Origin of the sequence: Exiguobacterium sp. S22-S28 (assembly GCF_043359615.1) — a bacterium.
Lineage (GTDB): Bacteria > Bacillota > Bacilli > Exiguobacteriales > Exiguobacteriaceae > Exiguobacterium_A.
The window spans coordinates 57,672-105,067 of record NZ_JBHFFC010000034.1; the positions used below are offsets into that span (position 1 = coordinate 57,672).

Annotated in this window: 48 protein-coding genes, 1 tRNA gene and 1 other annotated feature (1 of these 50 only partly in view); of the genes, 12 read left to right on the forward strand and 37 right to left on the reverse strand. The window is 45.3% G+C overall.

Translation table 11 applies throughout. The features are described 5' to 3' along the window. From ACHA8N_RS16800 to ACHA8N_RS16850, 11 genes are all read right to left on the reverse strand, one after another. Positions 1-740: the beginning of a b(o/a)3-type cytochrome-c oxidase subunit 1 gene (locus tag ACHA8N_RS16800; RefSeq protein WP_393966389.1), read on the reverse strand. The gene continues 952 nt to the left of window position 1, outside the view; the window shows 740 of its 1,692 coding nt (coding positions 1-740); the start codon lies at positions 738-740; its stop codon lies off the left edge, out of view. Beyond that, on the reverse strand, positions 741-1,211 hold the full coding sequence (locus ACHA8N_RS16805; protein ID WP_147512515.1) for a cytochrome c oxidase subunit II: 471 nt from the start codon (positions 1,209-1,211) through the stop codon (positions 741-743). It lies immediately after the preceding gene. Positions 1,212-1,223: 12 nt separating this feature from the next. Next, positions 1,224-1,337 (reverse strand): cytochrome C oxidase subunit II, encoded by a 114-nt coding sequence (locus tag ACHA8N_RS16810; protein WP_147512516.1) that lies wholly within the window; start codon positions 1,335-1,337, stop codon positions 1,224-1,226. Between the two features lie 201 nt (positions 1,338-1,538). Further along, positions 1,539-2,246: a Crp/Fnr family transcriptional regulator gene (locus tag ACHA8N_RS16815; protein ID WP_147512517.1), complete on the reverse strand. Its 708-nt coding sequence runs from the start codon at positions 2,244-2,246 to the stop codon at positions 1,539-1,541. Positions 2,247-2,358: 112 nt separating this feature from the next. Continuing rightward, positions 2,359-3,489, reverse strand: coding sequence for a CDP-glycerol glycerophosphotransferase family protein (locus tag ACHA8N_RS16820; protein ID WP_393966390.1), 1,131 nt, complete (start codon positions 3,487-3,489; stop codon positions 2,359-2,361). Between the two features lie 56 nt (positions 3,490-3,545). Next, the gene (gene tagD / locus ACHA8N_RS16825) at positions 3,546-3,935 is read right to left on the reverse strand and encodes a glycerol-3-phosphate cytidylyltransferase (protein ID WP_147512519.1); all 390 of its coding nucleotides are present in this window, start codon (positions 3,933-3,935) and stop codon (positions 3,546-3,548) included. Positions 3,936-3,937: 2 nt separating this feature from the next. Next, a complete protein-coding gene (locus ACHA8N_RS16830) occupies positions 3,938-5,140 on the reverse strand; it encodes a CDP-glycerol glycerophosphotransferase family protein (protein WP_393966391.1) in 1,203 nt (400 codons plus the stop codon). Between the two features lie 38 nt (positions 5,141-5,178). Further along, positions 5,179-6,561, reverse strand: a complete 1,383-nt coding sequence (locus ACHA8N_RS16835) for an aldehyde dehydrogenase (RefSeq protein WP_393966392.1) — start codon at positions 6,559-6,561, stop codon at positions 5,179-5,181. Positions 6,562-6,662: 101 nt separating this feature from the next. Further along, on the reverse strand, positions 6,663-7,370 hold the full coding sequence (gene deoD / locus ACHA8N_RS16840) for a purine-nucleoside phosphorylase (protein WP_393966393.1): 708 nt from the start codon (positions 7,368-7,370) through the stop codon (positions 6,663-6,665). 26 nt (positions 7,371-7,396) lie between these two features. Continuing rightward, on the reverse strand, positions 7,397-8,101 hold the full coding sequence (locus tag ACHA8N_RS16845; RefSeq protein WP_393966394.1) for a helix-turn-helix domain-containing protein: 705 nt from the start codon (positions 8,099-8,101) through the stop codon (positions 7,397-7,399). Beyond that, entirely contained in the window at positions 8,101-9,858 is a 1,758-nt protein-coding gene (locus ACHA8N_RS16850) for a sensor histidine kinase (RefSeq protein ID WP_147512522.1), read from the reverse strand. Before ACHA8N_RS16850 ends, ACHA8N_RS16845 begins: the two co-directional genes overlap by 1 nt. A gap of 209 nt (positions 9,859-10,067) precedes the next feature. Here ACHA8N_RS16850 and ACHA8N_RS16855 point away from each other — a divergent pair, with 209 nt between their 5' ends. Continuing rightward, positions 10,068-11,360: an NCS2 family permease gene (locus ACHA8N_RS16855; RefSeq protein ID WP_393966395.1), complete on the forward strand. Its 1,293-nt coding sequence runs from the start codon at positions 10,068-10,070 to the stop codon at positions 11,358-11,360. A 53-nt stretch (positions 11,361-11,413) separates the two neighbouring features. Here the strand turns inward: ACHA8N_RS16855 and ACHA8N_RS16860 are convergent, their stop codons facing one another. Beyond that, a complete protein-coding gene (locus tag ACHA8N_RS16860; RefSeq protein ID WP_147512524.1) occupies positions 11,414-12,700 on the reverse strand; it encodes an ABC transporter substrate-binding protein in 1,287 nt (428 codons plus the stop codon). 188 nt (positions 12,701-12,888) lie between these two features. Here ACHA8N_RS16860 and ACHA8N_RS16865 point away from each other — a divergent pair, with 188 nt between their 5' ends. After that, positions 12,889-14,352: a potassium/proton antiporter gene (locus ACHA8N_RS16865; RefSeq protein WP_393966396.1), complete on the forward strand. Its 1,464-nt coding sequence runs from the start codon at positions 12,889-12,891 to the stop codon at positions 14,350-14,352. Positions 14,353-14,530: 178 nt separating this feature from the next. Here the strand turns inward: ACHA8N_RS16865 and ACHA8N_RS16870 are convergent, their stop codons facing one another. The 5 genes from ACHA8N_RS16870 to ACHA8N_RS16890 form a co-directional block, all read right to left on the reverse strand. Beyond that, positions 14,531-15,124, reverse strand: a complete 594-nt coding sequence (locus tag ACHA8N_RS16870; RefSeq protein WP_393966397.1) for a DedA family protein — start codon at positions 15,122-15,124, stop codon at positions 14,531-14,533. A gap of 17 nt (positions 15,125-15,141) precedes the next feature. Next, positions 15,142-15,363: a hypothetical protein gene (locus ACHA8N_RS16875; protein ID WP_014969583.1), complete on the reverse strand. Its 222-nt coding sequence runs from the start codon at positions 15,361-15,363 to the stop codon at positions 15,142-15,144. Between the two features lie 173 nt (positions 15,364-15,536). Then, positions 15,537-16,511, reverse strand: coding sequence for an aspartate--ammonia ligase (gene asnA, locus ACHA8N_RS16880; protein WP_393966398.1), 975 nt, complete (start codon positions 16,509-16,511; stop codon positions 15,537-15,539). Positions 16,512-16,578: 67 nt separating this feature from the next. Next, positions 16,579-16,838: a binding site (T-box leader), on the reverse strand. Positions 16,839-16,979: 141 nt separating this feature from the next. Beyond that, on the reverse strand, positions 16,980-17,867 hold the full coding sequence (locus ACHA8N_RS16885; protein ID WP_393966399.1) for a carbohydrate ABC transporter permease: 888 nt from the start codon (positions 17,865-17,867) through the stop codon (positions 16,980-16,982). Next, the gene (locus ACHA8N_RS16890) at positions 17,864-18,754 is read right to left on the reverse strand and encodes a carbohydrate ABC transporter permease (protein WP_026833847.1); all 891 of its coding nucleotides are present in this window, start codon (positions 18,752-18,754) and stop codon (positions 17,864-17,866) included. The genes ACHA8N_RS16885 and ACHA8N_RS16890 overlap by 4 nt, the downstream gene beginning before the upstream one ends. Before the next feature lie 166 nt (positions 18,755-18,920). Here ACHA8N_RS16890 and ACHA8N_RS16895 point away from each other — a divergent pair, with 166 nt between their 5' ends. Both ACHA8N_RS16895 and ACHA8N_RS16900 read left to right on the forward strand, forming a co-directional pair. Further along, positions 18,921-20,600 carry a formate--tetrahydrofolate ligase gene (locus ACHA8N_RS16895; protein WP_393966400.1) on the forward strand — a complete coding sequence of 560 codons (1,680 nt, stop codon included), beginning with the start codon at positions 18,921-18,923 and terminating at the stop codon, positions 20,598-20,600. Positions 20,601-20,619: 19 nt separating this feature from the next. Beyond that, positions 20,620-21,573, forward strand: a complete 954-nt coding sequence (locus ACHA8N_RS16900) for an alpha/beta fold hydrolase (RefSeq protein ID WP_393966401.1) — start codon at positions 20,620-20,622, stop codon at positions 21,571-21,573. A 49-nt stretch (positions 21,574-21,622) separates the two neighbouring features. Here ACHA8N_RS16900 and ACHA8N_RS16905 read toward each other — a convergent pair whose 3' ends face one another. Beyond that, positions 21,623-22,042, reverse strand: a complete 420-nt coding sequence (locus ACHA8N_RS16905) for a hypothetical protein (RefSeq protein WP_026833850.1) — start codon at positions 22,040-22,042, stop codon at positions 21,623-21,625. After that, positions 22,039-22,584, reverse strand: a complete 546-nt coding sequence (locus ACHA8N_RS16910) for an imm11 family protein (RefSeq protein ID WP_233550700.1) — start codon at positions 22,582-22,584, stop codon at positions 22,039-22,041. The genes ACHA8N_RS16905 and ACHA8N_RS16910 overlap by 4 nt, the downstream gene beginning before the upstream one ends. A gap of 370 nt (positions 22,585-22,954) precedes the next feature. Between ACHA8N_RS16910 and ACHA8N_RS16915 the strand changes: the two genes are divergently transcribed. Next, positions 22,955-23,028: transfer RNA gene (locus tag ACHA8N_RS16915), tRNA-Gly, on the forward strand. A 175-nt stretch (positions 23,029-23,203) separates the two neighbouring features. Next, entirely contained in the window at positions 23,204-24,013 is an 810-nt protein-coding gene (locus ACHA8N_RS16920) for an MBL fold metallo-hydrolase (protein WP_393966402.1), read from the forward strand. A gap of 48 nt (positions 24,014-24,061) precedes the next feature. Here the strand turns inward: ACHA8N_RS16920 and argF are convergent, their stop codons facing one another. The 7 genes from argF to argC are packed head-to-tail and all read right to left on the reverse strand — an operon-like array spanning position 24,062 to position 33,212. Further along, entirely contained in the window at positions 24,062-25,003 is a 942-nt protein-coding gene (gene argF, locus ACHA8N_RS16925) for an ornithine carbamoyltransferase (protein ID WP_393966403.1), read from the reverse strand. Beyond that, the gene (gene carB, locus ACHA8N_RS16930) at positions 25,000-28,032 is read right to left on the reverse strand and encodes a carbamoyl-phosphate synthase (glutamine-hydrolyzing) large subunit (protein ID WP_393966404.1); all 3,033 of its coding nucleotides are present in this window, start codon (positions 28,030-28,032) and stop codon (positions 25,000-25,002) included. The genes argF and carB overlap by 4 nt, the downstream gene beginning before the upstream one ends. Continuing rightward, positions 28,019-29,074, reverse strand: a complete 1,056-nt coding sequence (locus ACHA8N_RS16935) for a carbamoyl phosphate synthase small subunit (RefSeq protein WP_393966405.1) — start codon at positions 29,072-29,074, stop codon at positions 28,019-28,021. Before ACHA8N_RS16935 ends, carB begins: the two co-directional genes overlap by 14 nt. Continuing rightward, positions 29,071-30,213, reverse strand: coding sequence for an acetylornithine transaminase (locus ACHA8N_RS16940; RefSeq protein ID WP_393966406.1), 1,143 nt, complete (start codon positions 30,211-30,213; stop codon positions 29,071-29,073). Before ACHA8N_RS16940 ends, ACHA8N_RS16935 begins: the two co-directional genes overlap by 4 nt. Beyond that, positions 30,179-30,952: an acetylglutamate kinase gene (argB, locus tag ACHA8N_RS16945; protein ID WP_393966407.1), complete on the reverse strand. Its 774-nt coding sequence runs from the start codon at positions 30,950-30,952 to the stop codon at positions 30,179-30,181. Before argB ends, ACHA8N_RS16940 begins: the two co-directional genes overlap by 35 nt. Beyond that, positions 30,949-32,166 (reverse strand): bifunctional glutamate N-acetyltransferase/amino-acid acetyltransferase ArgJ, encoded by a 1,218-nt coding sequence (gene argJ / locus ACHA8N_RS16950; RefSeq protein ID WP_393966408.1) that lies wholly within the window; start codon positions 32,164-32,166, stop codon positions 30,949-30,951. The genes argB and argJ overlap by 4 nt, the downstream gene beginning before the upstream one ends. Before the next feature lie 14 nt (positions 32,167-32,180). Further along, positions 32,181-33,212, reverse strand: a complete 1,032-nt coding sequence (gene argC / locus ACHA8N_RS16955; RefSeq protein ID WP_393966409.1) for an N-acetyl-gamma-glutamyl-phosphate reductase — start codon at positions 33,210-33,212, stop codon at positions 32,181-32,183. A gap of 498 nt (positions 33,213-33,710) precedes the next feature. Here argC and nhaC point away from each other — a divergent pair, with 498 nt between their 5' ends. Both nhaC and ACHA8N_RS16965 read left to right on the forward strand, forming a co-directional pair. Beyond that, positions 33,711-35,084, forward strand: a complete 1,374-nt coding sequence (gene nhaC, locus ACHA8N_RS16960; protein WP_393966410.1) for a Na+/H+ antiporter NhaC — start codon at positions 33,711-33,713, stop codon at positions 35,082-35,084. Between the two features lie 236 nt (positions 35,085-35,320). Beyond that, positions 35,321-35,530 carry a DUF3006 domain-containing protein gene (locus ACHA8N_RS16965; protein WP_147512233.1) on the forward strand — a complete coding sequence of 70 codons (210 nt, stop codon included), beginning with the start codon at positions 35,321-35,323 and terminating at the stop codon, positions 35,528-35,530. Between the two features lie 95 nt (positions 35,531-35,625). Here the strand turns inward: ACHA8N_RS16965 and ACHA8N_RS16970 are convergent, their stop codons facing one another. The 5 genes from ACHA8N_RS16970 to nfsA all read right to left on the reverse strand — a co-directional run bounded on the left by ACHA8N_RS16970 (position 35,626) and on the right by nfsA (position 39,523). Continuing rightward, positions 35,626-36,075 (reverse strand): hypothetical protein, encoded by a 450-nt coding sequence (locus tag ACHA8N_RS16970; RefSeq protein ID WP_393966411.1) that lies wholly within the window; start codon positions 36,073-36,075, stop codon positions 35,626-35,628. A gap of 3 nt (positions 36,076-36,078) precedes the next feature. Then, positions 36,079-36,624, reverse strand: a complete 546-nt coding sequence (locus ACHA8N_RS16975; RefSeq protein WP_393966412.1) for a TlpA family protein disulfide reductase — start codon at positions 36,622-36,624, stop codon at positions 36,079-36,081. A gap of 142 nt (positions 36,625-36,766) precedes the next feature. Beyond that, the gene (locus ACHA8N_RS16980) at positions 36,767-37,477 is read right to left on the reverse strand and encodes an SDR family oxidoreductase (RefSeq protein ID WP_147512235.1); all 711 of its coding nucleotides are present in this window, start codon (positions 37,475-37,477) and stop codon (positions 36,767-36,769) included. 79 nt (positions 37,478-37,556) lie between these two features. Then, positions 37,557-38,762, reverse strand: coding sequence for an LCP family protein (locus ACHA8N_RS16985; RefSeq protein ID WP_393966413.1), 1,206 nt, complete (start codon positions 38,760-38,762; stop codon positions 37,557-37,559). Positions 38,763-38,776: 14 nt separating this feature from the next. Next, positions 38,777-39,523: an oxygen-insensitive NADPH nitroreductase gene (gene nfsA / locus ACHA8N_RS16990; RefSeq protein ID WP_147512236.1), complete on the reverse strand. Its 747-nt coding sequence runs from the start codon at positions 39,521-39,523 to the stop codon at positions 38,777-38,779. A 187-nt stretch (positions 39,524-39,710) separates the two neighbouring features. Here nfsA and ACHA8N_RS16995 point away from each other — a divergent pair, with 187 nt between their 5' ends. Continuing rightward, positions 39,711-40,622 carry a hypothetical protein gene (locus ACHA8N_RS16995; protein WP_147512237.1) on the forward strand — a complete coding sequence of 304 codons (912 nt, stop codon included), beginning with the start codon at positions 39,711-39,713 and terminating at the stop codon, positions 40,620-40,622. A gap of 58 nt (positions 40,623-40,680) precedes the next feature. Here the strand turns inward: ACHA8N_RS16995 and ACHA8N_RS17000 are convergent, their stop codons facing one another. Continuing rightward, on the reverse strand, positions 40,681-40,941 hold the full coding sequence (locus ACHA8N_RS17000) for a hypothetical protein (protein ID WP_147512238.1): 261 nt from the start codon (positions 40,939-40,941) through the stop codon (positions 40,681-40,683). A 105-nt stretch (positions 40,942-41,046) separates the two neighbouring features. On the opposite strand from ACHA8N_RS17000, the gene ACHA8N_RS17005 reads away from it, so the two are divergent. Beyond that, positions 41,047-41,895, forward strand: coding sequence for a GNAT family N-acetyltransferase (locus tag ACHA8N_RS17005; protein ID WP_393966414.1), 849 nt, complete (start codon positions 41,047-41,049; stop codon positions 41,893-41,895). Here the strand turns inward: ACHA8N_RS17005 and ACHA8N_RS17010 are convergent. The 4 genes from ACHA8N_RS17010 to ACHA8N_RS17025 all read right to left on the reverse strand — a co-directional run bounded on the left by ACHA8N_RS17010 (position 41,884) and on the right by ACHA8N_RS17025 (position 44,339). Then, positions 41,884-42,816, reverse strand: a complete 933-nt coding sequence (locus ACHA8N_RS17010) for a hypothetical protein (RefSeq protein WP_393966415.1) — start codon at positions 42,814-42,816, stop codon at positions 41,884-41,886. The two genes, ACHA8N_RS17005 and ACHA8N_RS17010, sit on opposite strands and share 12 nt — an antisense overlap. 114 nt (positions 42,817-42,930) lie before the next feature. Continuing rightward, entirely contained in the window at positions 42,931-43,290 is a 360-nt protein-coding gene (locus ACHA8N_RS17015; RefSeq protein WP_147512240.1) for a hypothetical protein, read from the reverse strand. 56 nt (positions 43,291-43,346) lie between these two features. Further along, the gene (locus tag ACHA8N_RS17020) at positions 43,347-43,814 is read right to left on the reverse strand and encodes a GNAT family N-acetyltransferase (protein ID WP_393966416.1); all 468 of its coding nucleotides are present in this window, start codon (positions 43,812-43,814) and stop codon (positions 43,347-43,349) included. Positions 43,815-43,844: 30 nt separating this feature from the next. Then, positions 43,845-44,339, reverse strand: coding sequence for a GNAT family N-acetyltransferase (locus tag ACHA8N_RS17025; RefSeq protein WP_393966417.1), 495 nt, complete (start codon positions 44,337-44,339; stop codon positions 43,845-43,847). Between the two features lie 283 nt (positions 44,340-44,622). Between ACHA8N_RS17025 and murB the strand changes: the two genes are divergently transcribed. Then, positions 44,623-45,543, forward strand: a complete 921-nt coding sequence (gene murB, locus ACHA8N_RS17030; protein ID WP_147512243.1) for a UDP-N-acetylmuramate dehydrogenase — start codon at positions 44,623-44,625, stop codon at positions 45,541-45,543. A 62-nt stretch (positions 45,544-45,605) separates the two neighbouring features. Here the strand turns inward: murB and ACHA8N_RS17035 are convergent, their stop codons facing one another. Next, positions 45,606-46,829, reverse strand: coding sequence for an aminopeptidase (locus tag ACHA8N_RS17035; protein WP_147512244.1), 1,224 nt, complete (start codon positions 46,827-46,829; stop codon positions 45,606-45,608). Between the two features lie 98 nt (positions 46,830-46,927). Here ACHA8N_RS17035 and ACHA8N_RS17040 point away from each other — a divergent pair, with 98 nt between their 5' ends. After that, the gene (locus tag ACHA8N_RS17040) at positions 46,928-47,347 is read left to right on the forward strand and encodes a DUF1232 domain-containing protein (protein ID WP_393966418.1); all 420 of its coding nucleotides are present in this window, start codon (positions 46,928-46,930) and stop codon (positions 47,345-47,347) included. Positions 47,348-47,396 lie beyond the last annotated feature (49 nt).

Here is a 47,396-nt window from a genome sequence, read left to right on the forward strand (position 1 = left end):
GCCGGCAACAACCAAAAATAGACAAGCGGATGACCAAAGTACCAAAACAGCGTCCGGGATAATTCGATTCCGACCTTATCCGTCCAACCGAGTGATAACGGCAACAGTTGGAATAAAATCGTGGCGGCAACACCGAGTGTCGCAACGACCCACAATAATACGGTCATGATGCTCATATACGCTTGAAGTGGCGGATGGACTCCCTTATGCTCCCGCTTGTAATCAGCGTACATCCGAAACATCGCGCCGGAAGAAATCCATGTCCCGATGACAAAGATGACCAATCCGATATAAAAGACGGGATGCGCTTTTAGCGGAGCATAAAATGTGTACAAGACAGAAGCTTCACCGGCAAGGACCATCCAAGTGACCAGTACGACACCAAGCATCATGAACCAAAAACCAACCCATCCGAGTCGTCTCGGAAATTCTTCAAAACGACCAAATGACTGACCTAAAAATGCAAATAATAATCCAAAAATAAATAATGTCGTAAATACGATGGCTAACATCAATCCGTGGGCAGTCAATAATTCGTAATATCCGACTCCGGCGATTTCCGGAATGACACCCGTCCGGACAAGGGTCTGTAATAATCCGCATAATCCGCCGATCAATAGTGCTACCAGCGCAAAACTGACATGGGCAAAGGCAAGTTTAGCCTCTTTTACACCAATTGCCGTCGCAGGCATTCCACGCTCCATCTCAAACTCTTTTAATTTTCTCGAAATGGCATTCATTTAATCCACCACCTTAATTTTTGTCGACATCATATGGTGACCGCTTCCACAATACTCGTTGCAGACGATCAAATAGTCCCCGCTTTTTTTAAAGGTATATTCAATTGAATTGATATGACCGGGAACAACCATCATGTTGACGTTCGTCTTCACGATTTCAAAACCATGTACAACATCTTTTGATGTAACAAGGAAATCGACCGTTGCACCTTTTTTGATTACCATATCTTGTGGAGTGAACTGAAAAGCTTGTGATACCATAACTGCTTCATAACGGTTATCATCAATCTTTTTAAGTCCCGGTTTGTCGAACGGTTTTGTTTGATCGACTTGCGTCGGATCGATCAATGTGGCATCAGATGGTGGTTGATTGCCAGATGCAAAAGCAGAAATACCAATAATCATTAAAAATACAGCTAACATCACACAACCAAATACCAACCAAATTTTTTCTAGGCGATGAATATGCATCGTCTTTCCTCCTTATCTGGAACTAAATAATAGAAAAATCGATCCCCACATTCCGATGATGACGGAAGCGACGAGAAAAACGGCGACGAGTGTACCGGGTAGATTCGATTCTGGCTTCATGTCCATAGTTTGTTGACTCCTTTCTGTTTTCACTCCATGTCATATCTTCATTCTAGAAAAAAATCATTCTGTCAGACCGTGACAAATATCACACTATTTGTGACGATTTCGTTGTTTCCTTTAAGAAAACACACATAAAGTTCACATATGAGAGCTGTGTCCAAAAAAAATCCCCTTGTCTCAAGGACAAGAGGAGCAGTTAGCGTATCAGATCCGGCAAATCCCTGCCGGACACCCTTCACAATGGCATAAGTCTCGTAAATATTTAGCATCATGAACAATAATTTTAGTTGTCGTAGTCGAAATGATTTTATCTTTTTTCCACTGGGACAGCATACGATTAACAGTTTCACGCGGTGTTCCAATCAATTGACCGAGTTCACTGTCTGACGGTCGTTTTGAAATCACGTATCCGTCTCCGACTTGCTTGCCATCCATCGCGATTAACCGGAGTAAGGTGGAAGCCAGTGCTCCTTGTTTTCCAAACAACAACAAGTCCCGTAATTTCGTTTCCGTCTGTTTCCGCATCAGTGCCTGCCAACGCATAATTTCCAGTGCAAACACACCGTCCTGTTTCATTAATTCCTCCAGCTTGCTTTTGGAAACGACACCGAGAATGCTGTCTTCCATTGTTTCAACACTATAAGAACTTGGAGCTGCTTCCCCGACATCAAATTCACCAAACAAGTCGCCTTTAAAATATAAAAACATCATTAAGGGACTACCCTTTTTCGTCAGCTTCGAAAGTTTGACCCCGCCCTGTTTTACATAAAACAGCTTATCGTTTAATTCACCTTCCCAGCAAACAATGGAGTCTTTTTTAAACGTCACTTCTGTCATGAAGTCTTCCAGTATCATCCGTGTCTCAGACGACAGGACAAATGTGTTGGCTTCTGTTGTTCCACAAGCAAGCATTCCGCATTCTCCTTTCTATTATTCCATCTGACTTCAGTATAGAACATCACATGTCAAAATAGCGTTTTTTCAAAAGATTGTCAAACATTGTTCACCTTTTCACAATTTATTTTTAATAATAGTGTTTTACGATTCGTTGCGTCGCTTCACCCGGTGGTTCCGCATACCAAAGCGTTTTAAATGCTTTCATTTCCATTCGGCTTTTCTGTAATGATGCATCCGAATTCATCCACTGCACAATATCTTCAAATCGACTCGTATATTTCACCGGCAACGGCTCGGGATAAGAATCAAGAACACCTGGATCTTTTCGATACGTATCAATATCCGGTGTGTAAAGAATTGTTGGAATATCGAGCAGACAACTTTCAAAGGGAATTGAAGAGTAATCTGTAATCAAAACATCTGTGATGAGTAAATAATCATTGATTGAAAAATCGTCGGTCACAAAATGGATGTGTTTTGTTTGATCTGTAAACTGATCGCGTACTGTCGGATGTAACTTTACAAGAATCGTCCATCCCTGATCCGTCAACTGCTCCAATTGACGGATTGTTTGATCTTCCCTCCCGTCGTATTCGCGATATGTCGGAGCGTATAGTGCAATTCGGCGATTTTTTCTTTCATAGGTACTGCGAAGCTGTGCCTCGATGCGTTGACGTTTCTCATGAAACCAATAGTCTGTTCGCGGCATACCAAACGATTTAAAACGCGTGATCGGTAAATCATGGGGTGCCATAAATAAACTGGCACACTCATTTCCGGGCACAATAAAATCACCGTACCGTTTATAGACACGTTGAAAACGTGCGCGTGTTCGTTTGGAGACTGCTTTACTCGTCGAAGAGATCAAACCAAAGTTCTTTAATGCACCCGCAGCATGCCACAGTTGGATACGTTGCGTTTTTTTACGAATGGATGCGACACTAAATTCACCGATATAATTATCAATAAACACTGTTTTGGATGTCGCGAGATGAAATGCCATGATTATAAAACGAACAGGGTGGTATGGAATCGATTGGTGTACATGCCATTCTTCCTCATCCTTCACAAAACGTCGATCGTAAATTAAAATTCTTTTTTCGTCCGGCACATGCTGCCTCAAGTAATCATTGATGGGACGAGCATTTTCACCATAAGTTACCCAAAATAACGTTTTTCTTTGAATCGTAAAAACATAAAAAAATCTGTACATAAGCTTAAACAGCTGTAAATAAATAAAAATGAGCATGGTTCTCATTTCAGATGAACTCCTTTAAAAAGAGACCACACAATAGGTGAGGTCTCGAAACTGGATTAGTTTGAACTTAATTCATTTTTAATTTGGCTCGTCGAAATACCTTCTGTCCGATCCAGATACACCACTTCACAATATTCTTTTAAGAAGTCAAACTCACCTTTCCAATCATCGCCCATGACAAACAAATCAATATCACGTTCTTGAACATCTTGAACCTTCTGTTCCCAATTGTTTTCCGGAATGACTTCATCCACATAGCGAATGGCTTCTAAAATCAACTTTCGGTTTTCGTAACTATGATAGGCCTGTTTATGTTTTAATCGATTGAATTCATCTGTTGAAATGGCTACAATCAAATAATCGCCCATTTCTTTTGCTCGTCTCAAGATGTTGATATGTCCCCAGTGTAGCAAGTCAAACGTACCGTATGTGATTACTTTTTTCATTTTTATTTCCCCTTTTCATAAACAGATTTTAAAATACGATCTGATACCTTCCTTGATACCTGACCGTCATCCCACGTACAAAATTTTTCAGTGAACACCGTCAACTTATCCTCAAATCGATGGTGCCAATCAGAGTACTGTTGAATTTCTGCAAATAATTGACTTTCCTCCAAAACGAGGGGGCCCGGCACTTCTGCCTCAAAATCAAAATAAAAGCCTCTTAACCGATCACGATAATGCTCTAAATCATAGGCATAAAATAACATAGGCCGTTTTAAATGCGCATAATCAAACATAACGGATGAATAATCGGTTATCATCAGATCGGCAGCCAAATATAAATCAGATATGTCCGGATAACTGGAGGCATTTCTAAATGACGGAAGACCATCAAAGTTTAATTGATCCCCCACAAGATAATGTGTTCGGACTAACATGACATAGTCGTCACCAAACTGTTTTTCGAACTGCTCACACGAAAAAGGAAAGGAAAACGAATAACCGCCTTGTGCGATAAACTGATCATCTCGCCAAGTAGGGGCATACAGGATAATTTTTTTATCGGATGTAATCTGATAATGCGCATAGATTCGTTTGATAATTTCTTCGTGTTTTTCCGTTTGATAAAAAATATCATTTCGCGGATATCCTGTCTCCAAAAGCTCTTTTTCAAAATGAAAAGCACGTCTGAAAATTTCACTGGAATATGCATTTGGGGAAATCAAGATATCCCATTTTGCGGCTTCTTGTTTAAATCCCTTTTTGTACTTCTCAGTCGACGTATTTGCCATTTGGACATCTTCCATATCCAACGCGAGTTTTTTCAAAGGTGTCCCATGCCATGTTTGAAGATATAGTGTTTGTGGTCTTTTGTATAACCAAGAAGGCAGACGACTATTAGATACCCATATTCGAGAAGTGGCTAACACGTAAATCCAACGTATCGTCATCCGATTGACCGTCATCATATTTTTCTCAAACGTCACCTGTTGATCTTTGCTGAAAATCAACTCTAATTCTGGATGCTCCATACGTAATTTTTCATAGATGGCTTTTGGGTTATCACTGAATTGTTTCCCTAAAAAACTTTCAAAGAGGATTCGATTTTTCTTAACCGGCATCCAAGAAAAAATACGCATGAGGACATGCAAAATCATTTCAATTAACTTTAGTCTTCTTATCACGCGGATAACTTTCTTTTTCAAAATCGTAACCCCTTAGTTGGACAAATGAATAATGTTCATCATAACAAAAAGCGCATCCATTTGGAATCAGTATTTGAACGCATGTACCGGAAAGGCAGATCGAACTTGGTCGTATTGTGAACAAGCCCCTTCTGATGACTAAATGCCTCAAAACTGTACTTGCCATGGTAACCGCCGATACCACTCGCACCGACTCCACCAAACGGTAAGTTGTGTTGCGCGACATGCATCAGCGTATCATTGATACAACCACCGCCAAATGAAATCCGGCTTAATACGCGTTCTTTAACAGACTCATTTTCTGTAAACAAATAAAGGGCAAGCGGCTTCTCGCGGTCCGTGACGAACGTGATGACCTCTTCCATCTCGTCATATACAAGTACCGGAAGAATCGGACCAAAAATTTCTTCCTGCATCAATTTCGAATCAATCGAAACGTTTGTCATGACCGTCGGTGCCATCTTTCTTGATTCCGGATCAACTTGTCCGCCAAATTCGATGGTTCCTTGATCAAGGTAGCCCATTAAGCGTTCCAAGTGGCTGTCGGATACAATTTTGACGTATGATCCGACGCCTACACCGTTTCCATACTGCGAAAATGCTTCTTCCTCGATATAACGCAGGAATGTTTCCTGTACATCCCGGTGCACGAGTACATAATCCGGTGCGATGCACGTTTGACCGGCATTCAACCATTTCCCCCAAGCAATTCGTTTAGCGGCCAGCTTCAAATCTGCGTCTTTATGAACGATCGTCGGTGATTTACCGCCGAGTTCGAGGGTAACGGGCGTCAAATGCTTCGCCGCTGCCTGATGGACGATTTTCCCGACACGTGTTGAACCGGTAAAGAAGATATAATCAAACTTTTCTTCAAGGACGGCTGCACTCACATCTGCATCTCCTTCAATCACGACTCCAAACCGTTCATGGAAGGCTGTCTCGAAAACTTCCCGCAAGACACGTGACACATTTGGCGTCAATTCAGATGGCTTCAGCACAATCGTATTTCCGGCTGCAATCGCACCAACAACCGGTGCCAGTGCGAGTTGGAACGGATAGTTCCAAGGAGCAATGACGAGTATGTTGCCATAAGGCTCGAGACGGATTTCACTTTTTGATCCAAAATGCAGTAAGGGAGTTCCGACACGACGTGGTTTTGCTAAACGGCGTAACTGCTTTTCCATCCGATTAATTTCACCGTAAACAAATCCGATTTCTGTCGTAAAGGCATCTTGGCGTCCTTTATTCAAATCGATTTTTAATGCTTCATAAATCGCTTCTTCATGTGTCTCAATCGCTTGTTTTAAAAATGTCAACATACTTAAACGAAAAGCAATACTTCGTGTAGCTCCCGTTTTGAAAAACGTCCGTTGCATTCCAACTCGACCCGCTATATTCAACTCTTTTGTTGTCACTTCCATCAACAGTGCCCCCTTATTGAATTCCTTCATTTCTTCCTTTTCATTCTACCATAGCTGTCAGAGCAAATAAAAAAAGCGGAGAGTCCGTCTCCGCTTTTTGCTTATAATTGAATGGCCGTTTCGAGTGCTACTTTCATCATATCGTTGAAAGTCGTTTGACGTTCTTCCGATGTCGTCTCTTCGCCTGTCAACAGGTGATCGGAAATCGTTAAGATCGTTAAGGCATTGACTTTATGTTTTGCCGCGAGCGTATAAAGGCCTGCTGCTTCCATTTCAATGGCGAGGCAACCGAAGTCTGCCCATTTTTTGAAGTGATGGAAATCATCTTGATAAAATTGATCCGTCGTAAAGATTTGACCGACTTTTGCATCAATGCCGTGTTCTTTTGCTGTCGTATAGGCCTTATGCAACAAATCAAACGATGCTGTCGGTGCATAGTCGAGTCCGTTAAAACGAACACGGTTTTGTGCCATATCATGTGAAGCGCTCATCGCAAGGACGACGTCACGGACTTTAACGTCCGGCGTAATTCCACCGGCAGTACCGACTCGGATCAAGTTTTTTGCTCCGTACGATTGGATCAATTCATTCGCATAAATCGACATCGATGGAACACCCATTCCGGTTCCTTGAACTGATACTTTTTTACCTTTATATGTTCCTGTAAAACCATACATTCCTCGAACTTCGTTGTATAAAACGACGTCCTCTAAGAATGTTTCGGCAATGTATTTTGCACGAAGTGGATCTCCTGGAAGTAATACGGTTTCTGCAATCTGACCTTCTGCTGCGTTAATGTGTACGCTCATGTACGATTCCTCCTCTTAAATATCGACTAAACAGACAACAACTCTCGAAACTCGTTCGGGGTCATCCCGAACTGCTTTTTAAAGACTTTCCGAAAATACTTATCATCGTGGTACCCGACTTCAAGCGCAATCTCGTAAATCCGGGCATCCGTCCTGCTTAACAACTCTTTTGCCCGGTTCAAACGGATCGTTTGAATATAGTCGGATAGATTGACTGAAAAACGTTGTTTGAAACGTCTTGAAATGTATTCCCGGCTTAAATAAAAGCGTTCGCTCATGAGTTGAAGAGTTAGTTCTTCCGCATAATGCGCCGCAATGTATTTCGCAATCTGATCAATTGCCTCCCCCTGTTCTTGAACAGGACCTATTAATTCCATCGCCCGGGTGACGGCATCATTTAAGATGTCGGGATCAATCGGCTTCAGTAAGTAATCAAACGATTGATGTAAAATCGCGCGACGCATATACGTATAATCATCATACCCTGTCAGTACAATCGTGACGACCTTTGGATGATGATTTTTTGTCCATTCGAGTAAACTTAATCCGTCGAGTCCGGGCATTTCGACATCTGTTAACATTAAATCGATTTTTTCCTTTTCCAAAAAATGTTTAGCGGTGATACCGTCATCCGCTTCAAAAATATGATCCACCTGCCACGTATCCCATTCGCCTAGCAATTTCACAGCATCACGCACATGTTTTTCGTCGTCTACAATCAACACATTCATCACAGTTCCTCCTGTTCAACCGGAATTCGAATGACGATTCTGAAACCCCCTTCAGACGGGGATTGTAAGACCATGCTTGCTTCCTCTCCATAAAAGATCAATAGACGTTCATAGATATTGTGCAAACCGATGCCGGATGTTTGACGATCTTCCGGTCGGCGATGCATCCGCATCGTTTGATCGATTGAATCGAGAACTGCCGCATCCATGACAAGACCGCTGTTTTCGACTTGGATGATGAGTTGATCACCATCATTCCTTACTTTATAGGCGAGATAATTTTTGGTTGCATCCACCTGTTGATTAAACGCATGTTTAAAATAATTTTCAGCAAATGGCTGCAAAATCATCTTTGGAATTTCGATTGAATTCATATGCCAGGGTACATCGACGATATAACGAAACCGATCTGGAAAACGTTGTTGCTGAAGCCGCATGTATGATTGAAGATGATCGACCTCTTGTTTTAACGTTACGATGGTCTGTTCATTGTTCATCGAATAACGCATCATCTGCGACAGTCCCGTAATCGAACGGTACGCGATTTTCCGGTCTCCTTGTAATGTCGTCGTCCCAATTGACTGAAGCGCGTTAAACAAAAAATGTGGATTCAACTGGGATTGAAGGGCTCGTAGTTCATTTGTCCGATTTTCAAGCGCCAACCGGTATTCCCGCTTGATCAACCGGTCGATTCGTTGAATCATCCGCTGAAACTGTCGATTGAGTAAGCCGATTTCATCATTGGTCGTCGCAACGAATTGGGCCGATAAATCACCTTGCTCGACACGCCATACGTTTGCCGTCAGCTGTTTGATCGGTTTAGTAATTTGGAGTGCAGCGAGACTGGCAGCGATAATCATCAGGACTAGGGAGACGATTCCAATCAAAATTAAAATCAAGGCGGTTTCATTTGCTCCTTTGATGACCGATGCATATGGGGTCGTCTTGACGAGCGTGATGGGAACACCTTGTGTTTTCGTTTTCGCATAGACGATGAACGAATCGCCGACCCGCATACTGCCACTGTTACCGGTAAACCGGTCATTCGTCACAGGAAGCTCTTTCCCGGTCTTCGCCATCAATTGATTTCCACTTAACAGCCAGAGGGATTCGCCCGGAAAATTTTCAAACAGCTTCAGTTGCTGTTCAAAAACATGGGTTGGAATATCGACTGAAAGAAAGCCGAGCGGTTCGTCGGTTTCAACCCGGTTGATCCGGTAACGGAAGCTGACAATCTGTTTGTCGTCCAAAATCATCGTATGTGTATTATAGGCGGTAATCTGATGTATCGGATCAATCAGCCAACCGTTTTTTTGTTTCATTAAACGAAAGTAATCTGTTTCCTGTAACCAATCAAATTTCCCCCGACTCGATGTCTTCATGTTATAGACCGAGTACTCCGAATTTCCTTTTAAGATGACGAAGTGAAGTTGCTCAATGTCTTGCCTTGATAAAAAAAGGCCCAACAATGCCCGTGATATTACACCTTCTGATTCGCTGAGTTCCGCATCTGCCCCGACATTCATAATATTGATCAACGAACGATTCGCATATAAACTTGTCGGCAACCGCCTCACGTCTTCCATATAATGACTGATTTGGTTACTTCCTCTTTTCAGAGTATTCAGGCTCGATCGTTCTGCCTGTTCTACATTTTGATTGCGTACGTATAAATAAGAAGCTGATGTAGCAAGCGTTGTCGGAATCAGAATCGCTAAGACGACAAGTCGAATCAAACGTGTCCGGATGCTCTTCACCGCCGTCTCCCTCCATCCTTTTTCTTCTAATAATTAGTATAGCATAGCTGTATCCGCTTACATGTATGTCTTTTATTAGTTTGTTCGTTCTATTGTCACTACTAAATTTATATTCCGGAAAAACAACACTTGATTCCGAATGAATATTGCTATAACATCGTTAATGTTCGTTTTTAACAAACTTTTAAGATTAAGGTGGTCTTTGACTCATGTTTAAACTTGCAGCACACGATACAACGGTCAAACGTGAAATTCAAGCTGGTTTCATCACATTTATCACGATGGCTTATATTCTTTTCGTCAACCCAACCATTTTGTCGGAAGCAGGAATTCCACAGGATCAAGCGTTTTCGGCAACGATCATCGCTACATTGATTGGTACACTGTTGATGGGATTTTATGCTAACTTACCGATTGCGGTAGCACCGGGAATGGGATTAAACGCCTATTTCACGTACACATTGGTCATCGGTGAAAAAATCCCTTACCAAACGGCTTTATCCGTCGTCTTCGTGGCCGGCATCATCTTTCTTCTGTTATCCTTATCACCGTTACGGACTAAGTTGATCGAAGTCATCCCGACGACACTTAAATTAGCGATTACTGGAGGAATCGGTTTATTTATCGCTTCCCTCGGCTTAAAAATGTCCGGTATTCTTGTCGCAGATCCTGCTACCTTGATCACAATCGGCTCTTTGACGTCACCGGAAGCCCTAATCACATTAGTCGGTCTGATGGTGGCAGCCATTCTAACAGTCAAACGAGTTCCAGGCGGTCTTCTGTATGCCATGATTCTATCCGGACTGCTTGCTTTCTTAACAGGTGAGTTGACGTTCTCGAAAGTTCTGATTGCTTTGCCGACCTTACCGGAAGGCATTATTGTCGCGAATCCGCTCACTGCCGTTCAAGATGTCATTCAATACGGACTTTTCAGCGGTGTTCTTTCGTTTGTCCTTGTCACAATGTTTGATACGACAGGAACAATGGTCGCAGTCGGCGAACAGGCTGGATTGATCGAAGAAGACGGATCACTTAAAAACAGCGAACGCGCCTTGTTGTCTGATTCAACGGCGATGGTTGCTGGAGCCATGTTTGGAACAAGTCCAACAACAGCCTATGTTGAATCTGCCTCTGGTGTCGCAGCAGGTGGACGAACTGGTTTGACATCTGTCACGGTCGGAATTTTGTTCGCACTTTCAGCAGTGTTCGGTCCAATCGTTCAATCGATTTCAAGTGTTCCTGCTATTACGGCACCAGCGTTACTCCTTGTAGGTGCCTTGATGTTGCAAAACATCAAACATATCCAGTGGGAAGATTTCAGCGAAGCCTTTACCGCATTCATGGTCATCATCATCATGCCGTTATCCGGTAGTATCGCTACAGGCATCGCTTTTGGATTCATCATCTATCCCATCATGAAAGCTGTGCAAAAACAGCGCGTGCACATCTTGATTTATCTATTTGCCGTTCTATTCTTCATTCAATTGTTTTTCCTTCATTAAAATAATAAAAAACGTGTTGTTTCCAAATAAAAATGGAAGCAACACGTTTTTTATTATTTCTTCATTTTTTCCCAAGTCTTCGTAAAGTCTTGTAACATCTCTTCTGATGTTTTTTGTTTTCCAACATACGCTTGCATGATGGCACCAAATTCGTTTACAGCACCATCCGGGTACTTAAACCAGTTCCATGAAATCGTTTTGTCGTCTTTTGAATATTTAATGATGTCGTCAGCAAGCGGTCCAAGATCTGCTGCTTCGATTGATTTGAAAGCCGGGATGAACTTGAATTTATTGACCATGTAATCTTTTCCTGTGTCCGATGTCGCCATCCACTCGAGGAACTTCTTACCTTCTTCTTTGTTTTTCGAATTTTTATTGACGACCCAGTTGTTTGGAACACCGACCGGAAGACGATCCATTTTTTCTTTGTCGTCATTGATCGGCATCGGAATGAAGCCCATGTCGATGTCCGGATTAACATCCGTAATCAATTGTTGCGCCCAGTTTCCTTGTTGGATCATCGCTGTTTTCCCTTCAGCAAACTGAGAGACTTGTGTATTGTAATCCGTTGTCAACGGATTTTTGTTTCCATACTTGATCGTCAAATCAAACAGATTTATGAAATCTTTGAACTGTTTATTGTCTTCAAACTTCCCTTTACCCGAATTTAAATCGGCAATGAATTGATCCGGATCGTCCTGCTGTGCCATCGGGATGTTCATCAAGTGGTTTCCGAGAATCCACCACTCCCCGTATCCGATTGAAAATGGTGTGACACCGTCTGCTTTGAGTTTCTTTGACGCTTCCGTGAGTTCTGTCAACGTCGTCGGCAGTTCTGTAATACCCGCTTTTTTGAAGATTTCTTTATTGTAGATAAAACCGTATCCTTCTAAGTTCATCGGCATACCGTAGAGTTTCCCGTCAATCGTCATCGGTTCTTTCGAGAGGTCTGTTAAATCACTAACCCACTTTTCATCTGAAAGATCTTCCAGCTTATCTTGCCATGTTTTCGCTTCCGTGAATCCGCCATTGTTGAAGACATCCGGTTCGTTTCCTGAAGCGAACTGAGATTTCAAGGCTGCTCCGTAATCCGATCCACCGCCAACGGTTTGAACAACGACTTTTACGCCTGTTTCTTTTTCATACGCTTTCGCCATCTTCTCCATGTCTTTTGCGATTTCAGCCTTGAATTGGAATACGTTGAGGGTCTTGCCATCCTTGGAAGAGCCACTGTCCTTTGAGTCATCACTATTAAGTGTTCCACCGCCACCACATGCCGCAAGTGCGACGACCATCGCGGTCGTCATAACTGGTAGTGCTGCCCATTTACGTTTACGCATTCGGATACCTCCCTGATTTTCGTATTAATTACCGTGCTACGCTTTTACAATAAATGAAAACGCTTGCAATAAAAATAGATAATTTTGTCCGGTGCGGTGGAAAATATTGAACAATCGTTATCCGATAAAAAAAGTCGGAATTAGTGTATGATAAAACCAGATACTACTTAACGAAGGAGTTTGATGCAATGTCCCTACAATTCACGATTTTATTAATTGGTTTATTATTGTTTACAGCGGTTTGGACGACGAAATTATCAAGTCGCCTCAACATTCCGGCCTTATTGATCTTCATAGCACTTGGAATGATTGCCGGAAGTGATATTACCGGTTTTATCCGGTTTGATGATGCCGAATTGGCTCAGTTACTCGGAACCGTTGCACTGATCGTCATTTTATTTGAGGGAGGACTCCAGACGGTTTGGAAAGAAGTCAAAACAGAACTAGCACCTTCCCTTTCACTTGCAACGTTTGGCGTTTTCATCGCGACGACCATTGTCGCCGTCGCCTCTCACTATATTCTCGGATTCAGTTGGGCGAATGCCTTCCTGTTAGGAGCCATTGTCGGTTCGACTGATGCTGCCGCTATTTTTTCAGTACTCAGCGGTCAGTCCGTTCGTCGAAAAGTCGGATCTACACTTGAACTTGAATCCGGTACCAATGATCCGATGGCTGTTTTTCTGACTGTCTTTTTCCTTGAATTTGTGACCAATCCAAAGGACGCTTCGCTGGTTTCCGGTTTAACGTCCTTGAGTTGGGAAATGATGATTGGTTTATTGCTTGGTCTGCTGATCGGTTGGATCGCTTCGACGTTACTCAATCGGATTGACCTCAGTTCATCCAGTTTTTATCCGATCCTGTTAATGTCTTTTGCTTTTCTTTCATTTGGGATTGCCGACACGGTTCATGCCAGTGGTTTCTTAGCCGTTTACGTGACCGCTATTTATATCAGCAATCATGAGTTGGTCTACCGCCAGACACTCGTCCGCTTTACGATGAGCATGGCGCACTTGGCACAAATCGGGATGTTCATCGTACTCGGATTACTCGTGTTCCCGAAACAATTACTTGATCCGCAAGTGATCTTATCATCGATTGCACTCGCCTTGATTTTAATTTTCATCGCCCGTCCCGTTTCCGTTTGGCTCAGCCTGATTCCTTTTAAATATTCCTGGCAGGAAAAAGTGTTTGTTTCCTTTGCCGGTTTAAAAGGAGCCGTTCCAATCATTCTCGCAACTTATCCGCTCGTTGCCGGAATCGACAACGCCGGAATGATCTTCAACATTGTCTTCTTCACGGTTCTTTTATCGACGTTGATCCAAGGCAGCATGCTGACTTTCTTAGCAGATCGGCTTCATTTAAACGAAACGGGTTCATCCACGATTCAAACGGTCATTGAGTTCATGTCGATCGGTAAACCAAACGCTGAAATCATCGAATTGACGATTCCAAACTCTCATCCGTTTGTCGGAAAAGCCATTTCGGACATCGATCTTCCGCAGGAGTTTTTAATCACGGCCATCATTCGCAACGATCAAATCGTGACACCGCGGGGAGATACGATTTTTGAAGGTCGCGATCAATTGCTTCTATTAACACCAAAACATCGGATTAAAACACTCAAACGCTTTTTATTCCCTAAAAAACCTTGAACTACCTCCACCTACGCTTCGCTTAAAGGAATTTCTTTGGAACAAGAACCGTAGGAAAGTTCTTTTCCAGTGGTCTTGTACATTTCATCCCACTTCGCCAAGAAGTGGTTGAAGATGAAGTGCCTAATTTTGATAAAAAAGGAGCTGACTTGATAGTCGGCTCCTTTTTTATATACTCTTAGCGTTTCGATTTGAAACGACGGTACAAAATGTAGGCAATGATTCCGACGACGATAATGCCGAGGATCCACCACAACTCCTGTTCGAGTCCCTTCAACATCGACTCTGCTCGTTCCACTCCAAACTTTTCTCCCAACCAAACATAGAAAAATGAAACCGGGAACAAACCAATGCTTGAAGCGAGTACATACCGCTTAAAAGACAAATTGAACAAACCACATGGAATAGAGACAACAGAACGAACGACAGGGAAGAAGCGGCCAAATAACGCAGACCAGGAACCGTATTTTGATACGATCCTCTCTCCTTGAACAATTTCACGTTCTTTGATCATCAACCATTTTCCATACCGAACCAAAATCGGACGTCCCGCGTAACGACCAAGAAAATAAAACAACGTCGCTCCCATCAAGCTGCCGATGAATCCAATCAAGACGGCTGCAGTCCAGCCGATTGTTCCATTTGAAACATAAAGACCGAGTACCGGTAACCCGACTTCAGCCGGAATCAATTCGGTTCCGAGTCCGAGAATCATAATTCCTAAAAACAGCCAGAGATTCGACTCTCCGGCTGAGAACAACCATTCTAACATCCAACCACTCCTCTAAATCAGCCTCGTGCAGGACGAAGAAGATAATAAATGATGACGACGAGCGTCGTCCAGACCCCTGTAAAGATCCCGATGATTCCGACGATAAAGAAGCCAAGTGCCATCATTGAGCCCGTGCGTTTGTAATCGCGCCACATCGTCCGTAATCCTTTGATGTTAAACCAAAGAAAAACTACGAAAAGCAGGGCAAACACTAATCCTGTAATGAGTATCGCTGACATGTCTTCACCTCTCTCTTATTAGTTCATATGCCCATTATAGCTTATTTTTACACGTCTTCCCTCCGTCTGAGGTCGGATGAACTTATTTAACACACAAAAACCCGGAATACTGTTCATGAAATCATGTTCAGTATTCCGGTTTTAAGTTATATCTATTAATATATCACTCGTTCTTACAGCAGGTGCACACCTTGCTCGCGGTACGACGCGCGTGTTTCTTCCGACCAAACAGATGCTTGGACCTCACCGATATGACGTTTTTTCAAGAGGAACATCGCCATACGTGATTGTCCGATGCCTCCGCCGATCGTCAGCGGAAGTTTCTCTGCCAACACGCCTTGGTGGAACGGGAAATCAAGTTTCGCATGTTCCCCAGTCGTCTCGATTTGTGCCAGTAACGTTTCACGGTCGACACGAATCCCCATTGATGAAAGTTCAAATGCTCCGATTTCCGGATGGTGGACTAAAATGTCACCGTTGAGTGTCCAGTCATCGTAGTCAGCTGCTCGGCCGTCATGTTTTTCTCCGGACGCCAATGCTCCGCCAATCTGCATCAAGAAGACTGCCCCATATTCTTTCGTCACTTCCGTCTCCCGCTCTTTGCTAGAAAGGTTCGGGTACGCATCTTCGAGCTCTTGTGTCGTCATGAAATGAATCGTCTCCGGCAAGATAGCCTCGATTCCGAACTGTTCTTCAACTTCACGCTCTACTTGATGAATCGATTGATAGATGGCACGTACTGTCGTTTGCAAGTAATCGATTGTCCGCTCTTCCTTCGAGATGATCCGCTCCCAATCCCATTGGTCAACATGAATCGAGTGGGTCGCGTCCAAGACTTCATCGCGACGGATGGCATGCATCAATGTGTATAACCCTTCGCCTTTTGCGAATCCGTACGTATGGAGTGCTTGGCGTTTCCACTTCGCGAGAGATTGAACGATTTCAAGTTCAGCCTGATGATCAATCGCATCAAAACGAATGACGCGTTCGATTCCGTTCAAATGATCGTTGACTCCGAGTGTGCTTTCGACGAATAAAGGCGCTTCGACGCGTGTCAATCCGAGTTGTGTTGAGAATTGCTCCTCAAAGCGTTTTTTTACGAGTGTGATGGCTTCCTGTGTCTGTTTCATCGATACGAGTGTTGTCATGGTATTCTTCCTCCTCAATTGTGTGTTTGAAAAAGAAGCCATAAAAAAGAGCCCTTCTCTCCCAAGAATATGGGACGAAAGACTCGGTTCCGCGGTACCACCCATGTTAACAGCTCAGCTGCTCACTCAAAAGACTGATGATCAATTATCATCTCAATCTTCGGCCATATGATAACGGACAGGCAACTCCGGCTACGCCTACTGACTCGTGTGTTCGGGTAGCGACTCCGGGATGTTCTTCGCAACTTGTTTCCGACTGGGCTCTCACCGCCCCCAGCTCGCTAATCCGGTTGTACAAGATGTTACTCTTCCCTTCAACGTCGTTGTTACAATTGAATTGAGAACATCGTACACCATGCAACAAGTGTTTGAAAAGCCCTTTTCTCAAAAAAAATAAAATAATCTGACTAATCAGATTAGCTAACCCGAAGAAAAACGTTCCCGCAGAAGCGAGAACGCGCTTACATCTTATTTGATTGAACCACTCGTAATTCCCTGAATGATTTGCTTTTGCATCGCGAAGAAGAACAACAACAGCGGAATGATACCGAGGATCAGTCCCGCCAAGGCCAAATCCCACTGCTTCGTATACTGACCGAAGAAATAGAACGTGGCGAGTGGAATCGTCCGCAGTTCGACGTCACGCAACATCAGCGACGGCAGCAGGAAGTCATTCCAAATCCACAGTGTGTTCAAGATGACGATCGTCACCGTGATTGGTTTGAGCAACGGGAACACAATACGCCAAAACACACCCCACTGGGAACAACCGTCAATGATCGCGGCCTCTTCAATCTCTTCCGGAATCGATTTCATGAAACCGTGGTACAAGAAAATCGATAACCCGGATCCAAAACCAAGATACATGAGGATCAAGCCCCAATAACTGTTTTGTAACCCCAAGTCACCAGACAGCTTTGATAACGGAATCATGATCGACTGGAACGGAATGATCATCGCAGCGACAAACAGGAAAAAGATGATTGTCGATAACCGGGTTTTCGTCCGAACCAGCTTCCAAGCAGCCATCGAACAAAAAATGACGATGACGGCATTCGCCCCGACAGTAATGATGAGGGAGTTCAAGAACACTTTTCCAAAGTTCATCGCTTCCCAGGCATCGGTATAGTTCGAGGTGATCCATTCTTTTGGAAGTCCTGACGTATTCGTAAAAATATCACCTTGCGTTTTAAACGAATTTGAGATCACATAATAAAATGGAATCATATACAGTAAGCCCATCAGTAAGGCGGCGATTTCGACAGTCCCGAGTCGCACCGAGTAACGTCCTAGTTTTTTCGGTGCCGGTTGTTCCGGCTTGAGTTCTGGTTTCGGTAAAGGTTGCGCGGTACTCATGCTTCCACCTCCCGTTTTTTCGTCAAGTAGACTTGGGTTACGGTAATCGCGGCGACGACCACAAAGAAGATAATCGCTTTGGCCGAACCAAGACCAAGGTTGTTATTCGTAAACGATTCTTTATAGATATTCAGCGCCAGCATCTCGGTTGATTTGAAAGGTCCACCGTTCGTTAATGATAAGTTCGTATCAAATAATTTGAACGACCATGAAATCGTCAAGAACAGACAAATCGTCACCGATGGCATAATCAGTGGAATCGTGATGTTACGTAACGTCGATAAGCGGTTCGCGCCATCGATTTTTGCGGCTTCAATCAGTTCCTGCGGGACATTTTGTAAGGCGGCAATGTAGATGACCATAATGTAGCCGCCACCTTGCCAGATCGAAACGATGACAATGCCCCAAAATCCGGTCTGGGCGTCACCAAGCCAGGGAAGTTCGAATAAACTCCAACCTGTCAGCTCTCCGATCGATGCAAATCCTTTAACATAAATGAACTGCCAAACGAATCCTAAAATCAAGCCGCCGATCAAGTTCGGCATGAAGAAGATCGTCCGTAAAAAGTTACGGGTCCGAATGTTTTGTGTGAGTAAAAACGCTAACAAGAAGCCGACTAGATTCGTCAGAATCACGGCAACAACTGTATATTTCGTCGTCAACCAAAATGACTGTTGGAACTGGTCATCGACCGTAAAGAGGCGTACATAATTGTCGAATCCAATCCAATTCAATTCACCTGTAATTCCGTTCCAATCCGTGAACGAATACATGACACCGTTAAAAAAAGGTACGAGAACAATTACCGCGAAAACCAGAAAGACGGGTCCGACGAACATCCAAAATTCGAGTCCGCGTTTTACTTTTTTCTTATTGCTTACTGCCATTGCTCATCCCTCCTCTGCTCTAAGCGTACGGAATTTTCCACAAAATGAAAACGCAACCATTTGACACATTGGGTGGAAAATATTGAACGATTATTTGGCGCGACCCTTTCGGATGAGCTACTATAAAGAAATATAAAGAAATTCATCTTGAGAGGAAGATTATGCCATGGAGAAAACCATTCGTTCTGATCTAGAGATTGCCCAACAAACGACTCTACAACCTATTTCTGAAATCGCCCGTCAAATCGGGCTGACGGACGCAGATTATGACTCGTACGGAAAGTACAAGGCGAAGTTGACGGATGGATTAGCCGAACGGTTGGCGACGAATGCCGACGGGAAATTGATTCTCGTCACAGCCATCAATCCAACAGCTGCCGGTGAAGGAAAATCAACGGTGACGGTCGGGCTTGGTCAGGCACTACACCGGCTCAAGCACAAAACGATGATTTGTCTACGGGAACCGTCGCTCGGACCCACGATGGGATTAAAGGGCGGCGCTTGTGGCGGCGGCTACAGCCAAGTGTTACCGATGGAAGAAATCAATCTGCATTTCACAGGTGACATGCACGCCATTACCTCGGCCCACAATACAATCAGCGCTCTGCTCGACAATCATCTTCATCAAGGCAATGACTTGTGGATTGATCCACGTCGCATCACATGGAAGCGTGTCCTCGATTTGAATGACCGGGCGTTACGCAACATCACGATTGGACTCGGTGGAGCGGCTCATGGTATTCCGCGTCAAGACGGCTTCGACATCACCGTTGCATCAGAAATCATGGCGGTCCTTTGTCTCGCTGACTCGATTGCCGATCTAGAGGACCGAATCAGCCGTATCGTCGTCGCCCACTCGTACGAGCAACAACCGGTGACAGTCAAGGATATCCAGGCCTCCGGTGCTGCGACATTGCTCTTAAAAGAGGCATTCCGTCCAAATTTGGTACAGACCGTCGAAGGGACGCCGGCCTTGATTCATGGCGGACCGTTCGCGAACATCGCCCATGGTTGTAATTCGCTGATTGCAACGCGAACGGCTCTCAAGCTGAGCGATTATGTCGTGACAGAAGCCGGCTTCGGAGCTGATCTTGGTGCTGAAAAATTCTTTAACATCAAATCACGGATCGGCAATTTACATCCTGATGCCGTCGTGCTCGTCGCAACCGTCCGTGCGTTAAAAATGCATGGCGGTGTCGCAAAAGATCAGTTGTCTGAAGAAAATCTATCCGCCTTGGTCGAAGGACTCGCTTTGCTCGAAAAACATGTCGAGACGATGGATTTGTTTGGTGTTCCGGCTATCGTAGCCTTAAATCGTTTTTCAAATGACACAGAAACGGAACGTCAGACCGTGCTCGACTGGTGTCGCGAACGTAACATTCGTGTCGCGGAAAGTGAAGTGTTCAGCCAAGGCGGAGCCGGCGGTGAAGCACTTGTTGAACAGGTAATGGATGCTTTGGAAGAAGAAAGTCAGTTTACTCCCCTGTATCCGGCTGAACTGCCGCTGACACAAAAAATCGAGCGCATCGCACAGCGGGTTTATGGTGCTGCAGGCGTCCATTTTGAAGAAAAGGCTCTACGCGAACTCGAACGTTGCACGGATCAAGGACTTGGCCATTTGCCGATTTGTATGGCGAAAACACCCTTCTCATTGACGGATGATCCGACTAAGTACGGACGAGTCGAAGGGTTTATGATTACGGTCCGCGAAATCAGACCGGCGATCGGGGCGGGATTCATCGTCGCCTTGACCGGGAATGTATTAACCATGCCAGGTTTACCGAAAACACCGGCTGCTAATACGATGGGAATTTCTGAAGATGGAACGATATTCGGGCTTTCTTAATCAAGGAAGGATGATATACATGACAATCGATCATACACACTGGATTGCATCTGACGGTCATACGACGAACATGCATCTTTTGGAAGCAAGTGCGCCTAAAGGTGTCGTCATCGTTTTTCACGGCATGATGGAACACGGGGAACGTTACCAGGAATTTGCTGAGTTTCTGTATGCCCATCACTATCACACCGTCATCCCGGATCTACGCTGTTTTGGTACTCAGGCTCCTCAGTTGGGTCACTTAGAACCAAATCAAGGATTTGACCAGTTGGTTCAAGATGCGGAAGAATTGGTTTACGACATTAAAGACCGCTATCCGGACTTACCGATTTTTGCATTTGGTCACAGCTTCGGTTCGCTGATTTCAAGACGTCTTGGACAAACACTCGGTCACGAACTGGCTGGTGTCATTGCCAGCGGTCCCCCGACCGACAGCGGACTACTCGGAAACATCAGCAAAAAAATCGTTCGGCAACTGATTGAGCAAACATCGGCGCAGCACCCGGCGGAAGGCATGAGTAAATTGGTTTTTGGCCGCTACAACTTACGCTTCTTCCCGGCCTTGTCGCCAAATGCCTGGTTATCGTCCGACCCCCAATCGGTCATGCGGTATGATGAAGACGTATTGTCAGGTCAGACTGTGACACTTGGATTCTTTCATGAACTGCTTTCTGCCACAAAATCCGTGAACTCCCTGTCTTATCTTTATCAGCATCCGCGGCATCTTCCGTTGTTACTGATTGCCGGTGAAGATGATCCTGTCGCCTTTGACGGAAAAGGGATTCATACCTTGTTCGACGCCTATAACCGGGTTCGTGTTGAAGGTGTTCAACTCACCGTCTATCGCGGGCTGCGCCATGAACTGTTTCACGAATTTGAGCGGATTCGTGTCTTCGCGGATATTGCAGGCTGGCTGAATAAACAGGTTGGATCCCGTCTTCCTTCTTCTGTCCGGAGACAAGGACACCCATAATCAAAAAAAGGAGTCATCCTCTATCGCTTAGAGGGTGACTCCTTTTTGATCAATGGATCCAACTCAATGAACGGATCATCGTTTCGATTTCTTCTAATTCTAAAGACTCTCGATCAGCAGAATAAGTCAACAGAACAAGACGTTCGCCGTCGGAGTAGGCAAAGATACGGATAAACACATCTTCTTCTTTTCCATCAACAGCAAGCAAGGCTTCTTTTGGTGTATTCCGACGCGCTTCAAGAGGTCCCGTTAATTCAATGCCAAACTCTTCTACCAACAAATTGATTTCTTGTTCAGCCGCTTCAAACGGTGTCAGTTCTTCTGCATCCGACTCATAAATCGACAACTGTAAGGTGCCCATCGCATTTTCTTCCGTCGAATAAAAACTAACGAACGTTTCCTCTTCCTGGTATTCAAACGTCTGTGGATATTCAAGAGTAATCCAATTATCGACCGTGTAATGTTTCATATAATTTCCTCCATTCGATTTATCTCGCCAAAATGTACTCCTGTCACGGTCAGTTGTTCCAAATACCGTGCTAGCGTGTCCGAAAGGAAAATACGATCCGTCCGTTCATCTCGCAAGATGTGGTGGGGACCAAGCGACTCACTGATGATTCGCTCCGTCATGAAATAGACCTGTCTCTTCCGAATGGTGCGGAAAATATTTGTCTTATGTAAATGCTCCACCCGTCTTACCGCTAGTATATTGATGAGATAGTAATTGCTTAATCCCGACCGCGTCTTCAACTGGACCCGAAGACATTGTACAGAAAACGGAGTCAACCGTTCCAATGTCTGTTTCATCCGTTCCGATACCAGCGGGATATTCAATTCGTTCGGAAGCACGTCCGGTAACATATCCGCATCCTGTTCGATTGAAAAGGCAAGTAAGCTTGTGTTCAGAAACCACTCTCCTGTCATGAAGCGATAACGATCGATTTGATGGTGACAGGTCGCCCTCCATCCTTTTCCCATCGCCTGTTCGCTCCAAACTCGAACTTTGTTCACCAGTCATTCGCTCCTCTTTCCATCCTCGGGCATTCATGCTCGTCGCAGGAAGCTCATGTAAACGATTTAGCTATTGTTATTGTACACTTTAACTGCGCCCGATTGGAATCACAAGATTCAGCCGTCGCCCGATTCAAACAGTGAAATCTTGGAACGAGATCGATGATAGGCATCACCTAGTGTCAATCATTGTTGACGTATCAAAAGAACAGCCAGTATTTGATGTTAGAGGAATGTTCTTGAAGACATAAGAACCATGTTCAATCCGTCCAGAAAAATCAAAACTATTGACTTTTTTTCTAAAAGTTATGGATATCTATTCTTTGCTATGCTACTATATCTCATGTAGCAACTTTATTTAGCAACTTTTGCGGGTGTAGTTTAGTGGTAAAACCTCAGCCTTCCAAGCTGATGATGAGAGTTCGATTCTCTTCACCCGCTCCAATTTATGACATAACATAGGTCAACGACACATAGGTCAACGACTTTTATACCCTCTCGAGGGGGAAGACGATTCGCACGATGCGAATCGTCTTTTTTTGTCGTTCGCGATACATGCCGCATCTTTTTGGGTATAGTTCGGTATAAAAGTTTCTACTTAGGAATGAGGAGAAGTCTTATGATCCAGATGAAGATGCCCGGTGTGACGGTCTACCAAAGCACGTTAATGAAAACGACTTCGACGTTGATTGAAACACCTGACTGTCTGATCGTCGTTGATCCAGGCTGGCTACCGGATGAAATCGCCACGATTCGCCGGGACGTCGAAATCATCCGGCACGATCGTCCTCTTTATATCGTTTATACGCACGCCCATTTCGATCACATATTAGGTGCTTACGCCTTCAAAGATGCGATTGCAATTGCGTCTCGTCGGTTCATTAATGTCGATCAAGCCGCTGCGCTGAAAGAAGTTCAAAATTTTAATGATGAATATTACATCGAATCCCCTGTCTTGTTTCCGAACATCACACATGTCATCGACGAGTCTGAAACCACTTTAACCATCGGTAAAACCAAGCTGATTTTTTTCCTGACACCCGGTCACGAAGCGACGCATCTGTCCTTCGTCGTCATGCCGCTCCACCTTCTCGTCTGCGGCGATTATGCTTCTGATGTTGAAATTCCGTTGATTGAACATGATTCCAACGAGTATTTGACGACACTCGAACTGCTCGAATCGTTTATCTATGAATATGAAATCAAGTTACTGATTCCCGGTCATGGTCATATTTGTGACGTCCGGACTGAAATGATTGAACGGCTTCACCTCAGCTATGACTATATCTTAGCCTTGCGTGCCGGAAAGGACTCGAACTGGTCTCCGTCTTGGCAACGGACGTCTTTCATGGGCCGCTTACACGAAAAAAACAAGCGCCAAGTCAAGAAAGAACAAACCGAACAACTCGCTCGGCGTCAGTATGACTAAAAAAAGACAGCGTCCACCGCTTCTGAAGCAATGGACGCTGTCTTTTTTTCATGGAGTCGATCCGATTAATTCCAACATCAAGGCTTTTTGCGCGTGCAGACGATTTTCTGCTTGATCAAATACAACAGAATGTGGACCATCAATGACGTCTGCTGTCACTTCTTCTCCCCGGTGTGCCGGAAGACAGTGCAGGAAAATGACATCGGCAGCGGCCACATCCAGCAACGGTTGATTGACTTGATAGCCTGAGAAGGCCGCCAGTCGTTGCGCCGTCTCCTCTTCCTGCCCCATACTCGCAAAGACATCACTATAAATGATATCCGCTCCCGTTGCGGCTTGAACCGGATCCGTGTACTGTTCGATTTTTCCGCCTGTCGCTTGCGCCAATCGGCTTGCCTCGGCGACAATCGTTGCGTCCGGTGCATACGCGGCAGGACTGCAAATCCGGACTGTCATTCCGCTTAAAGCCCCGCCAATCAACAACGAGTGGGCCATGTTGTTTCCGTCCCCGATATAGGTCAGTACTTTCCCGGCTCGTTTTCCGAAATGTTCTTCAATCGTGAGTAAATCCGCTAAGACTTGGCACGGGTGATGTAAATCCGTCAATCCATTGATGATTGGAATCGTTCCGTGCTCCGCTAACGTTTTCACCGTCTCATGTGAAAACGTCCGAATCATCAGCGCATCGACATACCGACTCATCACTTGTATCGTGTCGCTTAACGACTCCCCTCGTCCGATTTGCATGTCTGATCCATTCAAGACGATGGGATGCCCGCCCAACTCGATGACCCCGACTTCAAACGAAATCCGTGTCCGGGTAGAGGCCTTTTCGAACAACAACGCCACTTTTTTTCCACTCAGTGCCTGTTTATATGTCGCTGGCGTCTGTTTGACCGCTTTCGCCAACTCCAATAACTCGGTTAATCCTTCCGCCGTCAATTCTTCGAGCGTCAATAGATGCTGTAACTGCTGTTTGGTCTTCGTCATTGGATTAACTCCTTTCGTGTCGTCCACTCTGCCAATCGTTTGACAGGCAACATATCGATTTCCTCCACACTGTCGAAATACTGCGCAAGGTGTTGTTCGGTAATGACGATGACTCCCTTCGTCAAAGCCAGGGCGCGGTGTGCTTGTTCGTCTTCGCTGATCGAGAAGAAGACACGACACTGGTCAAAATCAGTTCCATCGTCTAGCGGTACGGCATCCGTCCATCCTTCTGTCCCCTTACCGGCGATATGCAACGTTCGTTTTGTCAACAACGTTTTTGTTGTCTCATCATGCGCAAAACGTTCTTTCGCCAATCCGTTTGTCGTCCACTGCAACGTTTCCCCGGTAGACCGCATGACGGGTCCTGTCATCGGGTCCACATGACGTAACTTCAACGTCGAGAAAACCGGTGTCTTCACTGCATGAAACGGTAAACTCGTCCGTTTGACCGGTAACGCATGAACACGTTGTCCACTCGCTGCCTGGACTGCCCATTCGAGTAACGGTTGACCCGTGACTTTAGCGACAATCGGTAATGTCCGGGAAGCACGGGGGTTGATCTCTAAGACATACAGGCTTTGATCTTTGACGACGAACTGAATGTTAAATGCTCCTTTATACGCCAGCTGTTGTCCGATGGCCTGCGCAATCGCTTCGATCTCATCCTGCAATGCCTGTGTCGCTGAAACCGGCGGCAAGATCATCGTCGAATCTCCGGAATGGACACCTGCAGCTTCAATCTGTTCCATGATGATCGGAACATATGTCATTGTCCCGTCAGAGATGCAGTCCACTTCAAACTCTTTCCCCTCGATGTAGGCATCGACTAAAATCGGAAATGCCAGTTGCGGTAACAAGGTTTCCAAATCAGCGGCTGTTTTCAAGCGATGCATGCCTTTCCCGCCGATGACATACGACGGACGGACCATCAACGGATAACCAAGTTGCATGATGACCGCGTTCAATTCTTCCTCGTGCGTGACCTCTTGACCGGGAATATGTGCGATATCCAGTCGATCTAAAAATTGATAAAACCGCTCACGGTTTTCCATTTCATCAATCGTATCTGCCGTCGTGCCGAGCAGATGATAGCCGCGTTGTTCCAGTTCGGCGGCCAAGGCAATCGCCGTCTGTCCGCCAAACTGCACCAAGACGTCTTGACAGTTCTCCGCTTCGAGCACATGGACCACATCTTCAATCGTCAACGGTTCCACATACAACCGGTCGGCGACTTCAAAATCCGTCGAAACCGTTTCCGGATTGTTGTTGATCATGATCGTTTCATATCCGCTGTGTTGGAGCGCCCGAACGGCATGCACCGAACAGTAATCAAACTCGATCCCTTGTCCGATGCGAATCGGACCCGCCCCAAGGACGGCGACCTTTTTATGATTGGATGGCGTGACCTCTGTCCGTCCTGACCAACTGCCGTAAAAATAAGGTGTCGGACTTGAAAATTCAGCAGCACACGTGTCAATCATTTGAAATGCCGGCTGTATCCCAAATCCTTGACGCTGACCTTGCACCGATTCCACTGACACACCCAATACACCAGCGATTTGTTGGTCGGTAAACCCATGCCGTTTTGCTGTTAAAAGCGACTCTTCCGACGTCAGATCCAATGTATCTTGAATCGTTAACAGTCGTTCGAGGATCGTAATGAACAGCGGTTGAATCTGCGTCAATTCGACAATCTGTTGCGAGGTCGTTTCTTTTCGATCCAGTAACGCAAGCAACGCAAGCAGACGGCGATCCGTGATCTGTTCTACTTCATGCCAGAGTACCGTCGTGTCGGCTTGCTTCATCCAAGTCGGATAAAGTGGAGCCTGTTCAACCCCTGCACCGCGCCATGCTTTTTGTAAAGCCTCTTCAAGCGTCTTCCCCATCGCCATACTTTCCCCGGTCGCCTTCATCTGGGTTCCGAGGCTGCGGTCGCTTTCCGGGAAGAGATCAAACGGAAAACAGGGGACTTTGGCTGTTACGTAGTCCATTGTAGGTTCAAAACTTGCCATCGTCTCCTTCGTCACGGGATTGATGCAGTCATCCAAACGTTCGCCGAGAGCAAGACGGGTCGCAAGTTTCGCGATTGGATAACCCGTTGCTTTCGAGGCGAGAGCCGAAGAACGGCTGACCCGTGGATTTACCTCGATGACATAATACGTTTGTTCGGTCGGATGAATCGCAAATTGGATGTTACATCCTCCGACGACCCCGAGGGCGGAGACGATTTCTCGTGCTGCCGTTCGGAGCTGTTGATTCATCTGGTCAGAAATCGATTGAATGGGCGCAAATACAACCGAATCGCCGGTATGCACACCCACCGGATCAATATTTTCCATGTTACAGACGATAATCGTCGTATCAAACGCATCACGCATCACTTCATACTCAACTTCTTTATAACCGGCGATGCTGGCTTCGACGAGACATTGTGAAATCGGACTCGCCTGTAAGCCGTTTGCCGCAAGCAGACGGGCTTCTGCTTTTGTCTTGGCGATTCCGCCGCCCGTTCCCCCTAACGTAAAGGCCGGACGAATGACAAGTGGAACACCACACGTTTCCATGAACTCCTCCAGTTCAGCCAATGTTTCGATTGTCTGACTCGTCGGGAGCGGTTGATTCAGTTCAAGCATCCGCTGTTTAAAACGTTCGCGGTCTTCGCCATCACGAATCGTTTCGAGTGATGTGCCGAGCAGTTCCACTTGATACTGATCGAGCACACCGGCTTCTTCGAGCGATAGTGCCAGATTCAGTGCCGTTTGTCCGCCGACCGTCGCGAGCAGGTGGGTCGGACGTTCACGCTGGATCATGGCCGTGGCCTTCTCAAGGGTCATCGCTTCGATATAGATATGGTCCGCGGTCGACGGATCCGTCATGATCGTAGCCGGATTCGAATTCATCAGCATGACCTCGCATCCCGCTTCCCGAAGTGTCTGACACGCCTGTGTCCCTGAATAGTCAAATTCCGCTGCTTGTCCGATCACGATCGGACCCGATCCGATGACCAACACTTTTTTATGATCCTGCATACGCTACCTCCTGTTTCAAAATATGTGCTACGAATTGATCAAAAATCACCATCGCCTCGACAGGTCCAGGATGGGCTTCCGGATGGAACTGGACGGTCAAAATCGGATAAGCCGGATGGAGCAGACCTTCGATTGAACCATCATTGATATGTTGATAGGCAGGAACAAGTTCAGACGCTTCGACACTCGTCGTTTGAACGACATAGCCATGATTTTGTGAAGTCATGAAAACGCGTCCTGTCGCGAGTTCCCGGACCGGATGATTCGCCCCGCGGTGACCGTGATGTTGCTTCTCGATTTGACAACCAAAGGCTTTGGCAATGATTTGATGTCCCATACAGATGCCGAGCGTCGGGTACGATAATGCCAGTTGTTTGATGTCGGCAGTCAGGTGATCGAGTTGCATCGGGTCACCCGGTCCATTGGAGAAGAGTAATCCATCCGGTTTTAATTCCTCAATCACGGATTTCGGGGTATCAAACGGAACGACCGTCACTTTCATTCGACGCGCATTGAGCGCGTCAATCATCGATTTTTTCACACCGTAGTCCAGACAGACCACGTGTCCGTCCGCTTGATCCGTCTCATGAACCTGATGCGTTTTTGTCGAAACCATCGCAATCAAATTCGACGATTGTGAAGACGATTGCTCGTTCAGTCCGATCGAGCCGACTTGATCGCCGTAGGTACGCAGGTGATGGACAAGAGCACGGGTGTCGACTTGACTGAGGACAGGAATGTCGGATGCTGCCAGCCAGTCGGCCAAATCCGATTTGGCTCCGTTATTCGCAAGCGTCTGAACGACGACACCCGCCACTTGAATCTGCTGACTTTCTGAATCCGTCGCAGAAACACCGTATTGTCCGATCAACGGATAGGTAAAGACAATAATCTGTCCACGATAGGAAGGATCGGTCAACACTTCCTGATAACCGGTCATGCCGGTAAAAAAGACAACCTCTCCTTGAACCGATGCCGTTCCGGCCAGTTCCCCCGGATACACCTGTCCATCTGCCAGTTGTAATGCTCCTGTTGTTTTCACATCATGACCTCCTGTTGGCATACTGATTTGATTTTTTCGATTGCCAGATCCAGTTCTGACTCCGTGACGAATAGTGACGGTAATAATCGAATGACGTTCGGACCTGCACTGACAACGAGCAGTCCGGTTTGCTGAAGCGCTTGAATCAACGGTGCGACGGCTTGATGACATTCGATCCCGATCATCAGTCCACGACCACGCACCTCCCGAACCATTGTTCCAGGCAATTCACTTAACTGTGCCATCAAATATTTCCCTTTGTTCTGTACCTGTTGCATTTGCTCGTCCGGTAACAACAATTCCAGTGTCGCTTCTGCCGCTGTCATGGCGAGCGGATTTCCGCCAAATGTTGAACCGTGTGTCCCCGGTGTGAAAACCGTTGCCGCCTCAGCTGTCGTGATGAGTGCTCCGACCGGAAAGCCGCTTCCGAGTCCTTTGGCGACAGTGATGATATCCGGCTTCAGCGGTGTTTGTTCAAAGGCATATCGTGATCCCGTTCGTCCGATTCCGGTCTGAACTTCATCGACGACCACTTTGACGTCATATTTTTTCGTTTGTTCCATCAAAGCCTGTAACCATTCATGATCGGCCGGGATTACACCGCCTTCTCCTTGGATGACCTCGAGCCACACGGCAGCCGTCCGCTCACTGATCATCTCAAGGCTCTCAAAATCATTGAAGGTGAGATGCTTAAAATCGGGAACCATCGTTCCAAAACCGTCTTTGATCTTCTCTTGCCCCGTCGCTCCCATCATCGCGAATGTTCGACCGTGGAATGATTGACTGAATGTCAGGATTTCTGTTTTTTGTGTCCATTTCCGAATCAGCTTAAAGGCTCCTTCATTCGCCTCTGTCCCGCTGTTACAAAAGAAGACGTGACTGAGGTGACTATCTTTTGTCAACAGCTCAGCGACACGTTCCTGCTTACTGCTGATGAACAGGTTCGATGTATGCCACAGTTTCCCGAGTTGTTCCATTACTCGTTGTTGAACAAACGGATGCCGGTGTCCTGTGTTACAGACCGCAATACCCATCGTGAAATCGAGATAGCTTCGCCCTTTCGTATCCGTCACAAACGATCCTGAACCCTCAATCAACTCAATATCATGACGCTGATACGTCGGTAGTAATGCGCTCATTGTTCTCCTCCTTCACTTGAGTTCCGGGACTGGTCACGTCTTGTCCGAATCGAATCCGGACATGCTTGATTCCCTGTTTTGCCGCTTCGATGACAGCCATCGACTTCGGAATCATTCCACCGTTAATTTCGTTCGATGCGAGTCCCGCTTCCAAATCGGAGATGGTCACTTCTGATTGCATCCGACCGTTCAGCTTGATGCCGGTCACATCGGTCAACAATTCAAACTCATCCACTGCCAGAGCGGTGGCTAACGCGACAGCACACGTATCTCCGTTACAGTTCAACGTCCCTTCAGAACCGGTGATCAATGATGTAACGACTGGAATGAACCCCGTTTGCATCAGGGTCTGAAACAACTTTTCTTCGACGTGTGCGACGTGTCCGACCGCACCGACGTCCGGCTGTCGTTCTCCCCGAATGCTCGCGCCGTCGATGCCTGTCAATCCGACGGCAGGTAACGCCTGTTGATTCAACTGGTAGACGATTTTAGACTGCACTTCGCCTCCGAGTACACGTTCCGCCCCGAGCAAAACGTCATCTGTCGTGACCCGGACCCCTTGTTCGAAGACGGATTCAATCTGTAACTGTTGGCAGTAGGCAGATAAGGCCGGTCCACCACCATGCATGAAAATCAATTCGTTTTTCGCTTTCAACCATTCGGACCATTCCTCGTAATAACGGGGATCCAGTTGTTCCAATACACTGCCACCGAGTTTGATTAACTTTCGTTTCGTCATGTCCGGTAACTCGCATTGATTTTAATGTAGTCGTACGTTAAGTCACATCCGAAAGCGTGTCCGCTTTTTGTCCCCTGATTCAAATCGACTTCGATTTGAACGACATCTGCCGCAAGCTCAGCGGACGCTACCGTCTCGTCAAACCAGACCGGCATGCTTTGGTGGAGGACGGCTTGGGAACCGATCCGGATATCAATCTGACTGACATCAATCGGTTCATCGATACTGCCGATTGCAGCAACGATACGTCCCCAGTTCGCATCTTCTCCGAAAATCGCTGTTTTCACGAGCGAAGAACCTACGATTTGTTTGGCAATCTTTCGGGCAAGCAGTTCCTCGTTTGTCCCATTGACCTTGACTTCAATCAGTTTCGTCGCCCCTTCACCGTCCCGTGCAATTTGTTTCGCCAGGTCCTGACAGACGCCCTCGACGGCCTGCCGGAACTGTTCGGCTTCTGTTGAACCCCGTTCGATCGATTGGGTTTGTGCTGCTCCGCTCGCGAGAATCATCACCATGTCATTCGTCGAACTGTCTCCGTCCACCGTGATGCAGTTGAACGTCCGATTGACGGCTGTTTTTAAGACCTCTTGGAGAAACACGCTGTCAATCGAAGCATCTGTCGTCAAAAATCCAAGCATCGTCGCCATGTTCGGATGAATCATGCCGGACCCTTTAGCAACACCGCACACCGATACGACATCCCCGTTCAGCAGGATTTGTCGCCCGGCTGTTTTAGTCCCCGTGTCCGTCGTCAGAATGGCAGTCGCAAAGTCCTCCGCCTGGGTGTCTTTCGTATCAGGTTTCAGTTGTTCGATGCCTTGAAGTAACGTGTCGATTGGAAGCGGTTGACCGATGATGCCGGTCGAGGCTATGACGACATGTTCCGGTGCCAGTTGAAATTGCTCGGCAACAGCTTGTTGTGAAGCATAGGCATGGGTTAATCCCAGTTCGCCTGTACAGGCATTGGCATTTCCACTGTTGACCAAGACCGCATGCACTTTTCCGGCTGATGCCGCCATCGCTTCTTTCGTCACGGTGATTGGAGCCGCTTGGATTTGATTCGTCGTGTAGACAGCCGCCGCATCCGCACCGCCTTCACATAACAGAAGTGCCAAATCCTTTCGTTTGAGTCTCAACCCGACATGGATCCCCGTTGCCTTAAATCCTTTTGGTGTCGTTACCGTCAATACTGGTGTCACTTGTACATTTAACATATTCATGGTCCCTTCTATATAAAGAATGGCTGTTGTGTCAGTCCGAGTGTTTCTTGATATCCACTCATGACATTGGCATTTTGAATCGCCTGTCCCGCAGCACCTTTTTGCATATTATCGAGTACGGATACGACCGTCAGCCGTCCTGTCCTCGTGTCCAGATACACGGATAAATCACAATAGTTACTGCCGGCAGCCGATCTGATTTCCGGATCTGCCTGATTGATTCGAATGAACGACTCCCGTTGGTATCGCTCACTGAACCATGCTTGCCATTCATGCTCTGTCTTCTCGACAAGCGGTTGTAACGTCATCGTTGCCATGATTCCTCGATTCAGCGGGACCAGATAGGTTGCAAGGGATACGACGACCTTTTGACCGGTGATTTGTTCGACGACGGACTCGACTTCCGGAATGTGCTGATGACGATTCTGTTTGTACATCCGAACATTTTCATTCGATCGCACATGGTGTGTTTGTTCCGTCAACGTTTTTCCGGCACCGGATAGTCCGGAGCTGGCGTGGATGATAATCTGATCCGGATCAATCATCTGTTGCTCAAGCAGGGGCAGTAAACCTAACAAGATGGCTGTGGCGTAACATCCCGGATTCGCCACCAACCGACTGTTTTTGATGTCTTCCCGCTTCCACTCGGTCAATCCATATGTGGCTTGTGCCTGAATGGATGAATCGATGGCGTCGTGTGCATACCACGCCTCATACAATGTTTTCTCGAGCCGCAGGTCTCCGCTCAAATCGATTGTCTTCCCGTCCCACTCGGTCAATTGTTTGAGGTATTCTGTCGATATACCGCTCGGTGTTGCGAGAAACAGAAGATCCGTTTCGACCTCCTTAATATGGGCCATCGAAAATTCCGTTAAGACCGGATACTGTTTTTTATTCATAAAGCTGTATAATCGTTCTATCTTCTCATCTGTTTTCGAATCACTGATCAGCGAAACGATTTCCAGCTGAGGATGAAGCTCAATCAACCGTATAAGTTCAATCGCAGCATATCCTGTTGCGCCAACAATCGTACATCTCATCTGAGGAACTCCTTTGAAATAAATGATAAACCGATTTAAACATATGTATAATTATACTGTCAACTGTATTTTTATTTATATATTATGCAGAACGACAAAAAAGGCTTTGATCAATGACATCAAAACTGATGTGACTGATCAAAGCCTTTTTTTAACTATTATCGTTTTTCTGCACGCTGTGCGACGAGATGATCGATTCCAAAAACACTTGCTCCCATTAATGCGATGACCACTACAAAAATTGCAGTAAACATATGTATTCTCCCCCTGTTCACAAAATAGACATCTCTTATTTCCTATTGTGCAAGATTTCCGGTAAAAAAGAAAGCGTTTACGACAAAAAATCGTCACATTTTGTTTTATTTTTTCTTTTTAATTAAAATCCAAACAGTTGACGAACCGGTGCATCTTCGATAACATAGCAACTGTTCCATATTTTACTTTCACGCGTAAAAGCAAACAAGCATAAACGCATTATAGAAACAGGGAGGTGGAAGCATGCGTATATCCTTTCGTGAATCCGCAGCTATCCTAGGAATCAGTATCATTATTTTATTATCCGTTTTATTCGGTGCCAAAGCCGAACCGCATCTTGCCATTTTATCCAGTTTAATTTTCGTCGTCGCTTACTCTGCCATCCGTGGTTTTCGTTATGAGGCGCTCGAACAACATATGATTAACGGAATCCGTGAAGCCATCAAACCGATTTTGATCATGTTGCTCGTCGGAATGACGATTGCTGTCTGGATGATGAGCGGCGCCGTCCCGACACTGCTTCATTTCGGACTCGAGACCTTATCTGCCACCTGGTTCGCACCAAGTGCTTTGATCATTACAATGATTGTCTCAACGTTTACCGGAAGTTCGTTTACGACGATTGGAACCGTTGGCGTTGCCTTAATGGGAATCGCCGTCGCGCTTGGTGTCAATCCGGCACTCGCCGCAGGTGCCATCATCAGCGGTGCTTGTTTCGGGGATAAGATGTCTCCTTTATCGGATACGACAAATTTTGCACCCGGCATCGTCAATGTTTCAGTGTTTGATCACATCCGTTTCATGATGGGAACCACGGTACCAGCCATTACCATCACCTTCATCCTGTTCTTTATTTTTGGACAGGGAGACGGTGCAATCGATGCAGCAACAATCGGATCGACCCAACAAGAATTGACGCGTCTGTTCACTCTTTCTCCTTGGACCCTGTTATCTCCATTGCTCGTCATGATTTTAGCATTACGCAAAACACCTGTCGTACCGACTTTGATTGCCGGCATCTTAAGTGGTCTACTGTTGACCGGATTAACACAAGGTAACTGGAACGTCGGTCAATGGATGAGCGTCATTCAAAATGGTTTAAAAATGGAGTCAGATAACAAAACAGTCACAAGTATCATCAGTAAAGGTGGTCTGCAGTCGATGATGTGGTCTGTTTCCCTCGTCATGCTCGCCCTTGCTTTTGGGGGTGTTCTCCGAGGCATCGGCGTCATCGATGTCATCATCGAGAAAACTGTTTCGAAACTGAAACGGGACGGCAGCATCATTTCATCTGCTGCCCTTGCTTCCATCGGTGTCAACATCATGGCTGGCGAACAATACTTGTCCATCTTGTTACCCGGACAAGCGTTCAAAAAGATTTTTGAGGAGCGTTCGATTGACCTTCGCTTCTTGTCTCGTGCTCTTGAGGATGGCGGTACACTCGTCAATCCGTTAATTCCGTGGGGCGTTTCAGGTGCCTTTTTCGCATCAACACTCGGTGTTCCCGTGACAGCGTACGTTCCGTTCGCGTTCTTCTTGTTGCTGTCGCCGTTCTTTACGTTCCTACTCGCCTTTATCCGCCCCACTAAAAAACCGGCACAGGATCTAGTTGCTTAATCTGTATTCCGGTCGTATTTTTTCGAGTAAAACTGTGTATTCAGTTTTACTCTTTTTTTAATTGCTTTTACAAAAACTCTACAGAATGCAACGATTGTCGAGAAAGATGTGTAAATCTAAAGTGAAATGGGAATATACCAAACATAAGATAAAAAAATTACAGCGAATCGAGAGAGAGAAACGTGCACCCTGCTTCAGGAGATGCTTTCGGTGTAATTTGTAGGAGGAGTTCGATTATGATCAAACGTGGCACATTAGAACGGCTTGATGGCAAATATGCTGTTCTTCTCTGGGAGAATGGATCTAGTTTTATTCCCCGTCGTTATTTGCCGACTGAAGCACGACTTGGTGATACAATTTTATTTGATGGTACAAGTTACTCGATTGACGCATCCAGTTCAACTCAATCTTCCTTTCAAACGTTTTCGTTTCGGCAAATGGGTTGATACGTAAAAAAAGCCTTCTGGTGATAAGAATTGACTAGTAGACATATTCGTCTTCTTCAGTCCTTCCTTATCTACAGATGGCTTTTTTTTGGTGTTTAACGGATTCGAAGTTCCCTGTTGGAACATTGTGGACACTGAATCTGATGGATATCCGATAACGAAAGTCGTCTCAGTGTCGATCCGTCGTGTTCACATTGGTGCATCGGTTCGATGATTTCCGTTTTCAAAAACAGAGCACACCAGAAGTGCGTCGAGATACGAAGACAACACGGGCATTGAAACAAATCATATTGATGCGGCACCCATCCCTCTTCGATTTCATCGATGTGTGCATGATAGGTCTTGATGATATAAGCACGCATGGAATCCGTGATTTTTTGGCGGCTCACAAGCGGTTCCTGATACGGTGGTACGAATAAAAACGGCAACGCTGACGTGTAGTTTCCCATGCCGTATGTCAGCATGGAAGGGAATGCCTTCCATTCTTCTTGCTGTCCGACTTCAATGATTTGGTGATACGTACAGGCCCCGCAAGACAGTTCCATGTTTTATCCTCCGATCTTCTGCACCATCTCTTTCAACATTTCTTCCGTGACCGGTCCGACATGTTTCCCGACAATCGTGCCTGTTTCGTCAATCAGATACGTTGCAGGCATCGCGAGGAGCCGGTACGCTTTCTCTGACTGCCCTTTCGTATCGTAAAGTACCGGATAGTCCACAGGAGTTTTCTTTAAAAACTCTTCGACATCCGTCAATCGTCTTTCGGATGTCGTCACGTTGATGCCATATACCGGAATGGACGTCGACTCAGAAAAGGCGTTCAATTCCGGAATTTCCTGCCGACAGGGCGGACACCAGGTTGCCCAAAAATTAATGACGATGAGCTGATCCGTCAAGTCAGATAAACGAATCGGTTGACCTTCTTGTTCTATTTCGAGGTCCGGCGCTTTCATTCCTGTTTCGAGCCCGCCTTCCGCCTGTTGTTTTGCTTGAATCTGTTGTTGATCTTGTTTGGTTTGATAGGCGTTGTAGCTCGTGTAGGCAATACCTGAAAGGACGACCGCTATCACTAGATAAAAAACATATTTTTTCACTGATATCTTCACTCCTCTATGTATTCAGTGTAGCAGAATCTTTCGCTGCATTTGTGACAAAAAAAGTGTCCGAATCCCTGAATCGGAATCGGACACTTGCCTTGCCATCTATATTTTATGAGATTTTGTTCCAATCATCTGCTTAATTGTATCGTGGCAATTGTTTTTTGACTTGGCGGTTATCTTTGACGCTTCCAACCGCTTCATCTCCGCCAAGTGCTTCATTCAATGCCGTTTTTCCCTGCTTGACTTCAAGACGACGATTAAACACGGCCCGATTGTCGACAGCTGCGACTAGAATCGATGCGACGTCCGTTTCAGAAATCGTAGCTTCTTTGACATCTTTTAAATCTTCGTCCGCTTCAATCAATCCGCGTCCTTCACCATCGACGATATTCACGGGACAGATGATGGTATAAGTGAGTCCACTATGCTCGATCTGTTCTTCCGCCGCATTTTTAGCTGCATAGAACGGATACATTTCTTTTTTAAATTGATTCGGGCGGTCAGCGCCGTATGCACTGAGGAGGACGAAATGACGAACACGCGCCTTTTTCGCAGCATCAATCGTTTTCAGAGCAACTGTCCGGTCAAGCAATTCGATTTCAGTCGGCTCTCCATCAACGCCGGCTGTCGCGGCACAAATGACCGCATCTTGACCGGATACACCGTGTTCAATGACTTTCTCGAGTTCTGTTTCAATATCGACATAGTGCGCTTTGACACCGAGTTTTTCAAATCGTTCAACCAGATGTTGATGACGAACGATGACAGTAACTTGATGACCTTTTGCGAGCGACTTGACGACACGGGCTCCAATTGTACCTGATGCACCTACAACTAATACTTTCATATGATAGGTCCCTCCTCGATAGATTAGTCACCTTTAGTAATTTCCACTGTTCGAGAAAGAACAAACCCGTTTTGAAAAATTAATCGTTTTTTAGTGTCCCATAAAATGTCGTATCTAACTTTGCACGCAATTCGTTTAATTCTTTTTCCTTCGGGAAATCATAAAAAATACCATTCATCCGTTCACTGACACCTTCGACTTCAAAGTGTTCCCGTTTTGAAAACAGGGCGAGCGATAACCCCGCTGCCATCATTTGCCGGACACTGACGTCTAAATTCATCTCTTCTTTCATATACCGGTTCGCAGCAGGAATACTGCTCCATCCGGTCGGCTTCATCAAATGCGTCGCCACCGCTTGGATGACTTCTGACTGACGATTGGCCCGGGCGACGTCTGTATCGGTTTTCCGGTGACGGGAATACGCGAGCGCCATTGCACCATCCATATGATATTCTTTCCCTTTTTGGAACGAGTACTGGTTGGCTTTCCCACTTGCATCCTGTTCACTGAACGTACCGGTTGAAACTAAATCAATCCCACCAATTTCATCAATCAAACCAATGAAACTGTCAAACGAAATGACAATCTGACTGTCAATGTTTTGATCGAGTAATCCACTGACGGCACTACTCGTACATTCCTCCCCACCGTATGCAAACGCATGGGTGATTTTATCTTTTTTTCCGTTTTCGCAAGCAATCGGCGTATACGTATCTCGTGGAATGGATGTCAATTGAATCGTTCGTGAAAGAGGAACAAATTGCATGACAGATAAGGAATCTGATCTTGAACCACGCAGTGTTTCACCCGGCCGGGCATCACTGCCGATCAGCAAAAACGTAAACGGTTGGGACGAAAAGAGAATAACGCCAATCAAGAGAACGAACAAGATACCCAACAGTTTCCTTTTAAACCGACGTTTCTTTTTCGGAACCGGTTGTTTTTTCAACCGGTCACCGGATGCTTGACTGCGCACCGGCTCATCTGTTTGACGGTGTTTCGTCGCACGTCTCCGGCTCATACGATTTAAGGCAAGACCCACAAGCCGGTTCCCTGAGCGTAATACAGCACCGACTCCAGTTCGCAGACGTCGTGTTGAAGTCTGTTTTGAAACCGTCCGTTGCGGTTCTCGATGCGAGGGTTCATCGACATAACGGTGACCCGTGGACACAACCGACTCCACACTTTCTCGCTGCCTACTGTCTTGCTTCTGTTCTTCTGACTTACGTAATTCCTCTTGACGATTTCGTTCTAACCGGGAACGTCCTGAATGCGACTCTTCCATAGCTTACCTCCGTTTTAATCTCGCGCTAAACGCTTTTCCTGTAAGAAATCACGCATGTATGTCCGTTTTGGATCTTTCATCGAAGCAGCCATCTGGTATACCCAGCCTTCTGTTCGACGTCCGTCTGTCCGTTCCCCATAATAGGAAGATGTTTCTTGTTCATACTCAGACAGTAACTGACGCATCGTGTCGTCATCAGTATACGTATTCCGGTGGAAAACCGCATCCATCGGAAGGCGGGGTTTTTTCCCCGGCTCTTGGTCCGGAAGACCGACGGCAACACCGAACAACGGAACAACGTGATCGGGTAAGGCTAACAGTTCACTGACTTTGGCTGCATCGTTTCGTAATGATCCAATATAAACCGTACCGTATCCGAGCGATTCTGCAGCGACGACGAGATTTTGAGCCGCAAGCCCTGCATCCACAGCACCCACGATTAATGCTTCAGTCGTTTCGACCGTCCGATCGACTGATCCGGACGCTATTTCTGCAGCCAAAACATGTTTATGGTAATCAATGCAAAAGACGAAAAAATAACTGTTTTCAGCGACATAAGCTTGTCCACTAGCGACATCCACCAATTGTTGCTTCAATGCGCTTTCTTCCACTCCGATAATGGCGTAGGCCTGCTGATAAGAAGAGGTGGAAGCCGCTTGGGCAGAACGGACGAGAATTTCAACCGTTTTCGGATCAAGCTGATGTGGCTTAAATTTCCGGATGGACCGGTGATGAAGTAAGTGTTCAATTGTTTCGTTCATGAATAATCGCTCCTTTGAATGAATGTTTCTCTTAAAGATAGGCAAACATCTCTTTAAGTGCAAATAATACATATCGATATACAAAGACAACCGATCATCTCATTTTATCTTTCGCGGGTTACTTCTTAAACAAATCGGGAAAAGGATACAAGAAGCGCTGTGTCTTTTTTGTCGAAGGAGGGCGGTCATGAGAATTCGCAAACTACGTCTTTTACTTGAACAATACGGCGATACGACCCTTCGCGACATTATCGTAGAAATGTATCGTCAACTTCCTAAACAAGTCATCGAAGAAAAAGATTTGGATTTGATGTTAGCTCAGTTTGCCAAGTACAAAGGTCTACAAAAAGAACAGGAACAACCAAACGTCGAACAAACCATCGAACAAACCGAACAATTCATCCAATTCGCTTATGATATGCAGTATTTGGAACCAAACGCACGTGTCACCATCCGTGAGCAAAAAAACTGGTATGTAACTGCAAAACGTCTGCTCAAACACCTCCGTCACTACATCGGTCGAAAAAACGGGACACGGGTTGCTTTTGAGGAGTTCTTTTTTTTACTTTCCTCGGCAGCCGGAGAAGAACCGCTTTTTTTAAGCAATGATCCTTTCCGATTAATCAAAGTCACACAGGTGGAGCTGTTTGAAGAACTTGTCGGTTACTATAAACTCGACACACCTGACCAAACATGGATGCAGCGAGCTATCTATACTGCCGTCAAAGTCCCGATTGATGTTGATACGGAGCGGAGCGATTTGTTCCTCGCCGTTCTTACCCACTGTACAAGTGTTCGTGAGCGGGAATCTTACGTGAATTTATTAAACACCCACGCTAAAAAACTTCAAATGAAGGTTCGGATGGATACGGACTTGTTAGTGCTGTATCAAGAAATTCGTTTTGCCGAACTGCATGCCCTCATTGCTTTACGTCAACTTGAACGTGCCGAAGCCATGCTGTTCACAGAATATATTCCCTATTTTTCTCATCGGTCGACTCCATTCCGTTATTACCTTGACTTGCTTCAGCAAGCCGGACTAGAAGAAGAACATGACCGGATCGAACGGGTCGGACGACGAAAACATATTCATTTTTAAGATATAATACGCCAAAAAGACGAAGGACTCTTTAATAAGAATCCTCCGTCTTTTTCATTTAGTCCGTCGCATTCACAATACCTAATCCAACTGTCGCTAATAAAGCGATACAGGCGAATAAAAAGGCCATGTCGTTTGGAGAATCAAATCCATCATATGTCGGTTCTTTTTGATCTGTAATGATTTCATCCATCGTTCCATAACTGCCGTACGTCGTAGATTCCCGGACGGTTGTTTCATTTTTTTCAATCTCTTGTGCTTGGATCGGATGTACCCCGATCAAAATGAAAAAGAATCCGAGTACAAGTAGTGTTCTCACTGTCTTTCACCGCCTAATTATTTACCTTTAATTTCAAATTAAACCCATAATATTTCTGTGTTTTTTGTATACTGACTGTACTGGCTTTCATTTTTTTGAAAGGACGTGTTTATATTGAAAATTTTATCTTACCGTCAACTCACTCATTCACAACGCCGCTTGGTGCATCGTTTTCTTCGACATCATCCGTCTATCCCTTCCTCCCTTACTCATCAACCGGATGAACATCAACAATGGACAATTTGGAAGGAACAAGATCTTCAGGCAACGCTCGGACTTCGTATTTTTCACCAGTCGATTCAATTAGTAAATGCTGCTTACTCTGATTTATCAGCTTTTCGTCAACTCGCTCTCTATGTGCACGAAAAAGCCCTCGCGCTTTCCCCTCAGTATATCGATGTGCAAGTCATACCGCCCCATGATTTCGGATTCGTCACGACATGGAACGCCTTGGGCTACTCTTTATCCGGTGAACAATTTCGATTAATTGGTCTTACTCACGAGCGAAACGCCTCGCTGCACTTCAAGCCTCTGTCCTTAAGAAATCGTCCGTTATACTTAAGTATCCGTAATGACGCTGTTGACGGTTCTGATTTTCTCTTCCCGTATGATGTTGCACATCTCGATTACTTATTAGATCAAGGAGTATTGCCCTACCTGGTGTACGACGAAAAAACAATCATCGGAACGATTTTGATTGAACAGCATCAACAAGTCGTCCGCCTTCTCGAAATCACCTGCTTGCCTCAACTGAAAAACCAAGGATATGGTCGGAGAATTTTGGATACCTTCCAAACGAAATTACGAAAAAAGAATATCTTGTCATTTGAAGTATTTTGTTATTCCACACAACAAGAAGCCCTCCGCCTCTATCAACCAGCGGCCTTTTGTGATATTCAAGTTTTTTCAAACTGGCATCGTTATTCTTGCGAACCGGTTTCTTTAACGACGTAAACGTTGTACGATTTCCATGTATTCTGTCAGTACGTATTGATCATCTATATCATTAAAATCGACACGTGCCTCTGATTTCAACCGTGTACCCATTACGAGTAGTCTCTCGTAATAATCTGTCCCTAAACTTGCTTCAAGTCCCGGTTGATAATTATGAAAGGCCAATAAAGAATCTTCCACGATTTCTTGATGTTTCGGATGTTTCAACGCATCTTCTAACAGTCTAGGAAATTGTTCCACTTGCCGTCCGACAATAGCATAAAACAACGGGAAATGTTTCGCATAACGAAAAGATATATCATAGCGGCCGTAATCAATGACAGGACGCAGACTTTCAAACTGTCCGCGTTGCAACCGTTCTGCTAATCCGACGGTCGTACGGTGTTCGAATAATAAAAGACTATCTCCGGTCAATGGCTGTTCATTCGTCAGCAACAAGACAATATCTAACGAATTAATTTCATCTGTTTCAAGAAAACGATCGCTCCGTTGCAATTCGGTTGTGTACGATAAATTCAATCCTGCTGCGACGGCTTGCTTGAACATCGTGTGATCATATACAGTATATAGACCTGCCGGGAAAGCTAACGGTTGCCGGACAAGCGATCGGTGTCCTTCAATCGTCACGATTTGATTAATATCCAAACCACCTGCGATCAACTTTTGAAGGAAAACAGTCCCTGATTTGATTTCTGTCAATCGGATCAACAGACGATCTACATCTACCATCGGTTGATGGGTTGAGAGCGCCAACGCAAGATGATCCTCTGACTGCAACGAAATCGCACGACTGATAAAATTCAAGGCCCGCCGCTCTTGTTCTGTCAATTGTTTGTCATATACTTGAAAATCAGTCGTTTTTAAATTAAGGAAAGCATCGATTGCCGGAGCAATCGCTTCATTTTTAACAAATCTTCTCATATTCCTTGTCCCCCTGAATGGTGTCTCTCTTCGTAGTGTACGCAAAATTGAATCTTCTTGAAAGACTCAAAAAAAAATCCCGGTGCTTCCTAAGAAAAGAAGCAACCAAGATTTTCATTTTTTACTCACTTTCAGATGTGAATTCCGAAAAGTTTCGTCTTTTTTACCGACTTTTTCAACACTCGTCCCCACCGAACCATTGTATTCGATCTCTTGTTTTGGCTGAATGAATTCATAAGTAACTGCTGGTTCACCACGTAATCGGACTTTAATCACTTGCCGATGTTGAAGTGAGAAAGAAGCTTTCACTTCAAGAAGGGACGTTTTATCAATACCGTTTCGGGACTGTAACATCTTCGCCAACTGATTCTCTGAATTCCGTTGACTGCTTTGAAGTTCAGCATACGAAATACCGACAGCAAACGACAGCACTCCAATCAGACTTAACGCGAGAATGACCAGTATTTTTTTCAATGACTGACTCACCTCCAGATAGAGTTCTTCCTGCTCTCATCATCGGATCATCCGTCCTATTCCTGAAGTCTTTTTGAAACTTCTTTCAACTGCATTTGCATATCGAGATGGGGAATGCCGTCTTCCAAATAGACATCGGATTTTTTTTCAAATCCAAATGTGGCATAAAATCCCTCTAAATGAGCTTGAGCTTGAAGATCAATCTGAAGTTCACCTTGTTTGCGGACATCGGCAATCGCTTCATTTAACAATCGTCTCGCAATTCCCTTTGACCGGTAATCGGCTCGGACGGCTACTCGTCCGATCGCGACTGCTCCAGACGGCTTTCTCGGCAGGACGCGAAGACAACCAATCAATTGATTTCCGTCATACGCCAAACCGTGCCATGCATCTTGATCCCGGTTATCCAGTTCCGGATACGGACAATTTTGTTCCACAACAAAAATATCCGTTCTGAGTTTTAACAATTCGTACAGGCTCGTTCCATCTAATTGATGAAATGAATACCATTTTGTTTGATACATAGACAACTCGCTCCCTACTTTTTTTAAAAATCATCCTCGAAACAGACGAGACAGTCGACAAGCATAAATAATGACAGGAACTCCTTTAAATACTGTTTCTTTTTCCCATTGCATTCCATTTGCTCGGGCAACATTTTGAGAAGATGTATTTTCAGGATGAATGATGGAAATCAAGCGTTCGTTTCCTTGTTCATGTGCTTGACGCATCAGTCTCTGGGCCGCCTCACGTCCATAACCGACTTTCCAGTGAATGGGTGTCAACCAATAACCAACTTCAAGTTCCTGTACACCGTCTACTTCTTGCAAAACAAGTCCGGCAAAACCAATCGGCTCCTGCGTCTCTTTTTTTTCTAACAGTAAAAATCCTGTTTGTCGTTCATCTTCATACCGTTCAAACTGCCGTTCAAACCAAACCTTTGCTTCTGCATCATCCAAGCCCATCCCTCCGTTGATGTAACGCATGACAAGCTCGTTTTGAACCAGTGTCTTATAGAAATCAAAATCCGTCTTTACAAATGGTCGCATGTTTAATCGTTCGCTTTCCATGGTGTCTCCCCCTTCCTTGATTTAATCGTGTCTTTTATTTTTCCCCTGTTTTTCATTTATTCACCCCTTATACCACCGTTTTCTTTAAAAAAATATACCGTGTGTCACATGACTATTCCATGACATTCTCTAAGAAGCGCTTGCTTTTTATCTGTCAACTCTGTATTTTGGGAACAGTATGCTAAACATCAAACACGGAATTAGTGTAAAATATATTTTGAGCGTTTTTGGCTGAATGGAATTTATGAAAAAGGACTGAGACATGATGACGGAGCAACTATTAGCTGGGTTGTACGAAGGTATTGCAAAAGAAGCAGTTTTAATCAACGAACCTTTAAAAAATCACACGTATACAAAAATGGGTGGATTGGCGGATCTTTTCTTGATTCCTTCCACATATGAAGAGACAGCATTTGCTGTCCGTTATGCTTATGAAAATGATTTACCTTTAACCATGCTCGGAAACGGATCAAACCTTGTCGTTCGTGACGGCGGTATCCGGGGAATCGTATTATCTTTTGAAAAATTAACTGATATTTCTGTTGAAGGACATGAACTTGTCGCACAAAGCGGAGCAGCAATCATTCAAGCTTCACGCATTGCTTACGACCATGCTTTAAGTGGTCTCGAATTCGCATGCGGCATTCCCGGTACAATCGGTGGTGCCTTGATCATGAATGCCGGTGCTTACGGTGGAGAAGTCAAAGACTGTCTGGATAGTGCAACCGTTTTGACCCGCAAAGGCGAGTTACTGAACATCTCGCATGAAGAGCTTGAGCTTGGTTATCGTTCAAGCTGTTTCTCGAAAAAAGAATATATCATCTTAGAGGGACGATTCTCTCTGACAGAAGGCGATCCAGCTTTAATCAAAGAAGTGATGGATGATTTGACACATAAACGCGAAACGAAACAACCTCTTGAATATCCTTCATGCGGGAGCGTTTTCAAACGTCCGGAAGGCTATTTTGCCGGCAAACTGATTCAAGACAGCGGTTTACAAGGCGCCCGGATTGGTGGTGCGGAAGTCTCTCAAAAACATGCCGGATTTATCGTGAATGTTAAAGACGCAACGGCAACAGACTATATTTCACTGATTCGCCATGTCCAAGAAACCGTCCAAGAAAAGTTTGGAATTTTACTTGAACCGGAAGTAAAAATTATCGGCGATGAGTTACACAACTAAACAAACAGCGGGCTGACACGATTCACGTGTCAGCCCGCTGTTTGTTTAACGAATTCGATGTATTAAATGGCCCAGTTCCCATCACGCATTAATGGTTCCCGTGTGCCGTCAGACAGTTCACCGTCAATCGACATGTCTCCGGAACCGATCATGAAATCAACATGCGTCATTGAATCGTTCGCACCTTGCGCTGCCAATTCTTCGTTCGACAGACTCGGTCCGTTCTCAAGACACGTCGAGTAGGCGCGTCCGATCGCCAAGTGGCAGGAAGCATTTTCATCAAATAATGTATTGTAGAACAAAATACCGGAGTCTGAAATCGGCGAATGGTGCGGCACAAGAGCCACTTCTCCGAGGTAACGCGCACCTTCATCCAATGAAATAAGTTCGTCAAGTGCTGCTTGTCCCTGTTTCGCTTCGGCTTTGATAATTTTCCCGTCTTCAAACCATAACGTAAACTCATCGATCAAATTCCCGCTGTAGCTGAGTGGTTTTGTACTCGAAACATGCCCGTTGACTCCGGTTTTTTTCGGTAAAGTGAATACTTCTTCCGTCGGCAGATTGGCGATGAAGTCGACACCATCCGCGTTTGGTCCACCTCCACCCAGCCAAACATGACGTTCCGGCAATTCAATCGTCAATTCTGTTCCCGGTGCCGAGTAATGAAGTTTATTGTATTTTTTCTCTGTCAAGAAGGTGGCTTTTGTCCGTAAATTCGCATCGTGTTGTTCCCAAGCGACGACTGGATTATCTTGGTCCACACGTGTCGCTTTCAAGATGGCTCCCCACAGGTCCTCCAGCGCGTTGTCAGAGTCCGGGAAGACCTTGGTAGCCCAAGCATCTGAAGGCGCCGCAATGACGCACCAACTGACATTATCACTCATGACGAACTTACGCCAATTTGCTAAAGCGATACCTGCTGCTTTATTCGCCCGCGCAATTCGACTGGATTCAACTCCATTCAATAAGTCAGGATCTTCACTGACGACCGAAAGGAACGCTGTTTTTTCTTCTGCCAATTGATCAAAACGAGCTTTTAACCATTCCGGAAACGCATCAAACGAATCTTCCGGTGCATCGAAGTAACGAATTTTCGTCATTTCATCATCTGACCACTGAACATAAACATTTGAAGCCCCCACTTCATAGGCCACACGCGTAATTTCACGGACAAGTGGTGCATTTTCAATTCCAGCACGAATTTCGAGTTGTTGACCGGCTTGCAGGTTGATTCCTGTACGTACCGCGAGTGCGGCATACTTTTTTAATTGTTCTTGAGTCGGCATTATGTAATCCCCTTTCAACTATTACTCTTATTTTCACGAAATAGTTGCAATTTTGCAAGAAATAAGGTGAAACTAGAGATACAGAAGGAGTGTTGATGATGGAATTTACACCAGGCGATTTTAAATCTGCTTACACCTATTTTCACCGACAAGCATTAGCCGCTGTCGGAAATGCGAAAGCACAAGAAGACTTACTGATCCAAGGAGAGCTCGGACTTGCCCGTCTCACAACGGATCTTGCATCTGAAGAAGAATCGGATATCGAACGGGAAGCGGAACTTGTACTTTATTTCCAACTCAAACAGTTACTCGGTATGTTACGGGCTTTGTACAACAAACGTTTTGAAATGCAACCGGAACAGGAACAACTTTTATTAACCGCTGTTTTGTACTTCACGTCCCCGGTCGACGCCCTGCCTGACGAAAATATTTTAGGGCTGTTCGATGACGCCCAAATCGTAGAGGCCATCTATGAAGAACTGGCAGCAGATGTCGATCGTTTTCAACATTTGGAATGACAAAATTGAAGGATGCAGACATCAAAAAAGAAGGATTCGATTTTCATCG

Coding starts and splice junctions, on each gene's coding strand:
- deoD (WP_393966393.1), bottom strand. CDS start 7,370: ATGAGCGTACACATTAACGCAGCAGAAGGTCAGATTGCAGAAACCGTA.
- ACHA8N_RS16940 (WP_393966406.1), bottom strand. CDS start 30,213: ATGAGCGCATTACTACCGACGTATCAGCGTCATGATATTGAGTTGATT.
- ACHA8N_RS16855 (WP_393966395.1), top strand. CDS start 10,068: ATGTTTAAACTTGCAGCACACGATACAACGGTCAAACGTGAAATTCAA.
- ACHA8N_RS17010 (WP_393966415.1), bottom strand. CDS start 42,816: ATGAGAAGATTTGTTAAAAATGAAGCGATTGCTCCGGCAATCGATGCT.
- ACHA8N_RS16815 (WP_147512517.1), bottom strand. CDS start 2,246: ATGCTTGCTTGTGGAACAACAGAAGCCAACACATTTGTCCTGTCGTCT.
- ACHA8N_RS16905 (WP_026833850.1), bottom strand. CDS start 22,042: ATGAAACATTACACGGTCGATAATTGGATTACTCTTGAATATCCACAG.
- ACHA8N_RS16980 (WP_147512235.1), bottom strand. CDS start 37,477: ATGAAAGTATTAGTTGTAGGTGCATCAGGTACAATTGGAGCCCGTGTC.
- argB (WP_393966407.1), bottom strand. CDS start 30,952: ATGACGAAACGAAAGTTAATCAAACTCGGTGGCAGTGTATTGGAACAA.
- ACHA8N_RS16810 (WP_147512516.1), bottom strand. CDS start 1,337: ATGGACATGAAGCCAGAATCGAATCTACCCGGTACACTCGTCGCCGTT.
- ACHA8N_RS16970 (WP_393966411.1), bottom strand. CDS start 36,075: ATGGAACTGTCTTGCGGGGCCTGTACGTATCACCAAATCATTGAAGTC.
- ACHA8N_RS16995 (WP_147512237.1), top strand. CDS start 39,711: ATGAGAATTCGCAAACTACGTCTTTTACTTGAACAATACGGCGATACG.
- ACHA8N_RS16870 (WP_393966397.1), bottom strand. CDS start 15,124: ATGTTAGAATGGTTGTTCTCAGCCGGAGAGTCGAATCTCTGGCTGTTT.
- ACHA8N_RS16895 (WP_393966400.1), top strand. CDS start 18,921: ATGGAGAAAACCATTCGTTCTGATCTAGAGATTGCCCAACAAACGACT.
- ACHA8N_RS16965 (WP_147512233.1), top strand. CDS start 35,321: ATGATCAAACGTGGCACATTAGAACGGCTTGATGGCAAATATGCTGTT.
- ACHA8N_RS16845 (WP_393966394.1), bottom strand. CDS start 8,101: ATGAATGTGTTGATTGTAGACGACGAAAAACATGTGCGTGATGCTGTG.
- ACHA8N_RS16805 (WP_147512515.1), bottom strand. CDS start 1,211: ATGCATATTCATCGCCTAGAAAAAATTTGGTTGGTATTTGGTTGTGTG.
- ACHA8N_RS16890 (WP_026833847.1), bottom strand. CDS start 18,754: ATGGCAGTAAGCAATAAGAAAAAAGTAAAACGCGGACTCGAATTTTGG.
- ACHA8N_RS16820 (WP_393966390.1), bottom strand. CDS start 3,489: ATGAGAACCATGCTCATTTTTATTTATTTACAGCTGTTTAAGCTTATG.
- ACHA8N_RS17025 (WP_393966417.1), bottom strand. CDS start 44,339: ATGCGACCATTTGTAAAGACGGATTTTGATTTCTATAAGACACTGGTT.
- ACHA8N_RS16920 (WP_393966402.1), top strand. CDS start 23,204: ATGATCCAGATGAAGATGCCCGGTGTGACGGTCTACCAAAGCACGTTA.
- ACHA8N_RS16860 (WP_147512524.1), bottom strand. CDS start 12,700: ATGCGTAAACGTAAATGGGCAGCACTACCAGTTATGACGACCGCGATG.
- ACHA8N_RS17035 (WP_147512244.1), bottom strand. CDS start 46,829: ATGCCGACTCAAGAACAATTAAAAAAGTATGCCGCACTCGCGGTACGT.
- argF (WP_393966403.1), bottom strand. CDS start 25,003: ATGACGAAGACCAAACAGCAGTTACAGCATCTATTGACGCTCGAAGAA.
- ACHA8N_RS16900 (WP_393966401.1), top strand. CDS start 20,620: ATGACAATCGATCATACACACTGGATTGCATCTGACGGTCATACGACG.
- ACHA8N_RS17020 (WP_393966416.1), bottom strand. CDS start 43,814: ATGTATCAAACAAAATGGTATTCATTTCATCAATTAGATGGAACGAGC.
- ACHA8N_RS16875 (WP_014969583.1), bottom strand. CDS start 15,363: ATGTCAGCGATACTCATTACAGGATTAGTGTTTGCCCTGCTTTTCGTA.
- ACHA8N_RS16985 (WP_393966413.1), bottom strand. CDS start 38,762: ATGGAAGAGTCGCATTCAGGACGTTCCCGGTTAGAACGAAATCGTCAA.
- ACHA8N_RS16885 (WP_393966399.1), bottom strand. CDS start 17,867: ATGAGTACCGCGCAACCTTTACCGAAACCAGAACTCAAGCCGGAACAA.
- argJ (WP_393966408.1), bottom strand. CDS start 32,166: ATGTTAAATGTACAAGTGACACCAGTATTGACGGTAACGACACCAAAA.
- tagD (WP_147512519.1), bottom strand. CDS start 3,935: ATGAAAAAAGTAATCACATACGGTACGTTTGACTTGCTACACTGGGGA.
- asnA (WP_393966398.1), bottom strand. CDS start 16,511: ATGACAACACTCGTATCGATGAAACAGACACAGGAAGCCATCACACTC.
- carB (WP_393966404.1), bottom strand. CDS start 28,032: ATGCAGGATCATAAAAAAGTGTTGGTCATCGGATCGGGTCCGATCGTG.
- ACHA8N_RS16865 (WP_393966396.1), top strand. CDS start 12,889: ATGTCCCTACAATTCACGATTTTATTAATTGGTTTATTATTGTTTACA.
- argC (WP_393966409.1), bottom strand. CDS start 33,212: ATGAGATGTACGATTGTTGGCGCAACAGGATATGCTGCGATTGAACTT.
- ACHA8N_RS16835 (WP_393966392.1), bottom strand. CDS start 6,561: ATGGAAGTGACAACAAAAGAGTTGAATATAGCGGGTCGAGTTGGAATG.
- ACHA8N_RS17040 (WP_393966418.1), top strand. CDS start 46,928: ATGGAATTTACACCAGGCGATTTTAAATCTGCTTACACCTATTTTCAC.
- murB (WP_147512243.1), top strand. CDS start 44,623: ATGATGACGGAGCAACTATTAGCTGGGTTGTACGAAGGTATTGCAAAA.
- nhaC (WP_393966410.1), top strand. CDS start 33,711: ATGCGTATATCCTTTCGTGAATCCGCAGCTATCCTAGGAATCAGTATC.
- nfsA (WP_147512236.1), bottom strand. CDS start 39,523: ATGAACGAAACAATTGAACACTTACTTCATCACCGGTCCATCCGGAAA.